Genomic DNA, 57671 nt, shown 5'->3' with positions numbered 1-57671 from the left:
CTTATAAATCCAATGATTCGAAAACCGTTTCCTTCATTGAATCAGGAAGTATTGCTTATGGCAATCTAGGTACTATAACTGTAAACAAAGTAGATCTGGATACACCGAGCAAGGCGTTGTCCGGTGCGAAGTTTGCTTTATATGACCGTTATGGCAATAAAGTTCAAGAAACCACTACCGTAGACGGTAAGATTGAATTCAAGCGGATTAAGCTGGACTTGCCTTATTACGTTAAAGAAGAGGAAGCTCCGGTAGGCTACCTGATAAGCGGCGATGTGTCTATTGACGATACTCCTGTGATATTAACAACGGCTGCAGACGTAGCGGCGAACACCGCTGCAGTAGCAGGTGCCGCTAAAGTAGAGCTGAAAAGCGCGCAAAACCAGAAGTCATTGGATATAACATTTAAAAACCAAGTGATTAATGCAGATATCCGTTTTGAGAAGAAAAATGAAAACAATGGTCCGCTTCAAGGCGCGGTGTTCGGTTTATTTGCTCGCGGCGCAGCTGCTGACTCTGCACCAATAACGACAGCAACAAGCTCTGCAACAGGTGAGGTATTGTTCGCAGATGTGCCGTACGGGCAGTACGATATTCGTGAAGTGACGGCACCATCAGGTTATCGCACACTTACAGGCGTTGTTCATGCTGTAGAGGTTACTGCTGCCGATCACGAAACTACGCTCCAGCTTTCTGCAGTGACTAATGCATTGATTAAAGCAAATATGAAATTTGTTAAGAAGGACAATACGGGCAATGAACTGGAAGGTGTAGAATTTACACTGTTTAACAGCAGCAATCAATCTGTAGCCGTATCGGAATCTGACGAAGATGGAATCGTGGAATTCCAAAATATTTTGGCTGGCACTTATACGATTCGTGAAACGAATACGCCATTCGGCTATGTGCCGCTTACCGGCAATGTTCATACAGTAACAGTCGCTGAAGCGCAGCATGGAACTACCATTCCACTTGCCGATGTCACGAACACACGGATTCAATCGAGCATTGAATTCATTAAAAACAATGAGAATGGCGCTCCATTAGCCGGTGCAACATTCGGACTGTATGATGGTCAAGATGCTCTTGTTCAATCGAAAACAAGTCTATCTGACGGTAAAGTAACCTTTACGAACATTGGTGAAGGCAGCTACACGATAAAAGAAATTTCACCGCCTACGGGCTATGTTCCTATTACAGGTGTTGTTCACAGCGTGACGGTTACAGCAGGTGATCACAACGATACGATTACGCTTGGCTCTGTTGCCAATACACTTATTGAAGCTGACATTAAGTTTGTGAAGCAAAATGAAAACAATGGTCCGCTTCAAGGCGCGGTATTCGGGTTGTTTGAACGAGGTGCAGCTGCAGGCTCTACTCCAGTAACTACAGCAACAAGTTCTGCAACGGGAGAGGTATTGTTCGAAGATGTGCCATATGGGCAGTACGATATTCGTGAAATAACGGCTCCATTCGGCTATCGCACACTTTCAGGCGTTGTTCATGCTGTAGAGGTTACTGCCGCTAAACATGCGACAACAATAGAGCCAGGTAACGTTTCTAACGAACTAATCAAAGCAAATATTAAATTCGTTAAGCTGGACAATTCAGGCAATGAATTGAAAGGTGCAGAGTTTACACTGTTTAACGGCAGTGATCAAGCTGTAGCCGTTTCAGAATCTGACGAAGATGGAATCGTGGAATTCATTGATGTTTTGGCTGGTACTTATACGATTCGTGAAACAAAAACTCCATTCGGATATTTGCCGCTTACTGGAGATATTGGAACGGTAACCGTTGAGGAAGCGCAGCATGGAACTACGATTTCGCTTGCCGACGTCACGAACACACTGATTCAATCGAGCATTGAATTCATTAAAAACAACGAGAATAGCGCTCCATTAGCTGGCGCAACATTCGGACTGTACGATGGTCAAGATGCTCTTGTTCAATCGAAAACAAGTCTATCTGACGGTAAAGTAACCTTTACGAACATTGGAGAAGGCAGCTACACGATAAAAGAAATTTCACCGCCTTATGGCTATGTTCCTATTACTGGTGTCGTTCATAGCGTGACGGTTAAAGCTGGTGATCACAACAATACAATTACGCTTGGTACTGTTGCTAACACACTTATTGAAGCTAACATTGAGTTCGTGAAAATAGGTAATAAAGGGCAAGGACTAGCGGGTGCAGAGTTTGTGTTGTTGGATGAAAACGAGGATGTTGTACAAACGGTAACAAGCGGCACCGATGGCAAAGTTACATTTACTGATGTACGCGAAGGTGAATATGTTATTCGTGAGAAAACACCTCCAACCGGCTATAATCCTTTAACAACTGACGTTGCGACGGTAGATATTAATGCACTAGTTCATAATACTACTGTAACTCTGCCAAATGTAACGAACCAGATCATTAAAGGAGATGTCGAGTTCGTCAAGGTCGCTAAACATTCAGGCAATCCGTTGAAGAACGCGCGTTTCGCATTATATGCGGCAGACGACACAACATTGGATTATGAAATTGCAACAGCAACTTCTGATAAAGATGGTATTGTTCGTTTTGAAGATGTAGAGTATGGAGATTATACGATTATTGAAGTAGCACCTCCTAGCGGCTACTATCTGTCAAAAGACAAGCTATCTGTTTCTGTGACAGAAGAAGGAAAAACTTATCAGCTTGGAAACTTCGAGAACCAATACATTCCGGTTATGCTTATCGAGGGAGCGATCGAAGTTAAGAAGGTCAACATACTAGACAAGCCGCTTGCGGGTGCGAAATTTGCGCTTTATGACGCATTTGGCAAACTCGTTGCGGAAGCAGTGAGCAACAGCTCCGGTATTGCCCGTTTCGCTCCAGTGATCCAAGGCGTTTACACAGTTGAAGAGGTTGAAGCTCCTAAAAACTATGTGAAATCTGATCAAGTGGAGAAAGTAACAATTGCAGCTAATCAAAACGACATAAAGCTGACGTTTGTCAATGAACGCAGCAGTGACGCTCCTTGGCCGAGCGTAACTGTTCAAAAGGTTGATGATGCAGGCGCAGCAATTGCTGGTGTTGAATTTGCATTGTACAAAGCGGCAGATACTGCATTTGCAGCACCGATTGCAAATAGCATAACGGATGCTAAAGGTGTTGCAGCATTTACCAATGTTGTTCCTGGCAGCTATGTTGTCAAAGAATTGAAAGCACTTGAAGGCTACATTCTATCGCATGTTACTCTGCCTATAACAGTAACTGAGGATTCGCAGACGTTTAATGCGGGGACTGTAGAAAATCGTGTTATTCGCGGCGACATTGTTGTTACAAAAGTTAATGAGCTCAATCAACCGCTGGAAGGCGCGGAGTTTGGTTTATATGACAAAAACAATAAATTAGTTACAGTCGCAGTAAGCGACAGCAAAGGTATCGCAAGCTTCGAAAATATTCCATACGGTTCTTACCAATTGAAAGAGCTGTCGGCACCTGTGTCTTATAAGAAATCGGACGAAGTCATTGCTATTAATATTACAGTTGATGGTGAAGTTAAAGCCTACACGATTGTAAATAAAAAAGCTGATGATGAAGATACAGAAGGTGAAAATGGCGGAAAACCAGGAAAACCTACGGATCCATCAGAAAATACTGATCCGAATTCAGGAACAGGCACCCCTGGAACTGGTTCAACAGACAACGGCACTAATAATGGTTCAGGCAACGGGGCCCAAGAGGAAACGGGCAGCGTTAACAGCGGACCAAATCAAAGCAATAAGCTGCCAAAGACAGGAGATTCGATCTCTACAATGGTTTGGCTGTTTATTGGCAGCGGACTGCTTCTTCTTACTATAACGCTAGTTGGAAGAAGAAGAGCTCATAAACAATAAGGTTCTTTCTGATCGAATGCGTATATTCCTCAAGGAATGTACGCATTCTTTTTTGAAAACATAAGAAAGTATAAGGTTTTCATTTATAATAAGATTAAAATAGTACGAGAAACTTAAGTTGAGGGATATGATGGCGAAATCAATAAAGAGAGTTGTGCTAATTATGCTTATCGGCGTTTTTTTGTACAGCGGTTATCAATTAGCACAATATTTATATGACGGCTACAAAAGCAGCAACTTGAATGATCGCATAAGAGAACGGTATGAGGCTGCTCAGAAATTAAAGGACAACTCGCAAAATGCCGGGCACCAGATAGAGCAGGAAGCTTTAACGGAGGAGCAGCTGAAGCAAATCTATCAGGAACGATTCGCCCCTTTGCTGGAGATCAATTCTGATGTTGTCGGCTGGATCAGCATTGACAATACGGGCATTGATTATCCTGTAGTAAAATCTAACGATAATGACTATTACCTCAATCATAATGTTGAGAAGAAGCGCTCTGCACGCGGTTCGATTTTTATGGACTATCGAAATGCGGATTTGAATGATGATCTTCATACTGTGATTTACGGCCACTACATGAAGGATGGCAGTATGTTTGGAGAGTTATCCAAGTATAAGGACGCTGCGTACTATCAGGGGCATGACAGAATCATTTTTGAAGGAATTGAAGAGCCGGCAGAGTATCAAATTTTTTCCGTGTATATATACTCACCTGAGGACCAGTTTTTTGAATATGAATTTGCAGATGAGCAGCAGTATCATGCCTATTTGGACAAAATAACAAAAAAATCCCGGTATGATACGGGGATTACAGTGACGCCGGATGATCAACTGCTTACACTTGTTACCTGTACGTATGAAGTTACAGATGCCAGATTAATTATTCATGCGAAAAGAGTGGCTTGATCAATAATCAAGGGATAGGGTCATAAAGGATGCTTGGAAATGAATGAAGGCATGCTGTCAGTAACATGACGTCATGCCTTTTCGATTATCTGAGGTTAATAATTCACTGGTGCTGCTTTCGATACTGCAATGGCGACAATCCCATCTTCAGCTTGAAGAAGCTGCCGAAGTGAAACATATCGTTAAAGCCAAGCAGTAATGCGATATGTTCGACGGGAAGATTGGACTCTTTTAGGAGCGAACAGCCACGATCCAGGCGAAGTTTCATAATGTAAGCATAGGGTGAAGTGCCGGTCATTTGTTTAAACAGCTTGCTGTAATATGTCCGCTCTAGACCGACATAATTGGCAACGTCTGATATAGAGATCTTTTTATCGTAATGCTCTTGCATAAATTGCTTAGACGTTATGATCCTCGCGTCAGGCAAATGCTCATTTTCCTGATCATTAACGTACTCCATATCGCGCCCATACTCTGCGAGTAAAATTTGTAGCATACCGGATTTGAACAACATATCCGGCCGCGGATGATGAGCTTCGTAATTGAGAAGCTCATCGTAAAGAAAGCTTAGCCGATGAGGGTTGCTGTGGACGATAACTGGTTTTTCTTGATGAATGCCGCAATCCTTCATAATTCGGTCGCAACGACTGCCCGTGACTCCTATCCACTTATAGGCCCAGGGGTTGCTAGTATCAGCTTCGTAAACGGTGAACGTGTTGGGAAAAAGAACAAAAGAACTGCCGGCTTCAAGCTCGATATCGAACCCATTGGCCTGATAACGGCCGCGCCCCGACTCGATATAAACAATTAAATAATGGTCGCGTACTCCGGGCCATCGCTGCCCCGGAGCACACTGCTCTTTCCCATAGTAGCTTAGGTAGATTTCCTGCTGATTATCCGGAAGCAAATAGGTTGGCTGATCGAATGACATTGTCGTACATCCTCCCAATCACACAAATTTGAATATTTATGCCACACTTCAACATTCGGAATACTTAACTGCTATGTTACTATATTCACGAATTTGAATAAAGGAGGCAACGTAATGCAGGTGCAAATCGGTAAGCATCAATTGGAGATGGGAGGCCCTTATTTGACAGAGCTGCGTGATTCAAGTGATATTCGAAAGGATACAGCAGCGCTCAGGGAGAGGATGAAGGAGGATGGGTATTTGTTTATCCGCGGCTTCCATTCCCGAGACCGGATTATGGCGGCAAGAGAGGAAATCTTGAGTATGAATACGGCTGCGAAGAAGCCGAGAGACGTGTTTGACGATTGTCCGGCTTTCCTTAATGTAGTCAATCATCCCGATGTGATGGCCTTTTTCTCAGAGTTGTTGGGAGGCGAAGCTATGACCTATGACTATAAGTGGCTTCGTCAAATCGCAAAGGGCGACAGTACCGGCGCGCATTATGACATCGTGTATATGGGACGCGGCACTCCAAACGTGCTCACGCTGTGGACGCCGTTCGGCGACAATCCGATCGAATTGGGAACACTTGCGATTCTTCAAGGGTCGCATAAGTGGGACAGATTCAAAGAGACTTATGGCAAATCTGACTCCGATCGGGATGGGATCGGCTGGTTTACGAACGATCCGATCGAACTGATAGAGAAATTTGGAGGACAGTGGGCAACTGCGGACTTTCGCGCGGGAGATGCGATTATGTTCGGAATGTACACTATGCACGCATCCACCGTAAATATGACGGATCAAATACGAATCAGCTGTGACACGAGATATCAGCTTGCATCCGATCCTGTAGACGATCGTTGGATTGGAAAAAAGCCTAAGGGCCATCAAATCGAGCAGCCCGAGCGTCATAAAACAATTGAGCAAGCCCGCGAGGAGTGGGGGTTAGCCTGATAGATTACCAGTACTTCAAGGAGTCGTTAGCCTGGCAGCTGTGTTCAGCAAAGCTGCCGGGCTATTTTTATTTATAAGCCCGATAAAAAAGTGCTTGACGAAAACTAATGGTATTAGTTATTATAAAAACTAACACCATTAGTTTCGTTTGTTTACAATGAGTTTTTTACAAACCTGTTCTTATCATTTATCGGTAAATGCGCCTGTCCAAAGGACGGCGGAGCCGTTTAACCTTATTGGGAGTTGATTCTATTGAGAATAATCCAGCAAAATGAAGTATACCAGCTATCTTTTTTACCTCGTTTTTTTCCGGTTAATTGTTATTTGGTCGAGGAAGACAAGGAACTTACGCTAATAGATGCGGCGCTGCCTTATAGTGCGAAGGCCATTCTGAGGGCTGCTGACCGCATAGGCAAACCGATTACTCGCATCGTGCTGACACATGGACATCAGGATCATGTCGGCGCATTGGACGAATTAAAGCTTTCCTTGCCGAATGCGCTTGTGTATATTTCTGAAAGAGACTCACGTTTGCTGCAAGGGGACCGTTCCCTTGATCCGAAGGAGCTTAATACTCCTATTCGCGGCGGCGTACCGAAAAATATAAAAACAAGAGCGGATCATTTGCTGTATGATGGAGATAGAATAGGTTCTTTGCAAGCGATAGCTGCCCCTGGACATACGCCAGGCTCGATGGCTTTTTTGGATACGCGCTCCCATGCCTTAATTGCGGGAGACGCTTTTCAGACAAGAGGCGGCGTTGCAGTATCTGGAGATACACGCCTCGCATTCCCTTTCCCAGCTATGGCAACCTGGAGCAAACATGCCGCTTTAGAGAGCGCGAAAAGATTGCTGAATTATAAGCCTGCCCTCCTGGCAGCAGGACATGGGCGAATGCTTCAACAACCGATAGACATTATGGAACAAGCAATAGATAGAGCGGAACACACATTATCCAAGTAGAAAAGAGGTTATTTAATGTCACCCCGAGCGGGACTGGATTTATCCATTATTATTGAAGCTGCGGTTGAATTGGCGGACACGCAAGGGCTTCAAGAGGTCACATTAGCCTCTGTAGCCAAAAAATTAGGCGTCCGCTCGCCATCTCTGTATAACCATATCAATGGTCTGCCAGAGCTGCAGGCGAAGCTGGCTGCTTGTGGCATCGAAAAATTGTATGCAGCATTGCATAAAGCAATTGCCAATTACCGCGGAGATGATGCTATCCGTGCAGTGGTTAAATCGTATATATCTTTTGCAAGAGCGAATCCCGGCCTCTACAGTGCAACATTAAAAGCTCCTGATTCAAGCGATATCGAATGGATGAAGGCTTCTGAAAAAGTAGTAGAACTGCTTGTTGAAGTCGTTAAGTATTATGGCCTCGATGAGCAGCATGCTCTGCATTCTGTCCGCATTTGCCGCAGCATGCTGCATGGCTTTGCTTCATTAGAGCAATCAGGCGGATTCGGCTTGCCGCTTGATTTGGACGTTACGCTGAAGCTGCTGACTGAGACCTTGTTATCTGGCATTCATCATATACAGAAGCAAGAAGATTAATTTAAGCAAAGTCGGATATAGAAGGTGTCGGATATAAGAGGTTAGGAGTGAATAAAAATATGAAAGCAGGCAGCAGCAGGCAGCTTTTTTACTTACAAACGACAGCTGAGACGCTGGATGAATTTATAAAGGAAAACTATATTAGCATAGATGTGCCTTGGCTGCAGGAGGATGTGGAGCTTATAAGCTGGGAGCAGCTTTGCTCTATGTTTGCTGAAGCTTCCGTTAGTGAGGAGCTTCGTCTTTTTGTTTACGAGATAAACGATGAGGACTTGATTCTAGCTTCAGACGGGAAGCGCGTTTACTCGGGTGATATGGGCGATTATTACTTTGTTGCCGGTGAGAACCAAGCAGAGCTGCAATCCGTACAGCTGCCTCCGAGACTGCATCGCAGAGGCGTTACATGGCTGCAAGGCATCGACAAAAGCAAGGCGCAACAAAAATTGTTAAAAATGATGCCGGAAAGTGAAACATTAGTCAGGTTAGCACAGTCTGTAACGATAGAAGAAGTGGAGAGTCTAATAATAGAAAAGCCGCAAGCTGATCATTTGATGGAGACTGCCGACAATTCCTTTATTTCTTGCGCTGTAGATGCGGCAACAGTACGCGAGGCGATAGAGGTTTTGAAGCAGGCGCTAAAAAGTGAGGATGCTGAAAGAAGAGAAAGAGCGGCTATAGCGCTTTTGCAATTTGCAAAGCAGTGATTTTGAATGAGGATGTGATTGGAAAGGCAAGTCGCTTGGAGAACTGATAAATCGTAAGGAGGAATGGTGATTGGTAATGAAAAAAATGAAAAAATTTCGTTTTTTGTTCATGCTTGTCCTTATTTTTTCGTTATGCATAAACGGTAATATTTATCCGGTTGCTAGTGCAGATACAACGACGATAAGTGAGGCTGTGTATAAAGTAATAGAGGAATTCGAGGGTACTGGCTATATAAGCGCCAGGGACCCGATCAATGCGGGAGCTCAATTTGAATATGCCAGCCGCCCAGCGCCAGTCGTGTTTGGCAACCAGTCTGGCAAGCTGAGCTATCAGTTTACAAGCGGAAAACCAGGCAACGCTGCGGCGTATATGAACTTCTGGAATGACAGAAGGCAGACGGAGTTTCTAGAGCTGGAAGGCAAGCCAAGCAAGCTGGGCCTGTGGGTATTTGGGGACGGCAATAACAATCACTGGCTGCGCGCAGAGTTCAATGACGGCAAAGTTTCTGAGCTGACGAAAAGCAATGAGTTTAACTGGATCGGATGGAAGTACGTCGTGTTTGATGTGCCAGTGGAGCTGCTGTTGGACGGTTACACTGATCCGATCAAGCTTCGCCGCATTTATCCGGTTCAGACAAGCGACAGCAACAAAACAGACGGCGTCATTTATTTTGACCGGCTTTCAGCCTTCTATGGGGATACGGGCGGAATATATGGGCTTGATCTATCGGGCCTGACTCCTATGAAAATAGGAGAAACCAGAACAGCGCAAGCGCTGGAAACCCGCGCAGGCTATATGGCGCCGCAACCAGCAACTGTTTCGGTTATTTATGCAAGCAGCAACAGTGAGGTAGCTATTGTATCGAGTGCAGGCCAAGTTACAGCAAAGGCAGCAGGCACAACGACTATTACAGCGGCATACGGCGGATTTACGGCGACCTATGAACTGCAAGTGGGCAATGATACAGCAGCGGTTCAGCAGCTTTCTTTGACTGGACCTAATGAAGCAGCACTTAAAGATACTTTTACTGTTGAATTATATGCAACTTTTCAAGGCAATCCAGCAGCGGTTCGTATTGTAGACGGTGCAGTATTTAAAAGCGACAATACAAAAGTAGCATCCGTAGACAGCAAAGGGACAGTTACTGCTCTTCAAGCGGGCACGACTACTATCCGCGCGACCTACGGCGGTAAAACTGCAGAGCTTAAAATTACAGTAAAAGAGCAGCAAAAGGCGCTTGATAGGCTGCAAATTGTCAATCTTTCTCCGGTCGATATCGGTGCGACTCAAACAGCCAAAGTGATGGCGAAATACACCAATTCCGATCAGCTTGTAGAAATCAAGCAGGGCGTGAAGTTTTCATCCAGCAAGCCAAAGGTTGCAACCGTTGACAGCAGCGGCAGAATTAAAGGCGTTTCAGTAGGGGCTACCGTCATTACGGCAACCTTTGAAGGGAAAACGGCTGTTTATACGATGGTTGTAAATAAAGCTGGGCTAAAGCCGCAAAAGAGGGAATTAAGGGCGGCATGGATCGCGACAGTGGAGCGAATTGATTGGCCCAAGTCTACAAATCGCGAGCAGCAGAAGCAGGAGTATATTGACATTCTCAATATGCATCAATCCATCGGCATGAATGCAGTAGTCATGCAAATAAAACCGACAGCAGATGCCTTCTATCCTTCGCAATATGCGCCGTGGTCGCATTGGCTTACCGGCAAGCAAGGGCAAAACCCGGGCTATGATCCGCTCGCGTTTATGATCGAGGAGACGCACAAACGGAATATGGAGTTTCACGCGTGGTTCAATCCTTACCGGATCAGTACGACCAATGATTGGAGCAGCTTGTCTGCGGATCATCCGGCTCGTAAGCATCCTGATTGGGTGATGGAGTACAAAGGCAAGCTTTATTTTGACCCGGGTAATCCGGAAGTAATAGACTATATTACAAAAACAGTAATGGAAGTTGTCGAAAAATACGATATTGATGCGGTACATTTCGACGATTATTTTTATCCGAATCAATTCGATGGGCCTAACTATCCCGACCAAGCGACCTATGAGAAATATGGCAAGCGCAATTATCCTAACAATATTAATGCTTGGCGCAGAAATAATGTAGATACGCTTATTAAAACGGTAAGCACCAAAATTAAAGAAAAGAAAAATTATGTGAAGTTCGGCATCAGCCCGTTCGGCGTATGGCGCAATAAAAGTGTTGATCCCAATGGTTCGAATACTGCCGCTGGACAGCCGAGCTATGATAATCTTCATGCGGATGTTCGAAAATGGGTGACGAACAGCTGGATCGATTATGTGGCACCGCAAATTTATTGGAACTTTGGCTTCGAACCGGCAGCTTACGAAGAGCTTGTCAAATGGTGGAGCGATCTTATTCGAACAAGCAACGCCAAAACACAGCTTTACATTGGCCATGCCGACTATAAAGCATTTGAAAATGAAAATTTCACAGATCCTTATGAAATTGCCAACCAATTGAAGTTCAATTTGAACTATAGCGATGTCAAAGGCAGTATTCATTTTACGACTCGCGATTTAATAAATAAGCCTCAGCTTCGACAAATGATTAAAGATGCTTACCGCTATCCGGCGCTAGTGCCAACGATGTCTTGGCTTGGCGGCAAAGCCTCCGAGAAAGCGGGCGTTTCAAGCATGTCTGCCATGCAGCAGGCATTTAAGGCGAAAATAAGTTGGACGGATACGGATACAGCATCCACTTATTTTGTTATTTATCGTACGCAAGGCAACCAGGCGATAGATATCAACAACCCGGCTCATATTCTGACTACGGTTCGCAAAAATTCCAATCAGATGGCTTATGTTGATGAACAGACCGTTGTCGGCGAGACGTATAATTACGCAGTTACTGCTGTAAACAGGCTGCATGTTGAGAGCAAGTTAAGCAATACCTCGACTGTAAAAGTGTTAGCAAACCCAGGCGCAGAAGTTTCATCTACGATTCCTTCGGGCAAATCGGGCCTGCTTAGCTTGGAGAATGAGGTAACAGTCAGTGTGCCTACTGGAGCTCTAAGCAAGGAATTTACGCTTAAAATCGCAAAAGTGCTTGATTGGTCCAATATTAGATTCAATAACCGCAAGCTGGTAAGCCAGATTTACGATATTACGAAAAATGTTTCCGGAAGCTTCAAAAAATCTGTTCAAATAAAGATGGCGTACAATACAGCGCAGCTTAATAGCAGCGAATATCCGGCGATGTTTTATTATGATGAATCGAAGCGGGATTGGGTCAATATAGGCGGTACAGCAAGCGGTGGATATGTAACGGCCGATACGACTCACTTTACAAAATTTGCTGTATTTGCAGTTGAGAGACCAGTTGTAACTCCTGATCCTTGCAGCGCGGTTGCTTTTACAGATACCGTGACGCACTGGGCCAAAGATCAAATTCGTCAAGCGGTTGTTAAATGCATCGTAACGGGATATTCCGATCAAACCTTCCGGCCTGAGAAGCCGATTACCCGTGAAGAGTTTGCCGTAATGCTTGTTCGTGCATTATCGCTTGATAGCAAAGGAAAGCAGCTGACGTTCAAGGACAACAGCAAAATTAGCAACTGGGCATATGCAGAAGTGAAAACTGCTGTAAATGCTGGAATTATTACAGGCTATGCTGACGGAACTTTCCGGCCTCAAGACAGAATCAATCGAGCAGAGGTGACTGCTATGGCAGTCCGAGCTCTGCAGCTAGAGCATAAGCCAGTAGTGCGAACGTCCTTTGCCGACGATGTTTCGATTCCTGCTTGGGCGAAAGAGTATGTCAAAGCTGCCAGCGACAAAAAGATTGTAGAAGGCAGATCAGGCAACAACTTTGCACCGCTTGCCCAAACGACTCGAGCGGAAGCTGCAGTCATTATGCTGCGTATTTTGGATAAAAAATAATAGTTTCATACTAATCAAAAATCTCAATACCTTATCGGTGTTGGGATTTTTGCTGTTGTCTGATAGTCAAAAAGCTGCGGTACATGCGGGTTCTTGTCGGAAAATTTTAAGCGGGAAAAGTTCAAAAACAATTGCACTATTTGAATTTATATATTAAATTATTTCGTGGAGGTGAAATAAAGTTTCGAAAGTTTGCGACATTAATTATTTTTATTTCGCAAATATTATTTTTTATAGCCTTTGACAAATTAGCAAGGTCAATAAAAAAAAGCTTATAGCAGTATGAGATTGAAGTAGTTTACAAGAGAATAGGAGGAACTATGTTGACGTTATTAACTGTAACTCAAAGAAAAGTTTTATCCTGTTGTTTAGTTTTTGCTCTTATCTCATCTATATTTGTAAGCGGTGCCAATAACGTAGCTCAAGCAGAATCATCGGCGGGACCAAACCTGCTTCCATACAAGGTGTTGGAGGAATTTGAGGGAGATGGGTTTGTTGGTGCAGTTAATCCTATAAAAGCAAAATCACAATTTGCGCATGTGAGCAGGCCCGAACCTGTAGTGTTTGGAAAACAATCTGCTAGACTTAGCTATCAATTTACGAATTCTGAATCTGGAACATCAGCTGCTTATTTGGATTTCTTTAATGACAGTACAATGAAGTCACCACTCAAGCTGGAAGGCAAGCCGACGAAATTTGGTGTTTGGGTGTATGGGGATGGTAATAAGCATTGGCTGCGTGCTCATTTTAATAACCGTGCCAACTATGCAGCGGATCTTACACAAAATAATAAGTTGGACTGGGTGGGATGGAGATATGTGGTGTTTTCTTTGCCAAGTGAATACTTAAAATCTGATTACCCTGAACTAGTTTTAAATAGAATTTATGTAACGCAGCTTTCTGATAGCAGCAAAACGGACGGCATTCTGTATTTTGACCGCTTGACTGCTTTTTACGAAGATACAGACGGGCTTTACGGACTAGATTTGGCAGGTCTTACGCCGATGAAGGTGGGGGAAAGTAAAACCGCACTAGCGCTCGAGACGCGCGAGGGGTATAGCGCGCCTATGCCGGCTACTGAAGGTGTGACATTTACAAGCAGCAATCCTAATGTCGCGATAATTGACTCCGATGGCGTAGTGAGTGCTTTATCTGATGGAACAACTATAGTTACTGCTTCTAAGGGTGTCTTTGAGTCCACCTATGAGCTTGTAGTTAGCAATGAGGACGCTGTTGTTTCACAGTTAACACTGATGGGGCCTAATCAAGTAGAAGTAAAAGATGTATTTTCAACAGAGCTTTTTGCTACATTTGAAGGATCAACTACTCCACTAAAGATTTTTGAAGGTGCAGAGTATAATAGCTCGGATAATGATGTGGCTACAGTAGACTCGAATGGAGTAGTGACGACACATAATATAGGAACAACTACGATAACAGCAGACTACAAAGGGGAAAGGGTTACGCATTCCCTTGAAGTAATTGCTCGCATTCAAAGGTTAGAAAGTATCCAGATTACAGACTTGTCTCCTGTTGATATAGGAGCGAGCAAGAAGGCAAAGGTTCTGGCGAAATATAATATTTTTGATGAGTTACAAGAAATTTCAGAAGGTGTAGTTTTTAAATCTAGTAAGCCTGGGATTGCTACAGTGGATAATAATGGGGTTGTTACTGGCATTTCTGTAGGTGCCACTATAATTACAGCACAGCTTGAAGGGAAGTCAGCAATGTATAAGATGGTAGTTAACAAACCTGGACTTATAGCGCCTAAGCGAGAATTAAGAGCGGCTTGGATTGCGACTGTTGAGAAAATAGACTGGCCTAAATCGACGGTATTGGAGCAGCAAAAACAAGAGTACATCGATATTCTTAATATGCATCAAGACATTGGCATGAATGCTGTTATAATGCAGGTGAAGCCTACAGCTGATGCTTTCTACAAGTCTGACCTTGCGCCATGGTCGCACTGGCTGACAGGAACTCAAGGGAAGGATCCGGGCTATGATCCGCTTGCTTTTATGATCGAGGAGACACATAAGCGCAATATGGAGTTTCATGCATGGTTTAATCCGTATCGAATAAGTATGAATACGGATCGCAGCCAGCTAGTTGCTGATCACCCAGCCATCGAGAATCCGGATTGGGTTATCGAATACGGAGGAAAATTATATTTTGATCCAGGTGTTCCAGAGGTAATCGATTATATTACAAATAGTGTGATGGAGGTGGTTAAGAAGTATGATATTGATGCCGTACACTTCGATGACTACTTCTATCCAAATCGATTCGATGGCGAAAACAATCCAGATCAAGCGACTTACGAGAAATATGGAAAATCCAAGTATCCAAATATCAACGAGTGGCGCCGCAACAATGTAGATACATTGATTCAGGGATTAAGTGAAAAGATTAAAGCTGAGAAAAGTTACGTAAAATTTGGTATAAGCCCATTTGGCGTATGGAGAAATAAAAGCGTTGACCCATCAGGCTCCGATACAGCTGCAGGTCAGCCTAGCTATGATAACCTGCATGCCGATATTCGCAAATGGGTAGATGAAGGCTGGATCGACTACGTAACACCTCAAATTTATTGGAATTTCACCTATTCTCCGGCAGCATATGAAGTGCTGGTGAAATGGTGGAGTGATCTAATGAGAGACAATAAGAGTAAAAAGACTCAGCTTTATATTGGCCATGCTGATTATAAAGCAGATGATGTTAATTATCCGGACTTCTCAGACCCTTATGAGATTCCAAATCAATTGAAATTTAATTGGAACTATCCAGAAGTAAAGGGTAGTATGCATTTTACTACTCGCGATTTCAAAAATAAACCAGAGCTTACTCAGAAGATCAAGGATGTTTATCGTTACCCTTCTCTTGTGCCAACTATGCCTTGGCTTGAAGAGGATGCGCCTGCAAAAATAGCATCGTCCAGCATTTCAACTGTGCAGCAGGGCAGCAAGGTTAAGCTAAGCTGGAAGGATGCAGATGATAAGACGACTTACTTTGTTGTTTATCGAACTGTAGGCGACCAGCCGATCAATATGGAAAACCCGGCTCAAATCGCCTCCATTATTCGTAAAAATGCTGAACAAATGTCTTACATCGATGAGCAAACTGTAGTGGGGGAGACTTATAATTACGCCGTTACAGCAGTAAACCGTCTGCATTACGAAAGCTTGCTTAGCGACAGCAAATCGATTAAGATGCAGTCCGTGCCAAGCGGGGGCGGGGTGATTATTGCACCGCCATCGAGCTCATCATCAATTGCTGCTGGCTCGGCAGGTTCAGTAAGCCTGGAATCCAATGTGACGGTTGATGTGCCTTCTGGAGCAATGGACGAAGCGTTTATTTTGACCATTACTAAGCTGTTAAATACAGCTAATCTCAATAATGACAATCATAATATTATAAGCTCGATCTATGAGATTACTAAGAACGTCACAGGCAATTTCAAAAAAGCGGTACAGATTAAAATGGCCTATGACCCGGCTAAATTAGCTGACAATGAACGGCCTGCTCTATTCTACTACGATGAGGATAAACGTAAGTGGGTTTATATTGGAGGCATTGCTCAAGACGGCTTTGTAACGGCAACGGTAGATCATTTCACCAAATTTGCAGTTATTGCAGTTGAGAAAGGAACGGTTGATCCGGGCTGTGAGGCAGCTGTATTTACCGACATCGACATGCACTGGGCGAAGGAGCAGATTAATGCTGCTGTTGCCAAGTGTATCGTGAACGGTTATAGCGATAAAACCTTCCGTCCAGAGAAATCGATCACGCGTGAGGAATTTGCGGTTATGCTCGTTCGCGCGTCAGGCCTTAGCGGAGAAGCAGGATCGCTGAACTTTAGCGATAGTGCAAAAATTAGCAGCTGGGCACAGACTGAGGTAGCCTACGCGGTTCAAGCGGGTATTATTACCGGTTACTCCGATGGCACCTTCCGTCCGCAAGCTGAAATCAACCGTGCAGAAGTAACGGCGATGGTCGTTCGTGCCTTGCAGTTAGAGCATAAAGCAGCAGAAAGCACTTCTTTTGCAGATGATGCCAGCATTCCGGCATGGGCGAAGGAATATGTAAATGCTGCGGTAGACAATAAGATCATCGAAGGTCGTTCCGGTAACCGATTTGCGCCGCTTGCCCAAACGACACGAGCAGAAGCAGCGGTCATTATGCTGCGGCTGTTGGATCAATTAAAGTAAGTTAATAGCAAGGAAGCCATTTTCGAATTTCGAAGATGGCTTCTTTTTTGCCAATGATAAATTTCTAACGGTTGCCACAAACGCTATTTGTGCTAAAATCACGGATTAAATATTCTAAGGGTTGCAGTTACGCTTAATATGGTAAAAACCGCAGATTTTTTCGGAAAATGGTACAATAACGCTTACGGCAACCGTTAAATGTTCAAATTAGCTAAAATAATCGAAATAGCGGCTATGGCAACCGTTAGCGCAATCAAAACAAGAAAGGGAAACGGAGAGCAAGATTGGGAATGGAGAATCTTCCGAGCTAGGATGAAACGAAAGGCAATCAGAGAAAAGTTAACATTTGGAATAAATTTTCTGTTGTTTTTTAATAAGGGCTGTTACTATGCTAAAAGTAAAAAATAACCCCCCGCATGTGTGAAGTTGGCTCCTATGTAAGCGGTGCGGTTCTAAATACAATAAGGATGTAAGCGCAATCAAACATATGAGGGGGAAGTTGAATTGAAAACGTTTTTTCGTTGGCTAGTCCCAGTAATGGCAGTGCTACTCATTATTTCGGGATGCGGCTCAAATGGCGGCAGCGGTAATGGCAACGGAACAAAGCCGGAGCAAAGCAGCAAGCCGTCGGCTACTGACACAAAGAAGGAAGCTGTTATTACGGTTGCAGGGTTTGATGATTTTTGGAAGGGCGAAGACAGCCCGGGAATGATTATTACAAAACAGTTTAATGAAAAGTATAAAGGCGAAATTAAAGTTGAAGTCAGATACATGCCGACTTCCGAGTACAATACGGCTATTCAGGCTTCGATCGCAAGTAACGATTTGCCGGATATTTTTCTAACACCTCAAGGCATGGATGTTCGGCAGGTTGTAACGAATGGCTGGGCAGCACCGCTGGATGATTTCGTTTCAGAGGAATGGAAGGCTCAGTTTATGGAAGGTTCATTCCAAGAAGGCACGAATATGATTGACGGTAAAATATACACTTGGCCGCTTCGCGGTTTAAATCACCGCTCGATTCTTCACTATAATAAAAAAGTGATGAGAGATGCCAGCCTGGATCCGGAGAAGCCGCCAAAAACATGGGATGAGCTGCGCGAAATGGCGAAGATCATTACCGAAAAAGGCGGCGGTAAAACATTCGGCCTTGTATTTGCCGGAGGGCAGCCGCTTGAGCTGGATCAGATGATTTTGGGAATGACAGCTTCGCAGGTTCCTACCCACGGTAATTTGCCTGGTTTTGATTTGACAACAGGCAGCTATGTATATGATTCTCCAGCTTGGATCGGAGCAATTGAACTGCTGCAGCAAATGAAGAAAGACGGAAGTATTATGCCTGCATCTTACAGCATGAAGCCGGCAGAGACGAATGTGTTCTTCGGTGAAAATCTGGCAGGCTTCCTGATCGATCCGCGCCACCGCATGTGGCAAATTAAGCGGGATGCGCCGGATGCTGAATTCGGGCTTGCACCGGTTCCGCAGCAAGATGGCGAGCTGCCTTACTATGGTCAGAACGTAGCCAATGTTGCTGGTTATGTATTGTCTGCAACCTCCAAGAACAAAGAAGCTGCGGGCAAATATATTGAGGAAGCTTTTGGCTCCAAAGAGTTTTTCAAGAGCACGATTCAAAGCGGCGCATCTTTATCGCCTATCGATGAGCTGAATGCGGATGAGTCTCTATATCCTTATCCAGAGTACAAAGTATTTTATGATATTCACGTAAATACGATGCGTGAAGCACCGAACTATGTGAATCTTAATCCGGATACGGCTCTCGTAATCGGAGAGCTGGGCCATATTCGTCAGCCAAAAATTAAACCGACATTTGGTGAGCTGTTGATGAATTTGCTTGTTGACGATAAGATGGACGCTGCAGCGGCCATGAAGGATTATAATGCTAAAATGAATGCTGGAATGAAGGCTGCAATCGAAAAAGTGAATGCTTCAGGGAAAAAAGTAAGCCTGGATGACTTTATATTCCCGAATTGGGATCCTTCCAAGGATTATACTGAAAGCGATTATGAGGCGTTGAAAAAATAAATCATCGTGCAATGCCCGCTAATGTTTCCTGCGGTACGGTCGCCGTACTGCAGGAAGCAAAGGTTTAGATACAGATACGCATAGCCGAAAAAGGAGGCTTATGATGGGAAACCTTGCTGCTGCAACCACACAGGAACAGCTGCCGAAAAAAACAGCAAAAATGAGCCAGATGAGGCGTAAAAAGCTGTTTTACTGTTACTTGTTTATATTTCCGCAGCTGATTCTTTTTTTAAGTTTTACTCTTTATCCGATTGTAATGAGTTATGTGTACAGTTTTTTTAACTGGAGCGGCTTTGGACCGCTTACCGATTTTGTCGGGTTTGATAATTATTGGGAAACGATTCAAGATCCGTTATTTTGGAATGCATTTAAAAACAGCTTTATATTTATGTTCTTCTTAGTTATTATTCAAGTCCCATTAGCGCTTGTAGTGGCTATTACGCTTAATTCGGATTGGATGAAGGGTGCAACCCTATTCCGGACGATTTATTTCTTGCCGGTTGTTACAACGACTGCGGTAATCGGTATCGTAATGCGCTTCATATTTGGTGCATATAACGGGTTAGTTAACGAGATTTTGATAAAGATTGGAATTATCAGCTCGCCGATTGACTGGCTCGGATCGATGGATACGGCTTTAATTATCGTTATTGTAGTCGGCATCTGGAAAACATTCGGGATGAAAATGGTGTACTGGCTTGCTGCCTTGCAGTCTTTGCCAAAAGAACTATACGAAGCGGCCAAGGTGGACGGCGCGAATGCCATGCAGTCATTCCGGTATATTACAATCCCGCTGTTGCTGCCAGTAGGAAGTGTTATTTTGCTCCTGTCAACAGTTAACGCGCTGCATGTATTTGATCTTGTGAAATCAATGACGAACGGCGGTCCTGCCTTCAGTACCGACATGGTCGATTTATATATTTACCGTTATGCATTTGAAGGAATGGGCTTGCCTAGATCAGGCTTTGCATCAGCGGCTGGTATATTCTACGGTATCGCAATCTTGTTTATTTCGTTAATTCTAGGAATTTTAGTGAAGCGCTCAGGCGGTAAGAAAGCCGCACATTAAACGGAGCAGTGCAAGCGAGGAGGGGCAGCGCATGCTGATCACCAAAAATAAGCGAATTGGAAAAACGATTGTATATATTTTATTAAGTGTTGTTGGGGTTATATGGATTTATCCGTTTGTGTGGATGATTGCTGCTTCATTAAAAACCAATACGGAATATATCACGAAAGGCTTTAGCTTGCTGCCGGATAAGTTTCAATTCGACAACTATGCAAGAGCCTGGCATACAGCCAATTTCTCGACTTACTTTATTAATACTGCCATTATTACAGTATCTGTAGTTGCTATTGTTGTAGCTGTCTGTGCAATGACAGGCTATGTATTGGGACGCTATAAGTTCCCGGGCAGAATTGTATTTATGTCTGCTATTACGGCCACGATGTTTATGCCAAAGGGATATACTATTATTCCGATTTATGTGTTCATTAATGCACTGGGGTTGAACAATACGCTGGCAGGCATTATTCTTGCCGAGGTTGGCGGCGCGCATGTTTTGTTTATTCTTTTGTTTACAGCGCATTTCAGCGGCTTGCCGAAAGAATTGGAGGAAGCGGCCGAAATTGACGGAGCGGGCTTTATTCGTACGTTCGTACAGGTTATGCTTCCGTTGTCCAAGCCGATTTTTGCAACGACTGCAATCTTGCAGTTTATGTGGGCGTGGAATTCGTTCCTGCTGCCGCTCGTCTTTACACTAAACAAGCCGGAGCTGAGAACTTTAGGTGTCGGAATGTACCAGTTTGTCGGCGAGCATAGTATCGACTGGACGGGGATGGCTGCAGCAGCTACAATATCGCTGCTTCCTATTATCATTATCTTTGTCGCGTTCCAGCGTTATTTTGTAGAGGGCGTTGCGGGTGCGGTAAAAGGTTAAAGTTAAGTGATGGCTATAGATTAATGTTAATCTATTAAAAAAAAAGTATGCGGAACGGGAGAGCAAGATTGGAACTGGAGAAGCGGCAGCGTCCGCCTTTGTACGTCAATTTTAACCACTTAGTGGTTAATTAAATCAAGAAAATTGAGCGTACAACAGCGGTCGGAAGACCAATTTTGCTTAGAGTGACGGAATAAACTTTTGGTTGCTACAGCTATATCATCATTGCATAGGCTGAACGCGAAAGGAACCGAATATGAAAACGCTCATCAAGAAAAACTCGCTATTTCGAAATATGAATATGCGCAATAAGCTGCTGATCATTTTTATTATGATCGGCCTTGTGCCTGTTCTGTTTTTCGCCGCCTTCTTTTTTCAACAGTCGAAGTCGGCGTTCGAGGATGAGCTGGGGAAGTATACGCTGGAAATTTCCAAGCAGGTAGGAGGCAGGCTTGATGCCTTCGTGCAGGAAATGGAACGGGTGAGCAACATTATTCGGTTCAATCCCGATGTTCAAACGGTGCTATATGAATGGACGGAGGAAAGAACAGCGCCATCGATTTATGCAGAGCGCAATGTGCGCAGTCTGTTTGAGAATATCGGCAATTTCCGTGATGATTTCAAAGGAATATTTCTTGTGACGGATCGCGGGCTGCTTGTATACAACGGGACGGGCGAGGTTGCCAAGCTGAATTATAATTTCAGTGAAAGCCCATGGTATCAAGCGGTAAAGGAGCAAACCAGCTTCAGGCTGAATACGGCACATCCGCAAAACTATGTAAAGGGGGAGGAGGTCGTTACCTTCTCCGTTCGCTTGACTGATAATCGCGAGTTCAAAACGAAAGGGACATTGCTTATTGATTTTACCCCGCATACGATTTTGAGCATGAGCGAAAATATTCAGCTGGGCAAGTCCGGGCATGTATGGATGATGACGCCTGAGGGCGAGCCGGTTGTGTCCTCACAGCAGCTGCCGGACTGGCTGGACGATGAGGAGCTACTAAGGAAGGTGCAGCAGGAGCCGTCTGGATTTTTTCATTTTGAATATGCAGGGGTGCAAATGCTGGCCGGCTTTTATACGTCCTCTGAAACGGGCTGGAAAATTATCGGCTCTGTCCCTTTTGAGGAGCTGGCTTATGGGCTGTACCGGATTAGAACCTTTATCGTAGTGCTTGCAGTAGGTGCTTTAATTGTAATTATTTTTTTGGCAACAGCGCTCAGCCGCATGTTTACAAAGCCGCTCAAGGTTATGGAGCGCCGCATGGTTGAAGTAGGAAAAGGGAATTTCGAAACAAGTTTGCCGGTTATGGCAAGAGATGAAATTGGCAGGCTGAGCATTAGCTTTAACCGGATGATAGCAGAGCTGCATCGCATGAATCATGAGGTGTTTCAGTCGCAGCTGAGGGAATACCAACAGCAGATTCATTTGAAAAATACCGAAATGCGGGCGCTGCAGGCGCAAATCAATCCGCACTTTTTGTACAATACGCTCAATACGATTGCTTGCATCGCCGAGGTATATGACCGGGATGAGATAGCGGAGGTCAGCCATTCTTTATCGCGGATGCTGCAATACAGCATTACTGGGGGATTGACGGCGACAGTTGAGGAAGAGCTGAATCATTTGCAGGCCTATATGAGCATTGTGAATGTCCGCTTTCCAATGAAGCTTGATTTGAAGCTGCAGGTCGATCCTGAAATTAAACGGATGCGCTTTATGAAGCTTGTCTTTCAGCCGATTGTAGAAAATGCGGTGAATCATGGATTTGCAGGAATTGATCAGGGTCATATTGTTGTGGAAGCGAGGCTTGATGGGGATACAGCCAGCTTTGCGTTTATGGATGACGGAATCGGGATGACGGAGCAGAAGCTGTTGTCCGTTCAGGAGCGGCTGCGCGCCAAGGAAATGGACACGGATACGAACACTGAGGTCAATCATATCGGGCTGCGCAACGTTTATCATCGTCTCTATATGCTCTATGGCGATCAGTTTAGCATGAATATTTGGAGCAAGCCGCAGCAAGGCACAAAAATTGAAATCCGAATTGAAGGAGGAGCAGCAGATGCTAAGGACGTTAATCGTGGATGATGAGTTTTGGATGCTGGAAGGATTGAAAAAAGTCATTAAACGGGATTGTCCTCAGTTTACAGTTACTGCTGCCGCCAGAGATGGGATGCAGGCACTGGAGCTGCTTGAGCAGGAAGCCTTTGATCTGGTCATTACGGATATTCGCATGCCGAGAATGGATGGGCTGCAGCTGCTGCAGGAAATGAGATCGCGCGGGAAAACGATGCCTGTGCTTATATTCTCAGCATACAGTGATTTTGATTATGCGAAGCAGGCTATTCATCATGGCGCCTTTGACTATATTTTAAAGCCGATTAACCGTACTGAAATTTGTGCAGCGCTAAAGCGGATTGAGGAGCTGCTCCATGCGCAGGGGCAGAAGCGCGAGGCGCTGATCGATACTGTGCCGGAGCAGCCGCTGCAGGGCAAGCAGGCGGTAGAAGAAATGAAGAAGCTGATTCATAGCGAGTATATGCACGATTTGTCGATGGTTGATATTGCGGACAAGCTGGGCTTTAACTCGGCTTATTTGAGCCGGCTGTTCAAGCAGGAGAGCGGCATGGGCTTCGTGCAGTATATGACAGAGTACAGACTTTGTATCGCCGTGCAGCTGATGCAAAAAAGCGGGTTCAGCATGACGGAAATCGCCAGGCAGGTAGGCTATCCCGACTACAAGCATTTTCGCAAAGTGTTCAAGCAGTACAAGGGCATGGCGCCTAGTGATTTTGTGAAAATATAACAATTAACGCTAGCCTGACAAGTGTACCTGTTAAGGATTAAGAACGAGCACTCACGAGCTAAAGCTAAGTGCATTTCCTGTGCTTAGTTTTAAGAAATTTGGCCTTTTTGTGATTCTAAGGGTAGTTTGGAAACTCTAACGAATCCTAGGAGGGTGTCGATTAATTGTGGGCAACTATTAGTAAGCAAAAAGTAAGGGGAACGAAGAGCAAGATTGGGAATGGAGAAGCGGCAGCGTCCGCCTTTGTAGGCCAATTTTATCCTTTACAGGGGTTATTTCATCAAAAAAATTGGACTACAACAGCGGTCGGAATCCCAAACTTGATCGTAGTAGCATCCCTTTCGACTGCTTATTGCCCTATCCACAATTAATCGACACCCTCCCTAGTAGCGTTATTACACCGAAAAAGCTTGTTTTGAAAATGTAACGAATCGTAGCGTGCTTATTGGGTATAAAATGGTGCCCAATGACCATTTGTTCACAGATAGCGTCTCTGTGATTCATTAGAATTTCAAAAGGGGCATTTTATGCGAAATAGCGTATTCAGGATTCGTTAAAAAATGAAAGCATCTCGAGTTCCGCTCTAGGTCCGTTATGCAGACTATTAAGCCGCTGTAGAGCTTCTTCAATTGTATACTTTTTAACAGCTTGACTTTTGCATCATTAATTATACATTTCGCAATCAGGGGTGGTGAGGCAAGTGTGGAGCAAGCCGAAAATAACGCCGCCCGCAGAGAGGCCTTGTTTATTTCTGCGTGCAGAAAATATTGAGCCTCTGCGCAAGCGGCTGCAGCATGCGGATATGCAGAGCATGTGGGAGCGCATGAAAGCTTTTGCCCCTCAGTCGGAAGAGGCATGGCTTGAGCTGTCTATGGGCGGCACGCTAGATATTGTATATGCGATTGAATCCTATGCGCTGCAATATTTGGTGATGGAGGACAAGCAGCTTGGGCTGTCTGCGAAGAAGCTGGCGCTGCTTGCATCCAAGCGCAGCTTCAATCCCAATTTGCAGGATATTTCGCGTGAAATAGGACGGTTGATGGTGGCGCTGGCGCTAGTATACGACTGGTGCAATGCACTGCTTGATAAGGAAGAGAAGCTGCAGCTGGTCAGCCAGCTCAAGCGGCTTGCAGGTCTGCTGGAATGCGGATATCCGCCGGTCCATGAAGGAGCCTTCGTCGGACATACAAGCGAATGGATGCTGATGCGCGATATGATGGCAGCTGGCATCGCGATCTATGAGGATGATCCGGAGATGTACGACTATGCCGCAGGACGATTTTTTGAGGAATTCGTACCCGCACGCAATTTTTTCTATCCCTCCGGCTGGCATCATCAGGGTGATAATTATGGCAGCTATCGCTATCAAGCGGAGCTGTTTGCCACTTGGTTATTTGGCAGAATGGGCTATAAAGAGGTGTTTGATTCCACGCAGGAATTAATAGGCTATCAATGGATTTATACACGCAGGCCAGATGGCAAGCTGCTGCGGGATGGCGATGCGGACAATCCGCTGTATGCAGAGAATGAATATATTCAACTGTTTCCGCTCGTTTACCTAATGGCAGGGAACTATTACAATAACGGCTATTTTTTGCAGCAGCAAGCGATTGAGCATCCGTGTATTCCGGATTTATATTTGCTTTTCGCCTTGCTGTTTCATAATCCTGGTGCAGAGCTAAAGCCGCTGCAGGAGCTTCCGCTTACCCGATATTTTGCAGAGCCGGCCGGCATCATGATTGCGCGTACGGGCTGGAATGAAGGAGCGGCAATCAATAAGCAGTCCTCTGCAGTAGTGGCTGAAATGAAAATAGGCATGTATCAATACAACAATCACCAGCATCTCGATGCCGGTGCATTTCAAATCTACTATAAAGGCTATCTCGCGATCGACTCGGGCATTTATAAGGGTTCATCGGGCAAGTATCAGTCGCCGCATAACAAGTACTATTTCAAGCGCACAATCGCTCATAATGCCATGCTGGTCTATGATCCGGATGAGATTAAGGAGCAGCCTTATATTTTGGATGGCAAGCTGACCTGGCCTAATGTGATAGATGGCGGGCAGCGCTGGCCTGGCGCAGGCAAGCCGCCACAAAATTTAGCTGAGCTGCTGAGCGGACAATATGAGCGGGGCAAGGTGCTTGCACATTCCTACGGGCCTTGCAAGCAGGAGCCGGACTATTCTTATTTGAAGGGTGATTTGACAAAAGCCTATTCAAAGAAGGTGCGGAACTATACACGTTCCTTTGTATTTATCAATTTAAAGCAAGAAAAAATACCAGCCCTCATGATTGTTTTTGACGCAATAGAATCAGCCAGCAAAGCATTTGAGAAAACGTGGCTGCTGCACAGCGTCGAACAGCCAAAAGTAACAGGCAAGCGCTCGGTTATTGCACGGACGGAGGAGGGTTACAACGGTGAACTGGTCGTTGATACTTTGTTGCCAAAAAAGGCGGTTATCACCACCGTTGGCGGAGATGGCAGGCAATTTGAGTCGCGCGGCGTTAACTATGCCAACGATTACTCCGCCACAATCGAGCAGGGCTCCTGGCGCATTGAAGTGAAGCCGGAGGCTGCTGCAGAGCGCGATATCTTCCTTCATGCCATGCAGATTAAGGATCATGATGGAACAGAGGCTGCCGCAGCGGTTCTGGCAGAGGATGAGAAAACAGCAGGCGTCCTCGTGCAGGGCTGGCTGGTGTTGTTTAGCCGAAGCGGCTTGTTATTCGAGGATAAGCTCTTTATCGCCGCTGACCATACGTCAACTCGTACAAATGTGCTTATTGCGGATATAGCTTGCGGAACATGGCTTGTCTGTCGCAAGTTTCCTGATGGCCAACAAAGCTGTCAACCGTTCGAAGTGACGGAAGGCGTGCTAAGAGCAGAGATTGGCGCTGAAGAAGTCATAGTGGAAAGGATGAGGACGGATGGAGACAAGTAAGCTGAAAAAACCGCATGTCGTAGTCATTATGGCAGATCAGCTGCGTTATGACGTTGTCAATGAACGCTATATGCCGAATGTAAGCAGACTGATGAAGGAAAGTGCCGTGTTTGAGAGGGCTTATTGCGCTTCACCATTATGCGTGCCGGCCAGAGGTGCGTTTTTTAGCGGCATGTACCCGAATGTGAACGGCTCGCTTATTAATCCTTGGGAGCCGCAGGATGCCGAGTACGGTTATGTCCATCCAGGCACAGCGAATATGTACAGCATGATGGAGGAGCAATGGGATTGCTGGCATACCGGAAAGCAGCATTTTAATATGAAGGATATTCAATCGAACTGCTCTAACATTCATTGGCATACCTTGGAGGATCATTACAATGATTACTTGCAGCAGCATGGCAAACGCTCTCCGGGCGGACCTCGCTTTAAAGGCATCGTTCCGGAAATGGCAGGAGGAAAAACAACACGCATCAAGCGTTATTCGATTCCGACAACCGGCTGTTATGAGGAAGGGCTAGAGTATTTCTATGACGGCTATATTACAAAAACCTCGCTGGATGCGATTCGCGGAAGAGACCGCAGCAAGCCTTTGCTGTTAAGTGCCATGTTTGTGGCGCCGCATCCGCCGCTTGATGTGCCTGAGCCCTGGTACTCGATGTATAAGGATGAGCCGCTGCCTGACAATGTTGCACAATGGTCCTATGGGCAATCGCCCTTGCAGCTGTACAATCTGACTGGAGCTATTGGCAACAGTTATTCGAAAGAACAATGGCAATCCATTTGGCAAGTATATTTAGGTTTAGTATCTTTGCTGGACTACTGTGTGGGGCAATTAATAGATGAGCTGAAGGAACAGGACATTTATGACGATACGCTCCTTATATTTACGAGCGATCACGGTGAGATGCTGGGCTCGCACAGGCTGTATCAAAAAATGTGCATGTACGAGGAGTCGGTTCGTACCCCTCTTGCCATGAAATTTCCTAAAGCAAGCAGTATAAGCCCGCAGACTATTGCAGAGCCAGTCAGCGCTGTTGATGTTATGCCGACACTTGCCGATTATTTGCAGCTTGAGGGCGGGGGCGCTTTTTCCGGCCAGTCTTTGATGCCGATAATTAATGGTAATAAGTGCTCGGAGAGGGATATTTTTGTACAGTTTGACGGTAATGGAGCGCGCGGCAACTTCCAGCGCACTATGATCCGCGGAACGAGCAAGCTTATGGTGGATATATTCAAGGATGAGCTGTTTTTGGAGCTTTACGATATAGAAGCGGATACGCAGGAGCAGCAGAATCTCGCTATTGAGCCGCCGCATGCTGAGACTGTAAAGTCCATGCTGGCCAGCCTGGATAAGCATATGAAGGAAACAGGGGATATGCTTGCGCTTCCGGCCGATGCCTATGAGCAGTTTATCGAAAGCTATGGCACTTTTATTAAACGCCCTTAGAAGGAAGGGGAAAGCGATGGAAGCAAATCAAAGCGGAGCTATGCTGCGCCAAGAGATGCAGGAACTTATTCAATTTTGCTGCGACAGGCTGATTGAAGCTCAAGTGACGGCTAAGGGGCACCCAGATGAAGGCGGAATTTGGTGCAAGGGCTGCGGTACCGTTCATGGGCGCAGCGGCGATGCTGTATTCCCGCTTTATTATATGTATCTGGTTAGTGGAAAAGCGAGATACCGCGAGGCGGCCAAACGGTTACTGCTCTATATAAGCAGAACGCAGGAAGAGGATGGCGGCTGGCGCAATGAACCGGAGTCCGATTGGAAGGGAACGACGGTGTTTCAATTGCTCGCGCTATGCCATGCCTATGATCAGCTGACACGATTTTTGGCGGACAATTCTGATTATTCAGACGAAAAGACAGACAGCTTGAGGGCGGACAGCGCAGAGCTGCTGCCGCTTATTGCAAGCTCAGCGCAATGGGTATCGAATACGTTTGGCGATGGCGGCAATACGAATATTAATTATTATTTGTCATCCGCGTTAGCGCTGCATCTGGCTGACCGTATCGTGGAAGTGCCGCAATATAGCAAGCAGGCCAAACAGCTTATGCATCATTTTATTGATACCCGGCTTAGCTATGACGGCTGGCTGTACGGCGAAAAGACAAGATTGAGGCCCTTTACGCAAATGACCAGCATGATTGATATCGGGTATAACCTTGATATGTCGATTGGAGCAATGGCGGAGTATGCTCGTCTAACCAATGACAGCAAGGTGATGGCGGCATCCGTGCATGCTCTTGCTGCGCATATGAACATGATGTACCCTGACGGCTCAATCGACAATTCCTTCGGCAGCCGCAATTATAAATGGACGCTGTTCGGCAGCAAAACCGCTCACGGCTCGCAGATGGCCTTTATGCTGCTGGCGAATGGACATCCGGCTTTTTTAAGAGCGGCTGAGCTGAATACAAGCTATTTGAAGCGAAGCTTGCGATACTGTGACGGACTATTCGGATACGGACCGATGCATGAGCAAATGTTCGAGCACGGCTGCATTCATTCTACGATTAACCGATCAGATGCATTGTCTGTTGCCATAGCTTACGCGACTGAGCTATGTTCGCCTGCAAAACCGCAGCGGCTGCCATCAGAAGAGAGCTTCGGTGCCCGAAGCTTCAAGGAGCTTGCGGTTATTCAGCTGCGCAAGCAGAAGTGGATGGCAACTGTCAGCTGCACTTCTGTACGCAATGCGCCGACAGGCGGGGCAATCAGTTATTTATGGCATGAAGAGGCAGGTCCTATCCAGCTTGGCGCAATGACGTCCTATCGCCTATACGAAGCATACAATATGCCGCAGGCATTGCCGCATATGGACCAGCCGATAACGCCAAGAATTGAGCTTATGCATGAGGGCAGAGCCTATAGCAATCTTTATGAGCATGAAGCTCATGGAGCGGTGGACGCCAATATCAATAAAGCTGAAGCAGTGGTGAACGGCAGGCTAAAAGCAGTTGATAACCAGAGCTGTTATGACTGCGCCGCATTTTATAGCATCCGTTACAGCCTGGAAGACGATGCCGTGATTAAGCATTACGAGCTTGATATCAGGCTTGCCTGCGACAGGCTATCGATTATTGAGCCGATACTGACTGCCGGCGAGCCTGTATGTAAAGCCAGCCGCGGCCAAAGAAAGCTGATCGCTGACGTATTGGAGGAGAAGCAATTGGAACTCACCTATGAAGGGGAGTCATTCGTGCTGGATGAGCATAGCCTGACTGCCCGTGCGGTGTCCATTTTTCCTTCCGCTATTGCGGTGCCGCTGCGTTGGGATATTGCCAAGGTAACGCCAGGTGTCTATTCGTTTCAAATTCGAATGCTTATTAAATCATAGATTAAACAGGAAGGAGCGATCTGACGATGGAGAAGCAGCAATGGGCAGAGGAAGCGTGGCAGCGTACTTCCAGCAAGATCAAGCAGATGAGCGAGGCGATCGGGGCAGGCTTTCCTCATGCCAGCCAGAATGGCAAATACGATCGGACTGCAGCGAGTGCCTGGACATCCGGGTTTTGGCCGGGGCTGCTTTGGCTTGCCTACAGGGAAGAGCAGGATGAGAGCTTAAGACAGCTTGCTGAGGTTTGCGAAGCCGCTCAGGATGAGGCGCTCGATGAATTTACAAAGCTGCATCATGATGTTGGGTTTATGTGGTGTCTCAGCTCGGTAGCCAGCTATAAAATAACAAAAAATGAACAGTCGAAGCAGCGCGCTTTGAAGGCGGCCTCCATACTCGCTGGCCGGTTTAATCCGCAAGGCAGCTTCATTCGCGCTTGGAACAGCTATGTATGGCGCAACGAGGAGCATAACGAAGGCTGGGCAATTATCGATTGCATGATGAATATAAGCCTGCTCTTCTGGGCTTCGGAGGAAACTGGCGATGCCAGATATCGTCATATTGCAATGCGGCATGCGGATACTGTGCTCAAGGAATTTATTCGGGCCGACGGCTCCGTGTACCACATTGTCTGCTTTAATGCAGAAACAGGAGAACGGGAGTCAGCGCTTGGCGGCCAAGGCTACTCGCCTGATTCTGCGTGGGCCAGGGGAGTAGCCTGGGCGATATACGGTATGGCAATATGTTATTCCTATACGAAGGAAGAAAGATATTTGCGCGCAAGCCAAAAGACGGCTCATTATTTTATGGCTAATTTGCCGGAAGATCATATTCCTTATTGGGATTTCAGGCTGCCAGCCTATGAGGGCGCGCCGCGCGATGCTTCCGCAGCGGCAATTGCAGCAAGCGGCATGCTGCTGCTAAGCGAGCTGCTGCCAGCAGATCAAGGCGGCATGTACGAGCGCTGCGCACTTCGCCTGGTAAAGGCGATAGATCGTCAGTGTGCCTGCTATGACAGCGGGAATGAAGCTATCGTATTGCATGCAACAGGTTCTTTCCCAACCGGTAAAAATATCGATGTGCCGCTTATTTACGGTGATTACTTCTATGCCGAAGCATTAACCAGACTGTTAGGTAATAGCGGCAGCCGCCAAATGTTTTGGTAGAAATAGAAATAGAACAGGGATAGGTGCAAAAAAACAATTTGGAATGGAGGAATCCGGTTGAGAATCGTTTATTTGGATATAGATTCATTGCGTCCAGATCATATGGGCTGCTACGGATATAACAGAAATACAACACCAAATTTAGATAAGCTTGCAGCCGAGGGCGTGCGCTTCAATCAAGTATATACAGCCGCTTCCCCTTGTGCGCCATCAAGAGCCAGCTTTATGTCAGGACGCTTCGGCATCAACCATGGCGTGCTTACTCATTGGGGCGCTGGCTGTCATTACGAATACCCCGAAGGGGATGGTCACAGTAAGGAATATCCGTTTTTGCCGCGTTTGCTGCGGGAAGCGGATTACCGCACGATTACATTTTCATCTTTCGGTGACCGTCATCATGCCTGGTGGTATTTTGCCGGCTGGAATGAAATCCATACGCATACGCTGAAGGGCGGCAATGAGGACGCTCATGAAGTAAATGCAGCGGTATTGCCTTGGATTAAAGCGCATGGCGCAGAGGATAATTATTTCCTGCACATTCAGTACTGGGATGCGCATTCGAAATACACATATCCGACTTCCTATGCCGAGCAATTTGCGGGAGAGCCGGCGCCGGAATATCCGACAGCGGAAGATATTGCGCGTCACCGTCAGGATACTCATCCGCGCTCGGCAGCTTTTCTGCACTGGAGCGACGACTTCAGCAAAATTCCGCAGGCTACGATGCCTTTGGAAATTGCAGACCGCAGCGATTACGAAAAGCTGATTAATGGTTACGATGGCGGCATATCTTATTTGGACAAGCATATTGGCGACTTGATGGAAGCATTCCGCGAGCAGGGTGTGCTTGATGAGGTTTGTTTTATTATTAGCGCCGATCATGCGGAATCGTATGGCGAACAGGGCGTTTATTTGGAGCATGGCATGGCGACGGAGGCTGTGCATCATATTCCGCTTATTATGAAATTCCCTGGACTCAGCAAGAAAGGCCATGTTAATGATCAGCTGCATTATAATGTAGATGTTGTAGCGACTATCGCTGATTTGGCTGGTTTGCCGAAGCCAAGCGGGTGGGACGGCCGCTCGTTGCTCCCGGCACTATCTGGCGGGCAGGTGGAGGAGGATCGTTCCTTTCTCGTGCTGGAGCATGGATTATACGCCTGCCAGCGAGCTGTTAGAACGAATAAGTGGCATTATATCCACACTTACCATGAAGGCTTCTATCAATTGGAGCCGCATATTTTATATGACTTGGAAAATGACCCCTTTCAGCGTATCAATGTGGCAGGGGAGCGTCCGGATGTGATCGAGCAGCTTGGTGCTGAGCTTGAAGGCTGGATTGCGGAACAGATGGAGCATAACCTGATGGAGCAGGATCCAATGATGGAAATTATTGAAGACGGGGGGCCTTTCCGTTATTTGAAGCCAAATGATTGGGCAGGCCGTCTGGAACGGGCCGGACGCAAGGAAGAAGCGGCAGCTGTGCTGGAGCGCTTCGGCACGGTATAGGCCCAGCTGAATGAGCGCTGTGAAAGAATGGCTTTATTTAAAATAGACGGAGGAGATATAAATATGCAAACCTATTGGGGAGATATACACAATCATTGTGGAATTAGCTATGGCTTCGGCGGCTTGGAAAATGCGTTGAAAGCGGCAAAGGGACAACTGGATTTTTGCGCGATTATCGGACATGCCTCCTGGTATGATATGCCTGAGCGCCAGGCGCCGCTAGAATTTCTGGTTGATTTTCATACAAAAGGCTTTGCCAAGCTGGCAGGGCATTGGGATCAGGTTAGAGAGACGGTAAAGCAATACAATAAAGATCATGAATTCGTTACTTTCCAAGGCTATGAAGCTCATTCCAGCGAATTTGGCGACCATCATTTTATTTCGCCAGATGATGATTTTCCAATAGAAAAAGGCAAGTCGCCAGCAGATATTATTGAAAAGCTGAAGCCGCGCCGCGTAATCGCTGTACCCCATCATGTCGGTTATACGCCTGGCTATCGTGGCGGAAACTGGGATTCCTTCAATACGGAGATCAGCCCTATTGTAGAGGTCGTATCGAAGCATGGCTGCGGCATGTCGGCAGAAAGCCCGTTCCCTTATTACCATGATATGGGGCCACGCGATTCCAAAAGTACGGTATATGCAGCGCTTGCGCGGAAGCATCGCATGGGCTTCGTTGGCTCAACGGATCACCATGCAGGCTATCCGGGATCCTATGGAGACGGAAGAATGGCGGTTATTGCTGCAGAGAAAACAAGAGAAGGCATTTGGGATGCCATTTTGGCCAGACGCACCTATGCAGTAAGCGGAGATAAAATCGATTGCCGCTTTACGCTCAACGGCGCTCCTATGGGCAGTGAGCTGGAAGCGGAGATCCGCAACATTCAGCTAGATATTACAGCATGCGACCGGATTGAAAAAATCGTTATTTTTAAAAACTTGCGTCCATGGCGAGCAGTAAGCAGCTGGGATTTACTGAAAAACCCGACTGTCAGCGGCTCAACGTATAAAGTGAAAGTTGAAATGGGCTGGGGCGACAATAAAGAAGGCTATTTATGGAATGCGGAAGTGAAAGTAAAAGGCGGCATTCTTCGTTCTGTGGAAACTTGCTTTAGAGGCAGAAGTGTACTTGCTCCGACCCCAGAGCTTAGAGACGATCCGGATTTAAATGCGCTTGGCAATGCGGTTCATAGCCAGTCAGACTCGCATGTAAGCTGGTCCTGCCTGACTGTCAAAAATCCGACAACGCTTCATCCGCATACGGGCGGCGTTATTCTTGAGATCGATGGCGATCCGCATACACAGCTGGAGCTTGAAGCAAACGGTATAGTTATTACTGCTACGATCAATGAGCTGCTAAATGGCAATATTACACAGCATAAGCATAGCTTTAACTCGGAAGCGGTAGTTATTCATCCTGCTGTTCCGATTGAGCAATACGCATACAGCGGCAGCTTCACTGATGCGGAGAAGGAAGACGCTTGTGATGTTTATCATGTGGAGATTCAACAGGTAAACGGTCAATGTGCCTGGCTGTCGCCAATTTATGTAGTGTAATGAAAATTCATGCCTGGCGGAGTATATTCCTTTGAGTTTGCCACCATTTGCAAAATAAATGCGCAGGAAGCCATTCTGGCCTCTGCGCATTTTCTCTGTATGGGAACGGACAGGAATGGAGAAGCGGCAGCGTCCGCCTTTGTAGGCCAATTTTATCCTTTACAGGGGTTATTTCATCAAAAAAATGGGACTACAACAGCGGTCGGAATCCCAAACTTGATCGTAGTAACATCCCTTTCGTTTGCTTATTGCCCTATCCACAATTAATCGACACCTCATTAATGACCATAGTTTGGCGAAAAAGGAGCCTACGGTCATTAGTGACCATTACCACTTACATTCGAAGCGGTGACAGTAGAAGCGGTTTTTAGCATAACAGCTTGCTGCTTGGCAGCCGTATTACGATTCACCAGCATATAAACGACGGCAAACAGCACCATAAAACCAGCTGCATAACGATACATAATCGCATAGCTGGATAGGGAGGCGATGGCTCCGAGCAATAATGCGCCTAACGCTACGCCAAGGTCAGTCGAATTGTAAAACATGCTGTTGGCCATGCCGTGCTGCTCTTTGGTCGAGATCCGCAGCATCCAAGCTTGAATGGTCGGTTGAATAGCGCCAAAGCCAAGCCCATACAGCAACGCTGATACGATCAGCATCGGAATCGTTGTTGTAAAGGAAAGCACGACCAGGCTGGCAATGACACAAACAGCGGAGGGCAGCAATACGGCGCCATGCCCTTTACGGTCGAACAGCCTTCCGGAAATAGGACGGATAATAACGACAGTTACAGCATTAAACAAGAAAAATAAACCTACCTGGTCCAGGCTGACGGACTTGCCGTATAGAGCGATGAAGCTGAGCAAGCCGCTATAAGTAATAGCCAGTATCATATTAAGCGAAGCAGGAAACAATAATTTGAAATTAAACCGCTGTTTGGCTGCTGTAGAATGTACGATTTTGGCTGGCTCAGGCGGGATTGATTTGGTCATGAAAATTAAGGGGAAAATAATAATGACAGTTAATGCACCTACAATAGACAGAGTACGAAAGCCGAATTGCTGCATCAGGTTAAGGCCGATAAGCGGACCGATCGACAACGCGAGGCTGGTCGATAAGCTGAAATAACCAATTCCTTCTCCAAGCCGTTTGGAAGGGATGATTTGGGAAACCAACGTCGGAATAATCGTACTGGCCATTCCAAACCCTATCCCGTAACCGACTCTGAGCAATAGCAGCGATCCAATAGTGCTGGCAATCACATAAACAGCAGTTGTCAAAGCGGCGATAATTAAGCCAATGTACAAAATAACATTACGATGAATTTTACGGATTAAATAAGCCGTTAAAAAACGAGTTGCAATCGCTGAAATAGCAAAAACGCTCGTAACCAAACTTACCGTTACATCTCCTGCCAAAAATTTGTCCTTCACATAAGCCGGGAAGGAGGAAAGCAGCAGCTGTAAATTAAGAAATAATAAAAATGAACATAGCGACAGTGTAATAAATGATTTCGTCCATAGTTTGGACGAATTTTTCAATTCCATTAATATATAACCTCTTTTCGTCTAGCTTTTCATAAGTTGACTAGTATGGGTGTGAATGCGACGAAGAGCCTTCATAAAGACATCATATTCTTCGTTAGTCATGCATCGTTGTATATCAGCAGTAATGGACTGCTCAATAGGTTCTGTTTGCTCAAGCAGTGTGCGCCCCGAATTCGTCAATGAAACAAGAAAAGCGCGTCGATCCTCATCATTCACTTGTTTTTCAACCAATCCTTTTTTGAGCAAATGATCCAAAATTCTCGTAGTTGTAGGATGATCCTTCTCTGCCAGCTCGGCAATATCCCGTTGAATCATACCGTCAGTTCGGCTGATATGATATAAAACCGACCATTGCTCAGGTGTAATGTCATAAGCTTTCAAACGCTGCTGCAATAAGCCTGTTAATTTACGATATGCTACGCCCATTAAAAATCCGACAGACTGGTCAAGCTGATTAGGTTGTAAAGTCATCTTCATGTCTCCTGTGATCATTGTCACTAAATTAGTTGTTATAACAATTATATTTGCGACAACTAATTTCGTCAATGGAAACAGGAAGAAATGCCGCGCGTCCTAAGCTAAGGTGTGCCGTTTCCAGATGAAATAAAGGAATAGAAAAACCGTCAAGAAAAGAACGGGAACTCCAAATGACAGTTATGTCATAGAATTGGAGGCCGTTCAAAGCTTGACGGTTTGTTGTATTGCGGGCACTTTTTATGGCCCTATGCGACGATGTTGATTCAGCAGGAATATGCAAGATTCAGCTCATTCGCTCATTCTAAAGTCTAACGGTAGCAGGGAGACTGTCGATTAATTGTGGATAGTTGCAACAAGCAATAGAAAGGGGTATCACTGCGATCAAGATTGGGATTCCGACCGCTGTTGTAGTCTGATTTTTATGAATAAATAACCCCTGTAAAGGAAAAAATTAGCCTACAAAGGCGGACGCTGCCGCTTCTCTATTCCCATTCTTGCTCTCCGTTTCCCCTTTCTCATTGCTTATCAATCGTTGCCCACAATGAATCGACAGTCTTGCAGGAAACGCTAAAGTGCAAAAATTAGCTCATTCTAAATTCTAACGGTTGCAGGAAACGCTAAAGTGCAAAAATTAGCTCATTTTAATATCTAACGGTTATAGAAAGCCTTATTTGCCTAAAAACGTATCATAATAGGGCAAATGTTCACAGATAACGCTTCCCACAACCGTTACAATTTCAAACTAGCCTTTTTTCGCTAAATAGCGTCTCTCACATCCGTTACAGTTTTGAGACCAACGCTTCTAGCGGGCAAGTGTTACATATTTCCAAATCCACATTGAATCGGCAGTAAATTTGCCGTGCATTGGAACTAAAGTGTCGTGCATTGGAATTAAATTTCCGTGCAGCGAGTTCTATAATGAGAATACAACGGTTTTCTTCTTCAAATCGCGCGCTTCGGAACGCAATACTTCGGAGGAGGCTGTTATTTCCTCCATCACGGCAGTTTGCTCTTGGGCAGCGCTTGAAATGCGCGTTGCGCCTTCTGAAATAGAAAGAGCAGTATCGGCCATTTCCTTGGACATTGTAAAGGTTTCTTGAATTTGTACAGATTGGGAAGCGATATGGCTGACGATGCTTTGCAAAGCACCCGCCGTTTCGCCAGCAGAGGAGACAACATGTGAGAGTGATTGCTTGGCGCTCTCTCCTGTAACGGTTTCATCGCGAATAAGCTGCATTTGCTTGTCGGTTTCCGTTACGACGGTCAATGTGTGCTGCTGCATCAGCTCAACGAGCTTTTGAATCTGGGTGCTGGCAGCGGCGCTGTCGGATGCAAGCTTGCGGATATGCTGGGCGACAACTGCAAAGCCTTGCCCATGCTCTCCCGCATGAGCCGCTTCAATAGAGGCGTTTAGTGCAAGCAGATGCGTTTGATCAGCAATTTCGCCGACCAGCTGTGAGATTTGTCCGATTTCGTCAGCCTGCTGCTCAAGCTGACTGACGATTTGCATCGTTTGCTCGCTTGTTGCTGATATATGCAGCATGCCATCGACAAGAACATTCATTTGCTCCACACTCTCGTTAATTGTCTTCACCATAGCCTGAACCGTGCCGCTGGCATGTTCAGCTTCATTATTCATCGTCTGTGCGGCATGCGAGGAAAGCTCGGCAGTCGCAAGCATTTGCTGTGCAGCGCTGGCTTGCATAGCTGCGCCTTCAGCCATTTGGTCAATCGTAATGGCAATCGTTTCAATTTGATTGGTAGCCTGCGAAATAGCAGAGCCAAGCGAGCCGGCATTTTGATCCGTAATCGTGACGCTGCTGGATACATCGGATATCATTTGGCGCAAATTACCCAGCATAACCTGAAAGGAGCCATGCAATTGTCCAATTTCATCGGTAGAGTTATGCTTCGGCAAGGTCACTGCAAGATTGCCCCCCGCTACCGCATTGACTGCTGTCGTTAATTGCAGCAAAGGCTTAATAATGTATCTCGCCGCCAGCCAGCCAAGAAAGCATGTCCATAGCACGCCTAGAGTAAGAACGCCAGATACGTACAGCCATTCCTGCATATTCGGTGCGAGTACGGGCTTGAGCACAAAAATAAAAAATGCGCTTGTGCTATAAGTTACAGCTGATACTAGAAATATACCAAATACGAGCTTGTGCACTAAACTAATCTTCATGGTACGTCCTCCTTGATAATAGAAAAATGTGATGCATAATCGTATGATTGTCGTACATTTAGCAGTTTTTTTAGGCTTTTCATTCCATAAAATGATCATTTGCACAATATTTAGATAGGTAAAATGAATTATTAATAAAATGGAATATGTAGGTCTATTTATCTACCTTAATTATAAAATCAGCATATGTAAAGAGGTAGTGATATTTATCACAGTTAATTGAAAGGTTTTGTTAAACCGTTATGTTCAGAATCATTATTGGAGATTCAATTGTGAGTGAAATCGGGCATAGGAATAAAAGGTAATCGCCGTTATAATGAAGGAAGCAGATAAAGCAAAGATATTGTAAATGTACGCTGCCAAAGGAGTTATACGAATAGATGAACCAGTCACTTGCTCAAGCGCCATTGGAAAAGGTAGCTCTGAAGCGGATTTGGGCTTTTTTTCTGCCGCTCGGGCTCTCTGCCAGCCTAGTTACGATATCACACGTCATCATCAACAGCACACTGAGCCGGGCTGCTGATCCGGAGCGGATCATTACGGCGTATGCCATCGCAATGAGCTTGCTCACTATTACGGAACGGCCCGCGGTGCTGCTTCGGCAAACCTGCTCAGCTCTTGTGAGGGACAAGCAATCCTTCAAATCTATGTTTGCTGTAGCTCAAATCGTATTTATAAGTATAACGGCTATGGGATTAATCATTAGCTATACGCCGATCGGCGTATTTATTTTTCAAACATTATTCGGAGTGACCCCGGACCGTGTAGGCGACGTTGTTGATGTATATCGCATTCTAATGTTTGTAAGCTTATTTTCTGGTCTTCGCTGCCTGTATCATGGTGTTATTATTTCTCACTTTCGCACCAAATGGCTGACGATCGGCATGGCCATACGGCTTGCGGTCATGTATGCTCTTTCGCTCTATTTTATACATAGGGGAGTGGACAGCAGCACGATTGGGGCTGTTATTTTTCTTGCTGGCATGATTATTGAAGCAGCAGTCAGCTTTCTTGAAGGAAGATTACTCGTTCGAAAAATGCCAGAGAAGCTGGATTATCATAATGTGCAAACGAAGCGGCATGTTTTTTCCTTTTATCGCCCTCTTTTATTCTCTTCTTTTATATCGGTTTGGATTGGCCCTTCTATTAATGCAATGCTTGGTAAAACGTGGGATGCACAGCTTTCTATATCTTCCTTTGCAATAGCTGCCAGTATCGTTATGCTCGTTAGCAGTTTTTTCAGCTATTTTCATCAAATCGTTATTAATTTTTATCGCATTGATCCCGCGGCGGTGAGAAAATTCACACTGATGCTCGGATTTGTTCCAGTAATGCTATTATCGCTACTTGCATTTACGCCCGTCGGGCTATTATTTTTGGAATATGTGATTGGTGTGCAGGGACGTTTGCTTGAGGAAAGTGTTCGAGTGCTGCAAGCCTTTACTTTATTTGCCCTGGTCATGCCGTGGCTGGATGTGCTGAATGGGCTTGTTTTTGTAAAAGGGGAAACGAAGGTTATTTTTTGGTCGCAAATATGTAATTTATGTTTTACTCTTCTTACTTTAGTTCTGTTAATTACACTGTCGCCGCAATGGAATGGAACGATCGGCGCATGGGCGCAATCTATCGGCATGGCTGCCGAAATTGTACTGGTTGCATTAGCGCTGGGCATTATTAAGCTTGGACCTATTCGTTTAAGGAGCCGGCGTGGTTAATGATTAAGCGCGATAAGAAATGAGTTTCCTTAGGACGACGGTGCCGTTTATGCTTGATAGTATTTTTAAATAAATCGCTGGGCAGCGTTGCTTGGATAATTAATTTAATGATAAAGTAAAGTTGATCGGACGCTATTTTCGGTCGAATACATATGCGGATTTATAATTATTTGATAGATGTCTTGGAGGGGAACCAGATGAGAATAGGAGCAGTTGAAGCGGGCGGCACGAAGTTCGTATGCGGGATCGGCAATGAGCATGGGGAGATTGAGAAACGGATCAGCATTCCGACAGGTGAGCCCGAGGAAACATTGGCCCATGTCATTGCTTTTTTTAAGGAAGAAGATGTAGAGGCCATTGGTATCGGCACGTTCGGCCCAATTAATATTGATAAACAGAGCGAGCATTATGGCTATGTGACGACAACACCGAAGCCGGGCTGGAGCAATTATCATTTTTTGGGCAAAATGAAGCAGTCATTCTCTATTCCGTTTGGCTGGGATACGGATGTAAATGCGGCGGCGCTAGGCGAGGCGACCTGGGGGGCGGCAAAAGGACTGGATAGCTGCGTATATTATACAATTGGCACTGGCGTAGGCGTAGGCATATATGCGGAAGGCCATTTGGTGCATGGCCTTGTGCATCCGGAAGGCGGGCATGTGCTGACGAGGCGCCATCCGGAAGATTCGTTCGAAGGAGCCTGTCCTTACCATGGCGACTGTCTGGAAGGAATGGCGGCTGGTCCTGCGCTTGAAAAGCGCTGGAAAGTAAAAGGCTCAGAGCTTGCTGCTGATCATCCTGCTTGGGCAATTGAAGCTTTTTATATAGGCCAGGCTGTTGCGTCATCCATTTTGCTGCTTTCGCCAAAAAAAGTAATTTTGGGCGGCGGCGTTATGCATCAGAAGCAGCTGCTTCCGCTTATTCATGCCGAGGTTCAAAAAAATCTTAACGGCTACGTAAGCGCCGAGGCGGTCTTATCGAAAATCGACCAATATATTGTTACGCCCGACTTGGGTGATAATGCCGGATTATGCGGTGCTGTGGCGCTTGGACTCAGAGCGATGCAGGCATAATTTTTGCCCAAAAAAGAAGTTGATTAAGCCGGTTATATTAAGTAGAATAGTATAGTTTACAGCAAAGGCTTCGATTTTTTAATATTAAGCTAGAAATTAAGCTGGAATTCAGTTATAATAACAACGTTGTTATTCATGGCGCAGCTCCAATTAATTTGTATTTAAATACTCTGTTTTTCAATGGAAACGTCATGTCCTTGTATACGAAGGGAGATGTCGTTTCTTTTTGAGTGGAGCTGAGTTCTCAAGTAATTTTTTTGTGTAGCAGCCTCGTCACATTTTCATAGTTCGCAGCTATGAATGACCCTTTCGTTGCGAATATGGAATCCACCTCCATATCCCCTCAACCTTTTTCTATCGCACGCTTCCAATATTTCATCTTCTGGGAGACTGGCGAAGCCGTAAGTATGGAACATAATAAGAGCTGAAATACGAAGTCAGAGCCATTTTATTGTACGTTGAATGCATTATAAAAAGGAGAAGAGAAATGAGAAAATTAAATATTGTTTGGATTGCATGTATGCTAGTGCTGGCTATTATATCAGGCTGTTCGTCGTCAGGCGATAAAAATAAGGTGAATAAGGGGGAGAATGGCAGCTCATTACCGGTTTCACAGAAGGAGGAGCTTGTACTCGCAATTGGCTCCGAGCCGGAAGCTGGCTTTGATCCGACTGTCGGCTGGGGCATGTACGGTTCGCCGTTATTTCAAAGCACTTTGTTCAAGCGTGACAATGAAATGCGGATTGTAAATGATTTGGCAACAAGCCATGAGGTAAGCGAGGACGGCAAGCAGTGGACGATACATGTGCGCAAAGACGCAGTATTTACGGATGGCAAGCCGGTAACGGCAGAGGATGTCAAGTTCACGTTTGAGACTGCTGCCAAAAGTGGTGCGGCTATCGACTTAACGAACGTAGATAAAATAGAGACGAAGGATGACGCGGTTATATTTCATTTGAAATCGCCTCAATCCTCTTTTCAATATTTATTAGTAGCAGTAGGTATTGTACCTCAGCATGCTTATAGCGATAAATATGCGGAGCACCCGATTGGCTCCGGACCGTTCAAATTCGTGCAATGGGACCGCGGGCAGCAATTGATCGTTGAAGCAAATCCTGATTATTATGGAGCAAAGCCTTTCTTTAAAAAGCTGACCTTCCTGTTTTTGAGCGAGGATGCTGCTTTTGCTGCCGCGAAGACGGGAACGACAGATATTGCTTATATTCCTACTGCATTCAGCAAGCAGCCGGTTGCAGGCATGCGCCTGGAGGAGCTGCAAACCGTTGATAACCGGGGTATCGTGTTTCCTTATGTTCCTGCAGGAAATAAGACAGACAAAGGATACATGATCGGAAATGATGTAACGGCTGATATAGCGATTCGCAAGGCGATTAATATGGCCATCGACCGCCAGGCGCTTGTAGACGGTCTGTTGGAGGGGTACGGTACAGCTGCTTATTCCAGCAATGACGGCCTTCCTTGGTGGAATAAAGATATTGTGTTTGAGGACGGCAAGATTGATGAGGCCAAGCAATTGCTTAAGGACAACGGCTGGATCGATCAGGATGGAGACGGAATCGTAGAGAAAAACGGGCTTAGAGCAAGCTTCCCTCTTATTTATCCGGCCAGCGATGTTACACGCCAATCTCTTGCGCTGGCAACAGCCGATATGGTAAAGGAAATAGGCATTGAAATGGTGGTAGAAGGAAAGAGCTGGGATGTTATCGAGCAGCGTATGCATCAGGATGCGGTAATGCTGGGCTGGGGAAGTCATGATCCGCTTGAAATGTACAATATTTACAGCAGTGATTATGCGGGCGTAGATTATTTTAATACTGGCTACTACAGCAATCCGGCAGTGGATGAATGGATGAAGAAGGCGCTTCATGCAAAAAATGAGGAAGAGGCATGGACCTACTGGCAAAAGGCGCAGTGGGACGGGGAAACAGGTCTCAGCGCGCTTGGCGATGCGCCATGGGCATGGCTTGTCAATTTGAAGCATCTGTATTTGGTAACGGAGAAGCTTGATATTGGCAAGCAGCGTATTCAACCGCATGGCCATGGCTGGCCGATTACAGACAATATCGAAGAGTGGAAATGGCGTGAATAAATTTATTTTGATGGATATGTTGCAATGGGCGGGCAAGAAGCTGCTGCATCTGGCGATGCTTCTAGCTGCAGCTATTATTATTACTTATACGTTAGTCAACTTATCTCCCATCGATCCTGTTCAGTCTTATATAGGGGCGGATACGATGCGGGTCGGACCGGAGCAAAGAGAAGCTATTGCAGCGTACTGGGGCCTTGATAAGCCGCCTTTGGAGAGGTTTGGCAAATGGGCAGGCGCACTTATGCAGGGAGATTTCGGCACTTCGATGATCTATCGCGATAAGGTTGATCATGTTATTGCCGACCGGTTCGCCAATTCGATTACATTGATGGCATTAGCCTGGGTAATGTCAGGATTAATCGGCTTTGCTGCGGGCTCGCTCGCCGCTATGAACAAGGGCAGATGGCTGGACCGCTTTATTACTGGCGTCTGCTATACATTAGCATCGGCTCCGACGTTTTGGGTCGGCCTGCTGCTGCTTATGATTTTCTCTGTCTGGCTGGGCTGGTTCCCGATCGGTCTTGCTGTGCCAGCGGGGATGCTCTCAGCAGATGTAACGCTATGGGATAAGCTTTATCATATCTTTTTGCCTGCAATAACGCTTAGCATAGTCGGCATTGCGCCAATTGCGCTTCATTCACGGCAGAAGCTGCTTGATGTGCTTGCGAGCGATTATATTTTATTCGCTAGAGCAAGAGGAGAGCGAGGCTTCCATTTATTTGCCCGCCAGGCGCTGCGCAATGCGGCGTTGCCTGCAATAACACTGCAGTTTGCTTCTTTCGGCGAATTGTTTGGCGGAGCGGTGCTTGCCGAGCAAATCTTTTCCTATCCGGGACTTGGACAAGCGACCATCGAGTCAGCGCTGCGCGGCGATATTCCGCTATTAATGGGTCTTGTCTTATTCAGCACCATTTTCGTATTTGTCGGCAATGCGCTTGCAGATGCGATTAATCGAGCCGTTGACCCTCGTATGAGAAGGAAGAGAGAGGGGGCTCGCCAATGAAAAAGAATTCTGTCACATCCAGTTTAAGTATTCCATATTGGAACGGGAGAAGGCGTGCGCTTGCGGCAGCAAGCCTGTCAATCCTCTTGCTGCTCGCAGTCAGCGCTGCAGGCATGCTGCTGCAATCAAAAGGAACGGCAACGAATTTGTCGATGCGTAATCTTGTGCCCTCATTGCAGCATCTGTTGGGTACAGATTGGCTTGGGCGGGATATGTTTGTGCGAACGATCAGCGGTCTGGCTTTAAGTATTAAGGTGGGCTTGCTCGGAGCTATCAGCAGTGTAATTATCGCTTTTTTTATCGGGCTTGCTGCAGCGGTAGGAGGCAGAAGACTGGATCGGGTTATAAGCTGGCTTATCGATTTGTTTATGAGCATTCCCCATCTTGTGCTGCTTATCCTTATCGCATTTGTATGCGGAGGAGGCATGAAAGGGATTGTCATCGGCATTATGGCGACACATTGGCCAAGCCTGGCAAGGGTCGTTAGAGCGGAGGCTCAGCAGCTGCTATCCTCCCATTACGTCAAGCTGTCAAGGCAGCTTGGCCGAAACAGCTGGTGGATCGCGAGCAGGCATATCGCCCCGCATGTATTGCCGCAAGTAGTCACCGGCTTTCTGCTCATGTTTCCGCATGCCATTTTACATGAAGCGGCAATAACGTTTCTAGGGCTTGGACTATCGCCGCATCAGCCTGCCATTGGCGTTATTTTATCGGAATCCATGCGCTATCTGTCTACAGGCATGTGGTGGCTTGCTTTGTTTCCAGGTTTAGGACTGCTCATTGTCGTCCGCTCCTTTGACCGTTTAGGGGAAGCGGCAAGAGTGCTGCTGCAGCCCCGTGACGCCCATCATTAAGCATAGCCTGATTCGAGGGAGGAAAGCGAAGTGGCTTTACTAGAAATCGAAAATCTTACCGTATCATTCGTTCAATATCAATCTGCGCTTCGCCAGTCAGTTGTACCCGTCGTAACCGATTTGGACTTGCAGCTGCATGCCGGAGAAATTGTAGCAGTAGTCGGCGCCAGCGGTTCAGGGAAGAGCCTGCTCGCTCATGCGGTAATGGGGCTTCTGCCAGACAATGCGGTTATGAACGGCTCGATCCGCTATGAAGGGCGGCAGCTGAACGATGCAGCTCTTCAAAATCTGCGCGGCAAGGAGTTGCGTCTCATTCCGCAATCCTCGGCTTATTTGAACCCGCTGCTTAAGGTTGAGAAGCAGCTTAAAGTTAAGCCAAGCAGTGCAAACAGGAGACTTGGCGGTTGGCTGGACAGAGCTAAGAGCAGGGCGCAGCTGGCGCAAGTGAAGAGCGTACAGGAGGAAGCTGCCCATTTTCAAATTTTTGATATGGAAGCGATGAAGTCATTGTATCCATTCCAGTTATCCGGAGGTATGGCCCGCAAGGTGCTGCTTTCGACTGCTGCTGCGCAGGAAGCAAAATTGATAATCGCGGATGAACCCACGCCCGGCCTTGATGTCGAGGCGGTCAAAGAGGCGCTTGCCGGCTTAAAGGAACTGGCAGCGCAGGGCTGCGCGGTACTGCTAATTACACATGATATAGAAGCAGCTGTAGCAATTGCCGATCGTGTTGCGGTCATGAATGAAGGACGTTGTGTTGATATAGCGCCAGTGGAGCACTTTTCGCAAGAGGGAGAAAAGCTGAAGCATCCATATACGCGTGCATTATGGCAAGCACTTCCTTGCAATGGGCTTAAGCTGGCGGACCGTTCCTTGGACAAAATTGCGGATAGGCCGAAGCAGCTTGATGACAGCGATATGAAGAAGTATAGTTCCGGGGAGGAACTGCTGCAAGGTCATGACATTGCGTATCGGTACAAGGGCGGACCGTGGCTGTTTCGCCAGTTGAATGTAACACTGCGTGCAGGTGAAGTCATTGGTTTGGTTGGTCCAAGCGGCATTGGCAAGTCCTCATTAGCCAGCATAATGGCTGGGTATATGAAGCCGATGGAAGGCAGGGTGATGGTCGGGCGGCAAGAGGATCAAATGGATAATATGCAGCAAAAGGAGACTCGTTATGCGAAGCCGCATATTTATCCTGTACAGCTTGTGCTGCAGCATCCCGAGCATGCATTTAATCCGCGCATGAAGCTGAAAGCTTCGCTGGCTGAAAGCTGGCAGCCGGACGAGGTATTCTTGAAGCGGCTTGGCATCTCGCCGCAGTGGCTGGAGCGCTGGCCACATGAGCTGTCCGGCGGCGAATTGCAAAGAATCAGCATCGCCAGAGCGCTTCATCCAGAAGCGCAAATTTTGATCGCAGATGAAATGACAGCGATGCTCGATGCGATTACGCAGGCTCAGATATGGCACGAGGTGCTGGCTATAGCCAAGGAGCGCGGTATGGCGGTCGTCGTCATTAGCCACGATCCTTATTTGATAGAAAGGCTTTGCGATCGTACGATCAGCTTGAAGCAGGCGGTGCAGTAGAGGAGCGAACGATGAGCTCCGGTTCCAAATGTACTGTTTGTATACGCTGCTGATTGCCGATAAGCTGGATAATAACTTGGGCAATAGCTTCGGAAATCGTCGTAATCGCTACTCCAACCGCCGTCATTGGAACTTCAAAGCTTTGCAGCTGAGGCAGATTGTCATAGCTGACAATCGATATATCTTGCGGAACCTGCAGCCTTGCCTCGGCTGCTGCCCGCAATATCCCGCGCGTTAAATCGATTCCCCCGCTAATAATGGCTGTCGCCACATTTCCTTGCTCGATTAATTGTTTCATCGCCATATAACCGTCATGCACATCGAGTCCGCTGATCGGCACGATGATTTGTTTGCCTGATGCGAGCCCAAGCTTGCCAGACTCATCCTCGAATGCCTCGATTTTGACGGTTTGCAGAGGGTCGTTAGTTTGGGGATCGCCTATATAGGCAATATGATGGTGGCCGAGCGAAGCCAGATGTCTAAGCGCAAGCCGTATAGATTGTCCGCGTTTTACGTCAACCGTAGACCAAGGATGAAATCCGGCAGCGCCGTATGTAATAATCGGCGTATTGGGCGGAAGAGTGCTTTCGCTGATCAGCTTGCTGTCTTGATCGCCAAATACGATTATAGCGTCGACCTGATAGCGTCTAAACGTATCAAGCGCAGCTTCCAGCCGGCTGATCGACAGCAACACCGTATAGCCTTCTTCCTCAAGCGCATCATTAAGCGCAGTAAGCAAGGAGGAGAGGGCGGCGCGTTCTACCGACGGCCAAACAACTCCGATCGCCCCGCTTTTTTTGGATACGAGACTGCGAGCTGCCAGGTTAGGCTGGTAGCCCATTTCCTTGGCGATGGATAAAATATGCTGCTTCGTATGTTCTTTAACGAGCGGACTGTTGCGCAGCGCTTTGGAAACTGTAGAGAAGCTGACGCCAGCTTGCTCGGCAATATCTTTAATTGTAATCATGTTAACCTCCGCTACTTGAATCTATAACCCCTTTAAAGGTTAAAAATAAGCCTGTAAAGTTGTACACTGCCGCTTCTTTTACATCAAAAGAAACCCTTTTGGAAATTGGAACGATTGCTAGTAGGGTGTCGATTAATTATGGATAGGGCAAAAAGCAATCGAAAGGGATATTACTACGCTTTGGGATTCCGACCGTCGACGCAACCTCAAAACGGTAAAATGTATATGAAATTTCATACACAATACGCTGAAATGCCTCCAAAACAACAATTGTATATGAAAAATCATACAGAACGGGTCGTCGCAACCTCAAAATGGCAAAATGTATATGAAATTTCATACACAATACGCTGAAATGCCTCCAAAACAACAATTGTATATGAAAAATCATACAGAATGGGTCGTCGCAACCTCAAAATGGTAAAATGTACATGAAATTTCATACACAATACGCTAAAATGCCTCGAAAACCACAATTGTATATGAAAAATCATACAGAACGGGTCGTCGCAACCTCCGAACTACTTTTTGTTGGCACATCTCGTGATATAAAGGGTTTTTCAACAGCCTGAAGAAATCCGCATAGCTGCATCGCGACATCTATTTACTATGCACTTCATTAAGGATGGTATCAATTTAACTTGGACTTCCTGCTGCTTTTTTCAGCTACAGTCTCCAGTTACGCTTTGCAGGCTGGTATTCCTCATATTAATACAGTTATTATTTAAAATAAAGCATTTCACAATTCGGTAGACAGTACGCTTTATTTTAGCTATATTAATAATAACAACGTTGTTAATGTTGTCAAATAAAAGTTTGCAAATGGCTTAAATATACACGATACTGAGTTGGGTTTCGTATGTTTTGGAAGCATTATTACAATATATTATCGCAAGCTGCTTGCAGATCATGCGGCTGTCGCGAGTGAGGAGATGGCAAGATGACGGATATTTTAAGAAAATTGGTAGAGCATATTCCGCTGCCTAAAATGTACCGGATTAAGCAGCAGTTTGATAATACGACTTTGAGTGATCCTATTGGCGATTTGACAAATCTTATGCGCAGCAGCGATTCAGTAAGCACGATCAAAGCTGGGCAAAAGGTGGCGGTAGCAGTCGGAAGCCGCGGCATTTCACGCATTAATGAAATCACGAAGGCTGTAATCAGCGAGTTGCAGCGCATCGGCGCTGAGCCGTTTATCGTACCGTGCATGGGCAGCCATGGCGGCGCAACTGCAGAAGGCCAAACGGAAGTGCTGGCCCATCTGGGCATCGACGAGGAGCGTATGGGCTGTCCGGTTCGTTCCTCAATGGAAGTAGTTGAGCTGGATCGCCTGCCTAACGGTTTGCCGATTTATTGTGACAAAATCGCTGCAACAGAAGCAGATGCGATCGTTATTATTAACCGGATCAAGCCGCATACAGCTTTTCGGGGGCCGATTGAAAGCGGTTTGTTCAAAATGATTTCGATCGGACTGGGCAAGCAGAAGGGGGCCGAGGCGTGTCATCAGCTAGGCTTTAAGTATATGGCCGAAAATGTCCCTGCTATGGCGAAGGTTATGATTGAGAAGCTGCCGATCAGCTTCGGCGTTGCGATTGTAGAAAATGCCTACGATCAAATATGCCGTATCGAGGTGCTTGGTACTGACGCGATGGAGGCAAGAGAAATTGAGCTGCTTGTAGAAGCCAAAAGCCGGCTTCCGCAAATTATGTTCCCTGAGCTGGATGTGCTCGTTATTGACTATATAGGTAAAAATATTAGCGGGGACGGTATGGACCCGAACGTTACAGGCCGTTATCCGACGCCTTACGCGCATGGTGGTCCAGAAGTAAATAAAATGGTTGTGCTGGACCTGACGCCTGAGTCGAAAGGAAATGCCAACGGCGTAGGCACGGCTGATTTTACAACTAGAAGACTGGTGGATAAGGCAGATTGGCCGGGCACTTATGCCAACGGCTTGACGTCTACTGTATGTGCGCCGACGAAGCAGGCGACGACGCTTGCGGATGACCGTGATGCCATCAAGGCAGCAGTTAAAACCTGCAATATTCTTGACTACACAACTTGCAGACTAGCGCGCATTCGCGATACGCTACATTTGGGCACGATTGAAATTTCTGAGGCGTTGCTTGAGGAAGCAAAGAAAAATCCGAAAATTGAAATTGTGGAAGGACCTTACGAATGGGAATTTGATGAGGAAGGATATTTGCCAAAATGAACGTAGAGCAAAAAATTGTGCTGGCTGTTGATCTTGGCACTACGAGCACCAAGACGCTGGCGGTTGATATGGATGGCAATGTGCTGGGAAGCCACGCTATTGGATATCCGCTGCATACGCCTAAGCCTGGTTATGCTGAGCAGGACCCTGATGAGATTCTAGAAGCTATGCAAAATACGATTGCTGAAGTGATGAAGCAGGGGGGCTGGCACGCTGAAAATGTGCATTGTGTCACATTCAGCTCTGCCAATCACAGTCTGATTGTAATTGACAAGGATGGCAATCCGCTGACGCCAAGCATTACATGGGCGGATCAGCGAAGTGCTCCGCAAGTAAAAAGACTGCTCGAGAGCGGGGAAGGACTCGCGATTTATTCACGTACAGGTACTCCTACGCATCCGATGTCGCCGCTGGCCAAAATTATGTGGATGAAGGAAGAGCAGCCAGATTTATATGCGGCAGCCTATCAATTCATTGGGATTAAAGAATATATTTTCAATCGTTTATTCGGCACGACTGTTATGGATTACTCGATTGCGAGCGCAACCGGCATGTTTAATTTGAAAGAGCTGGCATGGGATGAGGAGGCGCTTGCGCTTGTTGGCATTAGCAAGTCGCAGCTTCCTCCGCTTGCGCCAACGACCGATCGCTTGACCGGACTGCGTGAGGAGGCTGCTGCGCGCATGGGGCTGAGCCCGGCAACACCGTTCGTGCTTGGAGCGCAGGATGGCGTACTCGCCAATCTGGGCATCGGCGCTGTCACCGACGGAGTTGTTGCCGTTACGATCGGCACGAGCAGCGCGGTGCGCGCTTGTGTGAATGAGCCGACCTTCGATCCGGAAGGGCGATTATTCTGCTATGCATTAGCTGAAGGCCACTGGCTTGTCGGAGGACCTTCCAACAACGGCGCTATCGTAGCACAGTGGACTGCAGAGCGGCTATTCCCCGGCAAAAAGATGGAGGAAGTGCTGCCACAGGCTAGCAATATAGATCCAGGAGCTGATGGTTTGTTATTTATGCCGCTGCTGTCTGGCGAGCGTGCTCCGTTTTGGGATGCGGAAGCGAAGGGGGTTATGTTTGGCCTTACGCTTGCTCATACAGAGCAGCATATGCTGCGCGCAGCAATGGAAGGCGTTATGTTTCAAATTGCGGCGATTTGCCAGTTGATGGAGAAAGCGGGCAATGCGCCGAAAGAAATAAGAGCGTCGGGCGGCTTTGCGAGATCGGAAATATGGTGCCAAATAATGGCGGATATATTGGGTGTTCCTGTTCATATTCCAAAAGTAGTGGAGAGCTCGGGACTGGGCGCCGCACAGCTTGGCCTGTTTGCAATGAATAATTGCGAGGGGCCGCTATTGCGTTGGAGCGGAGTAAGCGGTACCGTTTATGAGCCGAATATGGAGCATCATGCGGTCTATCAGAAGCATTTACCGATTTATTTGAACCTTTATTATTCTTTAAAAGATTCTATGAGCGATATTACAGCTCTACAGCGTCATAATATATAAGTAATGTTGCATCATCTGGGGAGGACTGTCGATCATGCATGATAAATATAGCAAGCTGCAAGCGATTTTAACGGAAATGGATTCCGTAGTCGTTGCATTCTCTGGCGGTGTTGACAGTACGCTGCTGTTGCATGCGGCTGTGGCAACACTTGGGGCAGAGCGTGTACTTGCTGTTACCGCTGATTCGGAGACGTATCCTTCGGAGGAGCTGGAAGAAGCCATTCGGCTTGCCGAGCTGATAGGAGCGCCGCATCAAGTTATTGAAACATCTGAGCTAAGCATTCCCGGCTATAAGGAGAATGACTCCAATCGCTGTTATTTTTGCAAGCGCAGCTTGTTTGAGCATTTGGAGCCCTTCTTAGCAGACGGCAAGTATAAGCATATCGTTTATGGCTTGATCGCGGATGATATGAATGAGCATCGGCCGGGGATGAAGGCAGCGAAGGAGCGCGGCGTGTGCGGTCCTCTGCAGGAGGCCGGCCTGTTCAAGGAAGAAATTCGCGACCTATCAAGCGAATTTGATTTGCCAACTTGGAATAAGCCATCTTTTGCCTGCTTGTCATCGCGCATTGCTTATGGCGAGATGATTACGATCGAAAAGCTGGGGCGTGTTGGCCAAGCTGAGCGATATATACGCTCTCTAGGGCTTGGTCAGGTACGCGTCCGCAGCCATGGCGATATCGCCCGCATTGAAGTGGAGCCTGCTGCAATGGAGCAGGTTGTAATGTATTCGTCTGAAATTTCTGCGAAGCTGAAGGAAATTGGCTTTATATATGTAGCGATGGATTTGACGGGCTATCGCAGCGGCAGTATGAATCAGATGCTTTCTGTCAAAGGAGAAAAGGCATGACGAGCTTTGAAGATATGGGATTTTGTAAATTGGATATAGATCGCCAGCAGCGAACAGGTCATCCCGAGGTCGTTTTTGGAATGAGCAAAACGGCCGATCAAGTAGAGCAAATTGTAGCGAGCCTTATACAAAACCATAATCGCGCGTTAGTTACACGAGCTACACAGGAGATGGCCGATCGGATTTTAACTCGTTATAAGGCAGCTACCTATAATGAAATTTCCAAATTAATATGCTATGGACAAGCCGAAAGAAAGCTCCCGGGCAAGGTTGCTGTACTGACAGCAGGAACTACTGATATTCCTATAGCTGAGGAAGCGGCAGGTACAATTGAATGGATGGGCGGACAGGCGGATCGCATTTATGATGTGGGCGTAGCTGGAATAGACCGTTTGCTTAGTCAAAAAGATCGCATCCGTGAGGCTTCCGTTGTAGTTGCTGTAGCAGGAATGGAGGGGGCATTGGTCAGTGTTGTTGGCGGTCTTGTTCGAAGACCGGTTATAGCGGTACCAACCTCGATTGGCTACGGCGCTAATCTGCAAGGAATTACAACACTCCTTGCCATGATGACATCATGCGCTGCAGGTGTAACGGTCGTTAATATTGACAATGGATTTGGGGCAGGCTACCAGGCAGCCATGATATTACAATTAGTAGCGGAGGGCGTATGAAAACACTCTATTTAGACTGCATATCTGGCATTGCCGGCGACATGACACTATCGGCCCTGGTTGATTTGGGCGCCGATCAGGATTATATTATTTCACATTTGAGATCGATGCCGATTGATCCTTTTACAATGGAGTTTCAGGAGGTAGATCGCCGCGGGATTACCTCCAAGTGGCTGAAGCTAGAAATTGAACAAAGTCACAGCCACGATCACCATCATGGGCACAGCCATAGCCACGATCATGACCACCGCCATGAGCACAGCCATAGTCACGATCATGACCACGACCATGGACACAGCCATAGTCACGATCATGACCACGACCATGGACACAGCCATAGTCATGATCATGAGCACCACCATGGGCATAGTCACAGCCACGATCACCATCATAGTCATGATCATGACCACCACCATGGACACAGCCATAGCCATGATCACGATCATGATCACCATCATGGGCACAGCCATAGCCACGATCATGACCACCGCCATGAGCACAGCCATAGTCACGATCATGACCACGATCACCACCATGGACACAGCCATACCCACGATCACGATCACGACCATGGACACAGTCACAGCCACGATCATGAGCACCATCAGGGACATAGTCACAGCCACGTTCACGATCACGACCATGGACACAGCCATAGTCACGATCACGAGCACCATCATGGGCATAGTCACGATCATGATCACGATCATGAGCACCGCAAAGCGGCTGATATTATTGCCATGATCGAGCAGTCCGCGCTGCCTGCAAGAGCCAAGGAGCGCAGCATGGCGATATTCCAGCTTATTGCGCAAGCGGAAGGCAAAATTCATGGCATTTCACCTGCTGAGGTACATTTTCACGAAGTAGGCGCAATGGATTCTATTATTGATGTTATTGGTGTATGCCTCGCGCTTGAGAGTTTGGATATTGATCAAATTATAGTTTCTCCGGTGCCTACCGGCACAGGCAGAATGCGAATGGCGCACGGGCTTTACCCGATTCCTGCCCCAGCGACTGCAGAGCTGCTTCGCGGCGTTCCGCTTTCAGCCTTTACGGCGCAAGGCGAGCTGACCACACCTACTGGCGCAGGCATTGTAAAAGCACTGGCAGCAAGCTTCGGAACGATTCCGCCAGGCACAATTGATCGAATTGGCTATGGCGCTGGGACGAAAAATTTTGACCATCCTAATGTAATAAGAGCTGTTTTGATGAAGGAAGAGCAAAGTGGAGTCAAACAGTCCATATCCACTGGTACTGAGGGGCATGCTGTTGAAACTGTAGCAACGCAATTTATCAAATCAGATGAAGCGTCATATGAAATGATTACGATTTTGGAAGCGCAGGTAGATGATACGACAGGGGAATTGCTTGGCTATACGATGGAGCGGCTGTTGGAGGCAGGGGCGCTCGATGTGTATTACACGCCTGTATATATGAAGAAGAACAGACCTGGCGTTTTAATAACGGTTTTATGTTATCCAAAAGAGAAGCAAGCTTGCGAGCAGATTTTGTTGGCTGAAACATCGACAATAGGCGTTCGCAGCAGCCAATGGCAGCGCAAAGCGCTTAGAAGGCAATGGATAGAAGTTCAGACAGAATACGGCTTCATTAAGGTTAAGCAGGCTTTTGACGGCGAGCGTTTAATGTCCCAGGCGCCAGAGTACGAGGAGGCAGCCAAAGCAGCACGTCTGCACGGTGTATCCCTGGACGACGTATACAAAGCGGTATACAGATCACTATAGCTAGAACGATAGATGACGGATTGAACAGGCAGGCCCTTTGAAAAGAAGCGGCCTGTTTTTTTATTTAAAATGTGAAAGCACGCTTCCCTTTTTATTGCTACCCTATGTTTGTGCAAAATAAATTGCCACGGTCACACGTTCCGTTATTTGCTGCAAAACTGTCATTTTTTTTGTTTCGCGGTCACACATTCCGCTATACGGCTCCAAATCAGTCTTTTTCAGTGAATTATGGTTCGATAGCGGAACGTCTGTCACTTTGCTGCCTTAAAATTGCTATTTTGGGCGTATTAACGGAACGTCTGACCAGCTAGGAAAGCTAACGATTCAAACTATGTTTGCGAAAAATAAATTGAAGCTATCGATTCAATCTACGTTTGCGAAAAATAAATTGAAGCTATCGATTCAATCTATGTTTGCGTAAAAATAAATTGAAGCTATCGATCCCAACTACGTTTGCACAAAATAAATTGAAGCTATCGATCCAATCTACTTTTACTCATAATTAATCGGCAATTTCCTCAGTTTCATTGTCCACCTCGAGATTCAAGAAGAAGTAATATAGCTACGCGGCCATAACTCAACATAACTCAACATAACTCAACATAACTCAACATAACTCAACTTAACACAACAGTCTGATATAAGATCAGCCTTGCTTTATTTCATAGCTGAAATGGAAATCATCGTAAATTTGCTATTTTAGTGCTTAAAAAAAATAGTATAATCGCATATACTTGTTAGGTAGGTCAATTGTCAGGATAACAAGCTAAGGGGGAAACTGCAATGCCGTTAGTGGACATGCCGATGGAGAAATTAAAGCAATATGAGGGGATTAGTCCCAGACCAGCAGATTTTGATGCCTATTGGGAGCGGGCGCTTGCAGAAATGAAAGCCGTAGATCCTCAAATAGAGCTGGTGCCTAGCGAGTTCCAGGTACCGAATGCAGAGTGCTTCCATCTGTATTTCACGGGAGTAAGAGGGGCGCGTATCCATGCCAAATATGTACGTCCCAAAAATATCGCAAAGCCGCATGCTGCAATGCTTCAGTTTCACGGTTACACAGGCCATTCAGGTCACTGGATCGATAAGCTTAGCTATGTAGCTCAAGGCTTTTCTGTATTCGCATTGGATTGTCGCGGTCAGGGAGGTTTATCTGAGGATACAGGCGGCGTAAAAGGCAACACCCACCATGGTCATATTATTCGTGGATTGGATAGCCACGAGGACGATTTGCTGTTCCGGCATATTTTCCTTGATACAGCTCAATTAGCTTCCATCGCCATGTCGATGCCGGAGGTTGATTCTGAACAGGTTTATGCTATGGGGGGCTCTCAAGGGGGCGCATTAACAATTGCTTGCGCATCCCTTGAACCCAAAATTAAAAAGCTGGCCCCTGTATATCCATTTTTGAGTGATTACAGACGAGTATGGGAAATGGATCTGGCTGATCGAGCATATATAGAGCTGAAAAAGTATTTTATGCTGTTTGATCCGCGGCATCTTCGCGAGGAAGAGATGTTTAACCGATTAGGGTATATTGATATCCAGCATTTAGCATCCCGCATTAAAGGAGAAGTGCTGATGGGTGTTGGATTGATGGATACTGTGTGTCCGCCCTCGACGCAGTTCGCGGCTTATAACAAAATCACGTCGCCAAAACGGCTGGAGATCTATCCTGATTTCGGCCACGAGGAGCTGCCGGGCTTTAGCGAAATCGCTATGCAGTTTTTTCTTGAATAGTAAACTGTGTGCAGCTGCGAATAGCAGCATATAACGGCCTTTCCAATTAAACAACAATGTACATAAGGAGGAAGAGTCATGCCTTTAGTTGATATGCCTCTTGAGAAGCTTAAGCAATACGAAGGAATAAACCCTCGGCCAGATGATTTCGACGCTTATTGGGAGCGCGCGCTAGCTGAGATGAAGGCTGTAGATCCGCAGGTTGAGCTGGTGCCTGCCGAATTTCAAGTGCCAGGTGTGGAATGCTATCATTTATACTTTACAGGTGTACGCGGTGCACGCATTCATGCCAAATACTTGCGCCCTAAGGATGCTGCAAAGCCGCATAAGGCTGTGCTGCAATTTCATGGCTATACTGGACATTCAGGCAGCTGGATGGACAAGCTTCCTTATGTTTTCCAAGGCTTTTCTGTATTCGCATTGGATTGCCGCGGACAAGGCGGTTTATCGGAAGATACAGGCGGCGTAAAAGGCAACACCCACCATGGTCATATTATTCGTGGATTGGATAGCCACGAGGACGACTTGCTGTTCCGGCATATTTTCCTTGATACAGCACAATTAGCTTCCATCGCTATGTCGATGCCAGAGGTTGATTCTGAACAGGTTTATGCTATGGGGGGCTCTCAAGGAGGCGCATTAACAATTGCTTGCGCATCACTTGAACCCAAAATTAAAAAGCTGGCCCCTGTATATCCATTTTTGAGTGATTACAGACGAGTATGGGAAATGGATCTGGCTGTTGATGCATATTTTGAATTGCAAAATTATTTCAGAAAATTTGATCCGCGCCATCAACGGGAAAATGAAGTGTTTACCCGCCTTGGATATATTGATATTCAAAATCTGGCAGGCAGAATCAAAGGCGAAGTATTGATGGCTGTAGGGCTGATGGATCGCGTATGCCCGCCGTCAACGCAGTTTGCTGCATACAACAAAATTACAGCGCCTAAACGCTTGGAGATTTATCCTGATTTTGGACATGAGTTGCTGCCTGATTTTGCGGATATAACGCTGCAGTTTTTCCTTGATCAATATTAAGCTGAATACTCCGATTATGAGAAGTGAAAACTAATCATAATCGGTTTT

The 57671-nt window shown here is 46.3% G+C and carries 39 protein-coding genes (1 of these 39 running past the window's edge); 34 read left to right on the top strand and 5 right to left on the bottom strand.

The window, feature by feature from the left end; translation table 11 throughout:
• A protein-coding gene (locus tag V1L65_RS05320; protein ID WP_331698037.1) for a SpaA isopeptide-forming pilin-related protein crosses the window boundary here: on the top strand, nt 1-3866 show its 3' portion. 2725 nt of this gene lie to the left of the window's left edge; the window shows 3866 of its 6591 coding nt (coding positions 2726-6591); its start codon lies off the left edge, out of view; its stop codon occupies nt 3864-3866.
• Between the two features lie 127 nt (nt 3867-3993).
• Nucleotides 3994-4776 (top strand): class B sortase, encoded by a 783-nt coding sequence (gene srtB, locus V1L65_RS05315; protein ID WP_331698089.1) that lies wholly within the window; start codon nt 3994-3996, stop codon nt 4774-4776.
• Nucleotides 4777-4879: 103 nt separating this feature from the next.
• On the opposite strand, the gene V1L65_RS05310 is transcribed toward srtB, so the two are convergent.
• Complete coding sequence (locus V1L65_RS05310; RefSeq protein WP_331698036.1) at nt 4880-5707, bottom strand: AraC family transcriptional regulator; 828 nt, start codon at nt 5705-5707, stop codon at nt 4880-4882.
• Between the two features lie 114 nt (nt 5708-5821).
• Here V1L65_RS05310 and V1L65_RS05305 point away from each other — a divergent pair, with 114 nt between their 5' ends.
• From V1L65_RS05305 to V1L65_RS05215, 19 genes are all read left to right on the top strand, one after another.
• Nucleotides 5822-6643 (top strand): phytanoyl-CoA dioxygenase family protein, encoded by an 822-nt coding sequence (locus tag V1L65_RS05305; RefSeq protein WP_331698035.1) that lies wholly within the window; start codon nt 5822-5824, stop codon nt 6641-6643.
• Between the two features lie 252 nt (nt 6644-6895).
• Nucleotides 6896-7606 carry an MBL fold metallo-hydrolase gene (locus tag V1L65_RS05300; RefSeq protein ID WP_331698034.1) on the top strand — a complete coding sequence of 237 codons (711 nt, stop codon included), beginning with the start codon at nt 6896-6898 and terminating at the stop codon, nt 7604-7606.
• A 15-nt stretch (nt 7607-7621) separates the two neighbouring features.
• Entirely contained in the window at nt 7622-8200 is a 579-nt protein-coding gene (locus V1L65_RS05295; protein ID WP_331698033.1) for a TetR/AcrR family transcriptional regulator, read from the top strand.
• 47 nt (nt 8201-8247) lie between these two features.
• Nucleotides 8248-8904, top strand: a complete 657-nt coding sequence (locus V1L65_RS05290) for a hypothetical protein (RefSeq protein WP_331698032.1) — start codon at nt 8248-8250, stop codon at nt 8902-8904.
• A 76-nt stretch (nt 8905-8980) separates the two neighbouring features.
• Nucleotides 8981-12820 carry a family 10 glycosylhydrolase gene (locus tag V1L65_RS05285; RefSeq protein ID WP_331698088.1) on the top strand — a complete coding sequence of 1280 codons (3840 nt, stop codon included), beginning with the start codon at nt 8981-8983 and terminating at the stop codon, nt 12818-12820.
• 320 nt (nt 12821-13140) lie between these two features.
• Nucleotides 13141-17028, top strand: a complete 3888-nt coding sequence (locus tag V1L65_RS05280) for a family 10 glycosylhydrolase (protein ID WP_331698031.1) — start codon at nt 13141-13143, stop codon at nt 17026-17028.
• A 504-nt stretch (nt 17029-17532) separates the two neighbouring features.
• Nucleotides 17533-19071: an ABC transporter substrate-binding protein gene (locus tag V1L65_RS05275; RefSeq protein WP_331698030.1), complete on the top strand. Its 1539-nt coding sequence runs from the start codon at nt 17533-17535 to the stop codon at nt 19069-19071.
• A 100-nt stretch (nt 19072-19171) separates the two neighbouring features.
• Nucleotides 19172-20140, top strand: coding sequence for a carbohydrate ABC transporter permease (locus V1L65_RS05270; protein WP_331698029.1), 969 nt, complete (start codon nt 19172-19174; stop codon nt 20138-20140).
• Nucleotides 20141-20171: 31 nt separating this feature from the next.
• Complete coding sequence (locus V1L65_RS05265; RefSeq protein WP_331698028.1) at nt 20172-21011, top strand: carbohydrate ABC transporter permease; 840 nt, start codon at nt 20172-20174, stop codon at nt 21009-21011.
• A 295-nt stretch (nt 21012-21306) separates the two neighbouring features.
• Nucleotides 21307-23100 carry a sensor histidine kinase gene (locus tag V1L65_RS05260; RefSeq protein WP_331698027.1) on the top strand — a complete coding sequence of 598 codons (1794 nt, stop codon included), beginning with the start codon at nt 21307-21309 and terminating at the stop codon, nt 23098-23100.
• Complete coding sequence (locus V1L65_RS05255) at nt 23075-23818, top strand: response regulator transcription factor (RefSeq protein WP_331698026.1); 744 nt, start codon at nt 23075-23077, stop codon at nt 23816-23818. The genes V1L65_RS05260 and V1L65_RS05255 overlap by 26 nt, the downstream gene beginning before the upstream one ends.
• A 164-nt stretch (nt 23819-23982) precedes the next feature.
• Nucleotides 23983-24189: a hypothetical protein gene (locus V1L65_RS05250; protein WP_331698025.1), complete on the top strand. Its 207-nt coding sequence runs from the start codon at nt 23983-23985 to the stop codon at nt 24187-24189.
• A gap of 329 nt (nt 24190-24518) precedes the next feature.
• Complete coding sequence (gene hepB / locus V1L65_RS05245; protein WP_331698024.1) at nt 24519-26762, top strand: heparin/heparin-sulfate lyase HepB; 2244 nt, start codon at nt 24519-24521, stop codon at nt 26760-26762.
• Nucleotides 26749-28212: a sulfatase family protein gene (locus V1L65_RS05240; protein WP_331698023.1), complete on the top strand. Its 1464-nt coding sequence runs from the start codon at nt 26749-26751 to the stop codon at nt 28210-28212. The genes hepB and V1L65_RS05240 overlap by 14 nt, the downstream gene beginning before the upstream one ends.
• A gap of 16 nt (nt 28213-28228) precedes the next feature.
• Nucleotides 28229-30103: a hypothetical protein gene (locus tag V1L65_RS05235; RefSeq protein WP_331698022.1), complete on the top strand. Its 1875-nt coding sequence runs from the start codon at nt 28229-28231 to the stop codon at nt 30101-30103.
• A gap of 26 nt (nt 30104-30129) precedes the next feature.
• The gene (locus tag V1L65_RS05230) at nt 30130-31266 is read left to right on the top strand and encodes a glycoside hydrolase family 88 protein (RefSeq protein WP_331698021.1); all 1137 of its coding nucleotides are present in this window, start codon (nt 30130-30132) and stop codon (nt 31264-31266) included.
• A 57-nt stretch (nt 31267-31323) separates the two neighbouring features.
• Complete coding sequence (locus V1L65_RS05225; protein WP_331698020.1) at nt 31324-32775, top strand: sulfatase family protein; 1452 nt, start codon at nt 31324-31326, stop codon at nt 32773-32775.
• A gap of 63 nt (nt 32776-32838) precedes the next feature.
• A complete protein-coding gene (locus V1L65_RS05220) occupies nt 32839-34332 on the top strand; it encodes a DUF3604 domain-containing protein (protein WP_331698019.1) in 1494 nt (497 codons plus the stop codon).
• Between the two features lie 99 nt (nt 34333-34431).
• Entirely contained in the window at nt 34432-34599 is a 168-nt protein-coding gene (locus V1L65_RS05215; protein ID WP_331698018.1) for a hypothetical protein, read from the top strand.
• Nucleotides 34600-34649: 50 nt separating this feature from the next.
• On the opposite strand, the gene V1L65_RS05210 is transcribed toward V1L65_RS05215, so the two are convergent.
• The 3 genes from V1L65_RS05210 to V1L65_RS05200 all read right to left on the bottom strand — a co-directional run bounded on the left by V1L65_RS05210 (nt 34650) and on the right by V1L65_RS05200 (nt 38544).
• Nucleotides 34650-35882, bottom strand: coding sequence for an MFS transporter (locus V1L65_RS05210; protein ID WP_331698017.1), 1233 nt, complete (start codon nt 35880-35882; stop codon nt 34650-34652).
• A gap of 21 nt (nt 35883-35903) precedes the next feature.
• Entirely contained in the window at nt 35904-36353 is a 450-nt protein-coding gene (locus V1L65_RS05205) for a MarR family winged helix-turn-helix transcriptional regulator (RefSeq protein ID WP_331698016.1), read from the bottom strand.
• A 919-nt stretch (nt 36354-37272) separates the two neighbouring features.
• Nucleotides 37273-38544: a methyl-accepting chemotaxis protein gene (locus V1L65_RS05200; protein ID WP_331698015.1), complete on the bottom strand. Its 1272-nt coding sequence runs from the start codon at nt 38542-38544 to the stop codon at nt 37273-37275.
• 380 nt (nt 38545-38924) lie between these two features.
• Between V1L65_RS05200 and V1L65_RS05195 the strand changes: the two genes are divergently transcribed.
• From V1L65_RS05195 to V1L65_RS05170, 6 genes are all read left to right on the top strand, one after another.
• The gene (locus V1L65_RS05195) at nt 38925-40259 is read left to right on the top strand and encodes a multi antimicrobial extrusion protein MatE (protein ID WP_331698014.1); all 1335 of its coding nucleotides are present in this window, start codon (nt 38925-38927) and stop codon (nt 40257-40259) included.
• Nucleotides 40260-40456: 197 nt separating this feature from the next.
• Nucleotides 40457-41332, top strand: a complete 876-nt coding sequence (locus tag V1L65_RS05190) for an ROK family protein (RefSeq protein ID WP_331698013.1) — start codon at nt 40457-40459, stop codon at nt 41330-41332.
• A gap of 487 nt (nt 41333-41819) precedes the next feature.
• The gene (locus V1L65_RS05185; RefSeq protein WP_331698012.1) at nt 41820-43442 is read left to right on the top strand and encodes an ABC transporter substrate-binding protein; all 1623 of its coding nucleotides are present in this window, start codon (nt 41820-41822) and stop codon (nt 43440-43442) included.
• A gap of 10 nt (nt 43443-43452) precedes the next feature.
• Nucleotides 43453-44445 carry an ABC transporter permease gene (locus tag V1L65_RS05180; protein WP_442955671.1) on the top strand — a complete coding sequence of 331 codons (993 nt, stop codon included), beginning with the start codon at nt 43453-43455 and terminating at the stop codon, nt 44443-44445.
• Nucleotides 44442-45299 (top strand): ABC transporter permease, encoded by an 858-nt coding sequence (locus V1L65_RS05175; RefSeq protein WP_331698011.1) that lies wholly within the window; start codon nt 44442-44444, stop codon nt 45297-45299. Before V1L65_RS05180 ends, V1L65_RS05175 begins: the two co-directional genes overlap by 4 nt.
• Before the next feature lie 30 nt (nt 45300-45329).
• The gene (locus V1L65_RS05170; protein WP_331698010.1) at nt 45330-46886 is read left to right on the top strand and encodes an ABC transporter ATP-binding protein; all 1557 of its coding nucleotides are present in this window, start codon (nt 45330-45332) and stop codon (nt 46884-46886) included.
• Here the strand turns inward: V1L65_RS05170 and V1L65_RS05165 are convergent.
• Nucleotides 46861-47853, bottom strand: coding sequence for a LacI family DNA-binding transcriptional regulator (locus V1L65_RS05165; RefSeq protein ID WP_331698009.1), 993 nt, complete (start codon nt 47851-47853; stop codon nt 46861-46863). The two genes, V1L65_RS05170 and V1L65_RS05165, sit on opposite strands and share 26 nt — an antisense overlap.
• Before the next feature lie 940 nt (nt 47854-48793).
• Here V1L65_RS05165 and V1L65_RS05160 point away from each other — a divergent pair.
• From V1L65_RS05160 to V1L65_RS05130, 7 genes are all read left to right on the top strand, one after another.
• On the top strand, nt 48794-50071 hold the full coding sequence (locus V1L65_RS05160; protein WP_331698008.1) for a lactate racemase domain-containing protein: 1278 nt from the start codon (nt 48794-48796) through the stop codon (nt 50069-50071).
• Entirely contained in the window at nt 50068-51579 is a 1512-nt protein-coding gene (locus V1L65_RS05155) for a gluconokinase (protein ID WP_331698007.1), read from the top strand. The genes V1L65_RS05160 and V1L65_RS05155 overlap by 4 nt, the downstream gene beginning before the upstream one ends.
• A 34-nt stretch (nt 51580-51613) precedes the next feature.
• Complete coding sequence (gene larE, locus V1L65_RS05150; protein ID WP_331698006.1) at nt 51614-52429, top strand: ATP-dependent sacrificial sulfur transferase LarE; 816 nt, start codon at nt 51614-51616, stop codon at nt 52427-52429.
• Nucleotides 52426-53100 carry a nickel pincer cofactor biosynthesis protein LarB gene (larB, locus tag V1L65_RS05145; RefSeq protein ID WP_331698005.1) on the top strand — a complete coding sequence of 225 codons (675 nt, stop codon included), beginning with the start codon at nt 52426-52428 and terminating at the stop codon, nt 53098-53100. Before larE ends, larB begins: the two co-directional genes overlap by 4 nt.
• Nucleotides 53097-54842, top strand: a complete 1746-nt coding sequence (gene larC / locus V1L65_RS05140) for a nickel pincer cofactor biosynthesis protein LarC (RefSeq protein ID WP_331698004.1) — start codon at nt 53097-53099, stop codon at nt 54840-54842. Before larB ends, larC begins: the two co-directional genes overlap by 4 nt.
• Nucleotides 54843-55625: 783 nt before the next feature.
• Nucleotides 55626-56582, top strand: coding sequence for an acetylxylan esterase (locus V1L65_RS05135; RefSeq protein ID WP_331698003.1), 957 nt, complete (start codon nt 55626-55628; stop codon nt 56580-56582).
• 78 nt (nt 56583-56660) lie between these two features.
• A complete protein-coding gene (locus V1L65_RS05130; protein WP_331698002.1) occupies nt 56661-57623 on the top strand; it encodes an alpha/beta fold hydrolase in 963 nt (320 codons plus the stop codon).
• The last annotated feature ends 48 nt before the right edge of the window (nt 57624-57671 follow it).

The sequence above is a fragment of the Paenibacillus sp. IITD108 genome, assembly GCF_036541265.1.
Classification (GTDB): domain Bacteria; phylum Bacillota; class Bacilli; order Paenibacillales; family Paenibacillaceae; genus Pristimantibacillus.
This window is presented reverse-complemented; position numbering and strand designations above follow the sequence as displayed.

Excerpts from the sequence above, each read along its gene's own strand:
- larB (WP_331698005.1), top strand. The coding sequence starts at position 52,426 with ATGACGAGCTTTGAAGATATGGGATTTTGTAAATTGGATATAGATCGC.
- V1L65_RS05270 (WP_331698029.1), top strand. The coding sequence starts at position 19,172 with ATGATGGGAAACCTTGCTGCTGCAACCACACAGGAACAGCTGCCGAAA.
- V1L65_RS05220 (WP_331698019.1), top strand. The coding sequence starts at position 32,839 with ATGCAAACCTATTGGGGAGATATACACAATCATTGTGGAATTAGCTAT.
- V1L65_RS05200 (WP_331698015.1), bottom strand. The coding sequence starts at position 38,544 with ATGAAGATTAGTTTAGTGCACAAGCTCGTATTTGGTATATTTCTAGTA.
- V1L65_RS05185 (WP_331698012.1), top strand. The coding sequence starts at position 41,820 with ATGAGAAAATTAAATATTGTTTGGATTGCATGTATGCTAGTGCTGGCT.
- V1L65_RS05255 (WP_331698026.1), top strand. The coding sequence starts at position 23,075 with ATGCTAAGGACGTTAATCGTGGATGATGAGTTTTGGATGCTGGAAGGA.
- V1L65_RS05135 (WP_331698003.1), top strand. The coding sequence starts at position 55,626 with ATGCCGTTAGTGGACATGCCGATGGAGAAATTAAAGCAATATGAGGGG.
- V1L65_RS05175 (WP_331698011.1), top strand. The coding sequence starts at position 44,442 with ATGAAAAAGAATTCTGTCACATCCAGTTTAAGTATTCCATATTGGAAC.
- V1L65_RS05285 (WP_331698088.1), top strand. The coding sequence starts at position 8,981 with ATGAAAAAAATGAAAAAATTTCGTTTTTTGTTCATGCTTGTCCTTATT.
- V1L65_RS05165 (WP_331698009.1), bottom strand. The coding sequence starts at position 47,853 with ATGATTACAATTAAAGATATTGCCGAGCAAGCTGGCGTCAGCTTCTCT.
- V1L65_RS05280 (WP_331698031.1), top strand. The coding sequence starts at position 13,141 with ATGTTGACGTTATTAACTGTAACTCAAAGAAAAGTTTTATCCTGTTGT.
- V1L65_RS05160 (WP_331698008.1), top strand. The coding sequence starts at position 48,794 with ATGACGGATATTTTAAGAAAATTGGTAGAGCATATTCCGCTGCCTAAA.
- V1L65_RS05215 (WP_331698018.1), top strand. The coding sequence starts at position 34,432 with ATGGGAACGGACAGGAATGGAGAAGCGGCAGCGTCCGCCTTTGTAGGC.
- V1L65_RS05240 (WP_331698023.1), top strand. The coding sequence starts at position 26,749 with ATGGAGACAAGTAAGCTGAAAAAACCGCATGTCGTAGTCATTATGGCA.
- V1L65_RS05235 (WP_331698022.1), top strand. The coding sequence starts at position 28,229 with ATGGAAGCAAATCAAAGCGGAGCTATGCTGCGCCAAGAGATGCAGGAA.
- V1L65_RS05205 (WP_331698016.1), bottom strand. The coding sequence starts at position 36,353 with ATGACTTTACAACCTAATCAGCTTGACCAGTCTGTCGGATTTTTAATG.
- V1L65_RS05130 (WP_331698002.1), top strand. The coding sequence starts at position 56,661 with ATGCCTTTAGTTGATATGCCTCTTGAGAAGCTTAAGCAATACGAAGGA.
- V1L65_RS05260 (WP_331698027.1), top strand. The coding sequence starts at position 21,307 with ATGAATATGCGCAATAAGCTGCTGATCATTTTTATTATGATCGGCCTT.
- V1L65_RS05295 (WP_331698033.1), top strand. The coding sequence starts at position 7,622 with ATGTCACCCCGAGCGGGACTGGATTTATCCATTATTATTGAAGCTGCG.
- V1L65_RS05155 (WP_331698007.1), top strand. The coding sequence starts at position 50,068 with ATGAACGTAGAGCAAAAAATTGTGCTGGCTGTTGATCTTGGCACTACG.
- larE (WP_331698006.1), top strand. The coding sequence starts at position 51,614 with ATGCATGATAAATATAGCAAGCTGCAAGCGATTTTAACGGAAATGGAT.
- V1L65_RS05190 (WP_331698013.1), top strand. The coding sequence starts at position 40,457 with ATGAGAATAGGAGCAGTTGAAGCGGGCGGCACGAAGTTCGTATGCGGG.
- V1L65_RS05230 (WP_331698021.1), top strand. The coding sequence starts at position 30,130 with ATGGAGAAGCAGCAATGGGCAGAGGAAGCGTGGCAGCGTACTTCCAGC.
- V1L65_RS05195 (WP_331698014.1), top strand. The coding sequence starts at position 38,925 with ATGAACCAGTCACTTGCTCAAGCGCCATTGGAAAAGGTAGCTCTGAAG.
- V1L65_RS05210 (WP_331698017.1), bottom strand. The coding sequence starts at position 35,882 with ATGGAATTGAAAAATTCGTCCAAACTATGGACGAAATCATTTATTACA.
- V1L65_RS05305 (WP_331698035.1), top strand. The coding sequence starts at position 5,822 with ATGCAGGTGCAAATCGGTAAGCATCAATTGGAGATGGGAGGCCCTTAT.
- V1L65_RS05265 (WP_331698028.1), top strand. The coding sequence starts at position 20,172 with ATGCTGATCACCAAAAATAAGCGAATTGGAAAAACGATTGTATATATT.
- V1L65_RS05310 (WP_331698036.1), bottom strand. The coding sequence starts at position 5,707 with ATGTCATTCGATCAGCCAACCTATTTGCTTCCGGATAATCAGCAGGAA.
- V1L65_RS05180 (WP_442955671.1), top strand. The coding sequence starts at position 43,453 with ATGGATATGTTGCAATGGGCGGGCAAGAAGCTGCTGCATCTGGCGATG.
- srtB (WP_331698089.1), top strand. The coding sequence starts at position 3,994 with ATGATGGCGAAATCAATAAAGAGAGTTGTGCTAATTATGCTTATCGGC.
- larC (WP_331698004.1), top strand. The coding sequence starts at position 53,097 with ATGAAAACACTCTATTTAGACTGCATATCTGGCATTGCCGGCGACATG.